Below are 57,302 nucleotides of genomic sequence, written 5' to 3' on the forward strand. Positions count from 1 at the left end.
GCACGTTGTCGACGTCGCGGTGGCGACGCTGGCCGAAGCCTACGCGGACGCGCGCCGCGACCTGGTCCGCCGCGAAGAGACACTGCGCCGCGAACCGATCGGCGGACCTGGCTCATCCTGGCCGCGCACACTCAGCTCCGCCTGGCCCGACCGCTGGCCGCCGACCTGCGCCGCCCCTGGGAGAAACCCGCACCGCCCGACGCGCACCCCGTCACGACGTCGGACGCATCCTGGCCACCGGCGAGGCACACCAGCGCCCCGCCCATCACAAGAAGGGGACCAAGTCCAGACGCACCACCTGATCTCGTCATGAACGCCGGGCACCGCCATGCGGGCCGCGCCATGGGCTGGGGGAAGTAATCGTTCGTACGTGCCGAGGCGGTGCGGACGCCGACGTTACTGCCCTCTTGGAAGACCCGGCACTGGTAGTGGGTCCTTGCCCTCGGCCCCGGTTGACGACTACGTGTATCAAGATCTCCAGACGCCCGCTGCTGTCCGTGACATGGTTAGGGATCAATCAAGCCGGTGCAGATCCGCCAGACGGGGACACGGGGTGAGAGCGTGACCATGACTGATGCGCATGCCGGGCGCAAGCGGCGAGCAAGGAGCGACCTATGGGGTCCCGCTCTGGCGAACCTCGGACTTGGTGTGCCCGCCATGGTGCCGTTCTATCTGGCGTGGTGGCTGCTGACCGAGTACATGCCGATGGACTGCGCCCTTGCCAGGCCCACCAACTGCAACTACGACACCCTCGAGAACGAGTTCTTCTTCACCGTTGCACTGATGGTAACCGGTCCACTCACCTTGACGCAGGTGATCGTGATTGACCTAGCCCTCCCGCTCTGGCATAGACGGCGGCCGGCCGCGTGGCTTGGCGCTGCCGCGCTCATCCCCGTCCCGTTCGTGGTGTGCCTGGCGCTGGCCTCGCTGGTCTGACGACCGGCTCTAAAAGCCCGTAGCGGCGATGAGAAGGTGCTGAAGGTGGGTCTTGGCGGTCCCGTGGTAGCGGGATCTGCGCAGGCCAAGGCCTTTGGCCCCGCGGGTGATCGAATGCGGGGCGTCGGTGTCGCACGACTCGGTGAGGTGGACCTTGTAGCCGTCCCAGTGTGAGTCGCGCTTGGTGCCGGTTCAGGCGTCGCCGTCGTAGGGCGAGATCTGGCGGATCGTGCCTGGCGGCTGCTCGTCAGGGGTTCGCCAGAGCAGTTGATCGTCGATGGTGACGTACTGCTGGATCCATACGTGGCGCAGCGTCTGCACCGCGGAGATGTCGCGCAGCCAGCCAGGAGCGGCCGACGAGTACACCGCACGCAGGACGGCGTTCCCGTAGGCGTCGATCTCGTGGCCGAGTTGGATGCGCTCGGCCTTGTTCTTGGGCAGTCGATAGTCCTCGACGCGGCCTCGTAGCGCTCGAACCATCCGGGTTCGGCCTGGGGCGGCGGCCAGGGCGCGCAGGTCAGCGGCGACCGCGTGGGTGCTGTCCAGACGACTGTGAGAGGGTCCGGCACCGCACCCCAGCTCTCCTTCGCAAGGTGATCGCCGGTGCGCACGCGTATGGATCCATCGAAAGGTGGACGACCGGCGGCAGTCCTCTCGGCAAAGCTGAGGGCCATGAAGAAGACGATCATTGCCGTGCTCGGCTCAATGCTGCTCCCCGTAGCATCGGCGACGCCCGCTGTGGCGGATACCGGGCTGTCCTGGCAGGACTGCGGCGACGGCCTGCAATGTAGCCGGATCACCGTGCCCGCCGACTGGGCCGCTCCCAAGGGCGAGCAGATCACGCTGGGGCTCGCCAAGCTGCCCGCCAGAGACCTGGCCGCCAAGAAGGGGACGCTTGTTCTCAGCATGGGTGGCCCCGCCCAGCAGATTTCGGTCCTGCGCGTGGCGAAGAAGGCCTTCGCCGACCTGACTCGATGGTTCGACGTGGTGGTCTTCGACCCGCGCGGATTCGAGGCGAGCACCGGGGTGCGCTGCCCAGACCCGGCACCGTGGGCCACAAACGCGGAGTGGGTGTTCCCCGACCGCGCCACCTATGCCCGGTACACGGAGCAGAACCGTCGCTTCGGCCTCGGCTGCGCCGATGCCGCCGGCCCGCTCGCAGGCAACCTGGACTACGGTCAAGGGGCCCACGACCTGGAGGCCGTCCGGGTGGCGCTGGGCGAACAGAAACTCAACTATTACGGCAACTCCTACGGCACCGTCCTCGGCGTGGCCTACGCCGAGGAGTTCCCCACCCGCGTAGGCCGCATGTACCTGGACAGCCCGATCGACCACACCACCCGATCGTGGACCGAATGGCTCCTGCCCAGAGCGAAGGTCAAGGAAGACAACCTGCACCGCTTCGCCGAGTGGTGCGCCATCGACCAGAGCTGCGCGCTCCACGGCCGCGACGTGCTCAAGGTGTGGGATGAGGTCATGGACCGCGCCGCCAAGCAGCCGATCCCCGCACCCGGTGCCGGAGCCGGAGCAGCGGCCAGTGCGACCCTGATCGCCTCCCGCGCGACTGTCACGTTCGACGCGACCTGGCCCGAACTGGCCAAGTCCCTGGCCGAGGCGTACGCGGGCGACGCCACCCGGTTCGCCAAGCCGTCCACCGGAGCGGCCGATCCAGGTCTCAGCAGGATCGCGAACTGCGCCGACTTCCCGTACCCGACCGCATACGGCGAGGTCAAGGCTCTGGAAAAGCGGCTGAGGCGCGCCGCGCATCGGCTGGACCGTGGCGTGGCCGCCGGCCAACCTCTGCACCGGACTCCCGCAAAAGGCGACCTTCCCGCCCCATCCGGTTCACCCCCGGGGCCTGCCCCCGATCCTGGTCGCCGCCGGCCGGTACGACGACGCGGCGCCGCCCGCGTCCGCCCGCAGGATCACCGCACAACTCGACGGCGCCCGCTACCTGGCGGCCAAAGGTGGTCACGCGCTCTACCTGGCAGGCAATCCCTGCGTCCGTGATCACGTTCACCGATACCTGACCACCGGGCAACTCCCGCCCGCGGGCACGACCTGTGGTCCGGCATCATCGTGACATGCCCTGGTTGAGGGAGGTTCTGCTCGTCGCCGGCGCCGCGACCGCCGCGGCGCTGCTGACGGCACTGGAAGGGGCGGTCCGGGCCGACGTCCCGCTTCTGATCGTCTTCAGCGCCGGTGTCAGCCTCCCTCTGCTCGTCCGGCGGGTGCTGCCGTTGGCCGCCGCGGTGACGTCCGCGGTGATCGCGCTGGCCGGGATGGCGCAGCTGCACCGGTGGGAGGGATGCTGGTCACGATGGCTCTGTTCTGCGCGGCTGTCTACCACCGGCCGCGGCGTCCGGGCCTGGTGCTGGCGGTCTCCTCGAGCTGGGTTCTCGGCACCCTGGCGGTGCTGGGGGGCGAGGGCGTCCCGGAGCCGACCAGCATAGTGATCATGAGCGTCGCGCCCGTGGCCACCGGCTACGCGCTGCGGCTGCACCGGGATCGGGCCGACCAGTCGCTGCGATTGCAGCGGGCCGAGGCGGAGCGCGTGCTGGCCGAGGAGCGTACCTGGCTGGCCAGGAACGTGCACGACAGCGTCGGCCACCACCTGACCGCTATCCGGCTGCAGGCCGCGGCGGCCCGGCGGGCGCCCGGCGACGCGCCCGCGAAGCAGGCCCTGCAGACGATCTCGGACCTGTCGCAGTCGGCGCTCACCGAGGTACGTGGCCTGCTGCGGACGCTCGACGAGCACCCGGCCGCCATCCAACCCGGCACCGCCGACCTGGAGCAACTGGCCGGACGGCTCACCTGCGCAGACCGGACGATCACCATATGCCGCTCCGGGACCGGGGGCGCGCTGCCGCCAGCCGTCGATCGCACCGCCTACCGGGTGGTCCAGGAGGCGCTGACGAACACCGTACGGCATGCAGACGCGACCGAGGTCACCGTCCACCTGCGGCAGGACGACCGCGGCCTGCGCATCGAGGTCCTCGACCACGGCGCCCCGGCCCCTGCGCCCCAGGCCGAGGGGCGGGGCATCCGCGGCATGCGCGAACGGGTGCGCCTGCTCGACGGCACCCTGTCGGTGGGACCGGTCGAAACGGGCGGCTGGCGGGTCCGCGCCGACCTGCCCAGGGAAGGGAACGCGTGGTGACGATCCGGGTGCTGGTCGCCGACGATCAGGAGGCAGCGCGGGAGGCGCTGCGACTCATCCTCGACGGCGAACCCGACATCGATGTGATCGCGACGGCCGCCGACGGCGCCGAGGCGGTGCACCAGGCGCTGTTGCGCCGGCCGGACGTGGTGGTGATGGATCTGCGGATGCCGGGCATGGACGGCATCGCCGCCATCGGCCGCCTCGCCACCCCCGAACTCGACCTACTGACCCCGCGCGAACACCACGTGCTACGCCTCCTGGCCCGAGGACTGAGCAACGGCGAGATCGCCGCCGCGTGCACCATCGAGGAAGGCACGGTCAAAACCCACGTCAACCGGATTCTCACCAAACTCGGCCTCCGGACCTGCGTGCACGCAGCGATCTACGCATACGAACACGGGATCGTCTCCCGCGATGCACCTTGACCGTCCGCCGGTCTCGGGCCCATGTCCCGGGAGACGAACATCGATGATTGGGTGCCGTTAACCAATGTGTCACCAGTCGCCAGGCAGGCGCTGATCTGGGGTTTCAGCCAGCCGTCTCCAGCACGGCTTGCGCCGTTGGCCGGTCGATGGCAGGGCGACCTGTGGCGAGTTCGGGGACGTACTTGTAGATCGTGATGAGGTTCTGCAGGGAGCGGGCGAGCCGGTCGAGCGAAGGGACGACGAGAGTGTCTCCGGGGCGTAGGTAGTCCAGGGCCTTGGTGAGCTCTTCCCGGTCAGCGTTCTTGCCGCTTGTTGGCTTGTCGGCGAAGACGCGGATGCAGCCAGCCGCCTCAAGCGCGCGGGTCTGCCGGTCGAGGCGCTGATCCCGGGTGGAGACCCGGGCATAACCGACGAGCGCGCCGGTGAGGAGCGCGGGTTCGGCGCCGAGCAGGTCGCCGGCGACCGGCCGGACCACTTCGGCGGGGGATGGACAGTGCGAGCCGGATCATCATCCCCGACGCCCTATCAAGTGTTCGCACTCTTCGACGGCGCCTTCGTAACTGCTCAGAAGGAAGGTCTGGATCGTCATCAGCTGCTCGTGAGAGAGGGTGTCCATCAATCGGCGGCTGCGGGCATCGATCCCCTTGTAGAACGATGCAATTCGTTCGAGTCCCGGAGCTGAGGCTTCGACGAGTACGCGGCGCCGGTCTTGCGGGTCGGGCTTGCGCCGGACGTATCCCGCCTTCTCCAGGCGGTCGATCATGTGCGTGATCGCGCCGGTGGTGCGCCCGAGCTGTGAGCTGAGCGCGCCGGCGGTGGAGGCTCCCGCGCGATCGAGTGCGTGCAGGCAGAGCAGATCGGTCTGGGCGATGCCGAGGTGCTGGGCGATCAGGTCGTTCATGCGTTGCAGGGCTCCGGCAAGGTCCGTCATGGATGCGACGATCCGGTCGCCCAGTTCGTCCGTGTGGTCGTCATGCGGTTTGACGGGCATGCCAGGCTCCATTTATCTTTGCGATTCAGATACTTAGCGATGCAGCCAGTGTATCCGATCCTCCTCTGCGAACGGGAGAGCCCCAAGTGTCTGCCGACACATCAGCCCCAGCCACCACGCCTGTCACCAGAGCACGAACAGTGGCGCTCGTCGTCATCCTGCTGGCGAGTTTCATGGACCTGCTCGACGTCACCATCGTGAACATCACGCTGCCCTCCGTCCGTACGGAGCTCAATGCCTCGCCCGCGCATCTGCAGTGGATGCTCACCGGCTACACGCTCGCGTTCGCCCTGGGCATCATCACCGGGGCCAGGCTCGGTGATCTGTACGGCTACAAGCGCGTCTTCCTCACAGGGATCGCGGGCTTCACCGCCGCTTCCGCCCTGTGCGGCGCCGCCCCCACCGCCGAGGTGCTGGTGTGTGCCCGCATTGTGCAGGGCCTCTTCGCCGCGGTGATGGTTCCCCAGGTGCTCTCACAAATCCAGCTCATGTACGCCCCGCACGAGCGCGGCGGAGCCATGGCGGCCTTCTCCTCCCTGTCCGGGCTGGCGGCAGCCACCGGACCCATCCTCGGCGCGGTCCTGCTGCAAGCCGACTGGTTCGGCCAAGGCTGGCGAACCGTGTTCTGGATCAACATCCCCGTCGGCATCCTGGCATTCCTCACCGCGGCCGCCGTCCTGCCAGAGGCGCGGAGCACCACACGGCCACGCCTCGACCTCACCGGTGTCCTCATCTCATCAGCAGGCCTGATCCTGATCCTCTACCCGCTCATCAAGGGCAGCGAGGAACGCCCCTGGCCCCTATGGGCATACGTGAGCATGATCCTGGGCGTCATCGTCCTAGCCGGCTTCGTCCGGCATCAGCGGCGCCTCTCCGGCCGGGGGAAGTCCCCGCTCATCGAGGTCGGGCTCCTTCGGATGCGCTCGGTCGGCGGCGGCCTCCTGACCCAGTTCCTGTTCTTCCTCCCGGTGATGGGCTTCTTCCTCACCTTCATGCAACTCCTGCAGCCTGGCCTCGGCATGACACCCATGAGCTCCGGACTGACGATCCTGCCGTGGCCGATCGCCACCACCATCGCGGCTGGACTCGGCGCGGCAGTGCTGCTTCCACGCCTGGGACGCATCACGGTGCAGATCGGGCTCGTTGTGCTGGCTCTCGGTTTTGCTCTCCTCGCGCTGACAGCAGGCTCCGCGACTCCCGGCACGAACTGGCTTGACTTCCTGCCTGGTGTCGTCGTCGGCGGGCTGGGGATGGGGCTGACCGTGGCGCCGCTGGCCCAACTGACGCTGGAGAAGATCCCTACCAGGCACGCCGCCTCCGGATCCGGCCTGTTCAACACCATTGCTCAGCTTGGGGCGTCCGTAGGAGTAGCCCTCTTCGGCACCGTCTTCTTCGCTCAGGTGCCCGCACATGCCGGCGAGCCGACCGGCGGATACGCATCAGCCTTCACTGCCACCATCTGGAGCAGCCTCCTCCTGCTTGCCGTCACCTTCGCCGTCAGTTTCCTGCTGCCGCGCAAAGAGGCTGTATCAACCCCGGCCTAGGTGTGCTCAGGGCGTGAAAACTTGACGAAGGCGGCCGGACCCACATCCAGCGGATTCGGCCGCCTGCATCATGCCCACAGATGCAGCGTCTCCTGCCCCGCTCACGTGCTGCCGAGCGAGCCGCGAGTACCGATGCTCAACCGGGCGCTCAGATCGAGACGCACCTCGCCGTAAGGGCGGATGTGCAGCCAGAACAGCGGGGTCAGGCCGCGCCGGTCGACCGGGGTGAGCAGAGCAGCCCACTCGGGCTCGGCGAGGACGTCTTGAAGCATCAGGACGTTCACCATGACGGGCGGGGCCTGCAAGAGGCGCCTGCTCCGCGTTGTGCAGTGCCGACCGTACGATCCGAGTGATCCAGGGCCGCTTCGGTCGGTTCCGTCGGTCTCTCGGGTCGGAGGCGGACACGTGCGGAGCTGGCGGGCCTCGCCCGGGACGCTGACGAGCGAGAGCCAAGCCGCTCGCGGCGCTCATCGAGCACCGGGGTGGTCGCGTCGCGGCAGGCGCTCGACGACCGGGTCGTGGGAATTCTCGACCGCGCCGGTGACCAGTCACCGGGTGATGCCGGGCCCCGGTCAGGAACACCTTGCCCGCGACCTCGTACACGTCGAGTACGGGGGTGAAGGGGCGTCCGTGGCTACGTCGGGGAGGGCGAGGGCCGCCTGGCGGGCGGTGTCCTGGAGCCGGTCGCCGGCCATGCTCACCGGGCCGCCCGCGTGCCGCTGCCGTAGGTGTGCGGGTCGATGGGCTGCTCGGCCTTGGGCAGGCGAGCGACGACGAGCCGGTAGGAGTCGGTGACGAGTTCCCTGACGAGTTCCTCGTCGATGCCTTCCCCGCCCTCCAACGTGATCCAGTGCTTCTTGTTCATGTGGTAGCCGGGGGTGATATGGCTGTTGTGTTCCCGTAGGGCGAGGGCCTCGCCGGGGTCCGCCTTGAGGATGACGACGGGACGCCCGGGGACCTCGGTCATCAGCATGAACACCTTGCCGCGCACTTTGAAGACCTCCCAGTCGGGGCCGAAGGGATGCTCCAGCTGGGCTCCGGGAAGTTCCTCGGCGCAGTCGGCGGCGGTCTTGTGCAGGGTCGATCCGTTCATGGGCGGTGGACTTCCTCAGGTGGTGACGAGCTGCGGCATCGATGGACGCGCAGGGCGCGCCGCGCGTCGCGGCGGCACAACCCATCCTTCCCTCGAAGCAGACAAAAAGGACGGTAAAGTGCGGACACGTGATGGTCGACGAGCGACACGCCAGGCCGAGCGGCCAGGCCGGACCGGCTGCGGTTCCGCTGTACGGTTTCCAGCCCCCGGTCGGCACTCCGTACGGGCTTGAGGTGAGTACCGTTGAGGACTTCTTCGCCCAGCACGACGACTGGCCGTGGAACCCGCCTCATCCGGGGCGCGCCACCTTCCACTACCTCATCCTGGTCACCGAGGGTGAGCTGCGGCACGACGTCGACCACGTCACTCGTACCGTCGCCCCCGGCCAGTGGCTGTGGGTGCGTCCCGGACACGTGCAGTGCTGGTATCCGCCCGGCGCCGCCCGCGGCCCGTTCATCCTGTTCGAGCCGGACGTGCTGATGCCCGGCACCGCCCGCCTCCTGGCTCCGCTCACTGCGCACAACGCCCCTGCCGTGCTGAGCCCGCACCCCGATGACGCCGCCTGGCTCCAGCAGACGGCCCTCCAGCTCCTTGACGAACACCGCGCACTCGGGCGTCGTCCTCTCGATGTCCACCACGCCCTGCGGCGCAGCCTGCTCGAATCGCTGCTGCTGCGCCTCGCCAACGCCCCCGGCATCACCCCCACCGGCGCGGCGACGGCCGGCACGGGCCGTGGTGACACGTACAGACGGTTCGTGGACGCCCTGGAGCTGCACTTCCGCGAGCTGCACCGGGCCGCGGACTACGCCGCGCTGCTCGGTTGCTCGGTCCGGACCCTCAGCCGCGCCGCCCGGGACGCCACCGGCAAGGGGGTGCGGGAGCTCATTGACGAGCGGCGACTGCTCGAAGCCCGGCGCCTGCTGGGAAATGCGCAGTGGGAGGCCCGGACTGTGGCCGCCCACCTCGGCTTCACCGATCCCGCGAACTTCGGCCGCTTCTTCCGCGACCGCACTGGCATCACGCCGGCCGCGTTCGCGGCCCGCGACGCCACGACCGGTCCATGAGCGGGGTGCGGCACCCCAAGTGCTCGCTTCTCAGTCGTCCAGGACGACGACGTGCTTGCCCGGGGTGGTGCCGGACTCGACGTCGGCCTGGGCGGCACGAACCGCCATGACCGAGATCTCCTCGGCCGAAAAGTCCATCACGGCGACGATGATCTCCGCCAAGGGCGTTGGATGACGAGCCCGGATGGGCGCACGTAACCGACGAGGGGCAGGATTCATGGAAGCACGTGCGGGCCCCCGTCCTGGGCTTCCACCTTCGGGTGACCGCCGACAACCATCCCTTTGCTGATCACAGGGGCACATGACGATGAGCGACGAACCACTGGAACTGACCGTTACCGATGCCCGAGCCTGGCGGGAGTGGCTCAGCAGGCACCACGACAGCTCGGCAGGGGTGTGGCTGGTCCTCGCCAAGCAGGACACGACCCGGCCCACCAGCCTGACCTATGACCAGGCGCTCGACGAAGCCCTGTGCCACGGCTGGATCGATGGTCGGCTACGACGGCGGGATGAGATCACCTTCTGCCGGCGCTTCACCCCTCGCGGAAGGCAAAGTCGCTGGTCAGCGCGGAACGTTTCCATCGTCACCCGCCTGATCAGCGAGGGCCGGATGCATCCGGCCGGAATGACCGAGGTCGAACGCGCCAAGGCCGACGGCCGCTGGGACTCGGCCTACGCGGGACAAGCCGGCATCGAGGTACCAGCCGACCTGGCCGCCGCATTGGCCGCGAAACCCCAGGCACAAGCGATGTTCGACATCCTCACCTCCCAAAACCGCTACGCCGTTCTCTATCGGATCACCAACGCCAAACGCGCCGAGACCCGAGCCCGCCGTATCACCCAGTTCGTTGACATGCTCGACCGCGGCGAGACGATCCACCCACAAAAGCGCGCCCTCGGCGGTTGAACGCCGGACCACTCCTCTCCCCGCCTCGCTCCTCCAAGCCCACGCACATGGCGGCGCGGCGTTCGGCAGGAGCCGGAACCTTGTCGACGGTGATGACGCCGAAGAAGTTGACGTTCTCGCTTGGGGCCGGGGAGATGTGGGGCGGCAGCTCATCAGGCACATCCCGGTCGCCGTCGAGTCCAGCGTAGGTGTCGAGCAGCACGCGGGCGCGGTCGTAGCCGGGCCGGGCCCGCGTGCGGGCAGAGGGGAGATACGATGCCGCAGGTCATTTCCGGGACGGTACGTCGATCGTCTACGAGCGGGTCGGCAGCGGTCCGGTCGTCGTCCTCGTGGGCGGCGGGCTGGACGACGGGACGGAAAACCGGCCGCTGGCCCAGGAACTGGCCGAAGACTTCACTGCCGTCAACTACGCTCGCCGTGGCCGCGCCGGCAGTAGCGACGTGCAGCCGTACGCGCTGGAACGTGAGATTGAGGATCTAGCAGCGTTGATCGACGCGATTGGCGGGCCGGCGCATCTGTTCGGTGCCTCCTCTGGTGGTGCGCTCGCGCTGGAGGCGGCGGCGGCCGGACTGCCCATCGGCAAGATCGCAGTGTTCGACGTGCCCTACGCAGTCGGCGACACCGCCGTCCAGACCTGGCAGGCGTACGTCAGGCAGCTGCGCGTCGCGCTCGCCCATGAGAAGCATGGCGAGGCGCTGAAGCTGTTCATGCGGCTGGCCGGCGCGCCTGAGCAGGACACCGCCGGGCCGAAGGCTCGCCGATGTGGCCGCCGCTGCTGAACCTCGCGCACACGCTGGCCTACGATGCCGCCTGCCTGGGAGAGGGGCCTCCACCCGCCGCGCGACTCTCCATGATCGATCAGCCGGTACTGGTGGCCACCGGATCGGGCGTCGACCCGCATATGGCAGGTCTTCCTGGCGGTTTCTTCGGCCAGGCCGCCGACGCGATCGCCGCGTGCCTACCCCACGCCGAGCGCCGGCCAGGTGGCCCGCTGGGCGGGCTTCTTGAGCCGGTTGCACGTCGATCACAGCTCCATCGGTCCAGGCCCGACACCGAGAATCTCCGCGGCGCGCTCCAGCGCCTTTTCCATGTTCCGGCCCGAGGGCACCGACCGGTACAACCCGAGCTGGGCTTCCAGCCCGTCTGCCGGAGTAGACGCCTGCCTCAGCCACGGCCTCCACCTTTCGCGCGATGGACCGTGACCATCGGTCATAGGACACGACGTTCCGGCGCCATGGGCGGGCTTCCGCAGGTTGCCGGACCGAGGGCCTCTCCGGTTCCCGCTGCCACCATCGATGCGTTCCGCGCTCGCCGAACCATTCAACGGACGAAACAAAAAAGCGGAGAAATGCGACCGATAACGGGGATGGCCCCCTCCCCCAGCGGGGAGACCGGCTTTCACCTCGCATTCAATTCGTTTCCCATTCATCTGCAAGAGAGCTTCGCGACTCTCGGTTCCACAGGAAAGCGGCGATGAGTGGAAGCGGGTTCACGTGGGTATGCGTTCGGAAGACCCGGCCATTCTGCGCGACATCGTGGCCGCCGAAATCGGGCGCGCGGACACGCGGGACTGGTCGATCGCCGAGGACGACCTCTGGTGCAAGGTCACCCCCGACGCCTACCCGATGCCCGACCAGGGATGGAAGTTGCACGTCTCCGCGACGATGCTCTCCGCCCCGCTGGTGCTCGCCCGCGTCTCGCGAGTACTCACCGAGGCCCGTTGCGCTTTCAAGTTCCCCGCCCGGCTGAGCGACTACTGGAAACTCCTCGAACCGCACTGCAGCCGTGCGCAGGCCGGGAAGTTCATCACCGTCTATCCCCTCGACGACGCCGAGTCGGTGCGCCTGGCCGCCCTGCTCGACGACGCCACCCGGGGACTTCCCGGCCCGGTGATCCTTTCCGACCGTCCATACCGGACGGGCGGGATCGTCCACTACCGCTATGGCGCCTTCAGCGGGCACCGCGTGCTCGGCAACGACGGGTTCTACGAGATTCGGCTGCGTTCGCCGCAGGGCCGGCTCGTTCCCGACGAACGCCGGCCAAGCTTCTCCCCGCCACCGTTCGCGACCTGCCCGTTCGAGGTTCCGGCGGCGAGCCGCCGCCCGCGGGCGGCCGCGGTGATGCTCAATGACCGGTTCGTCGTCCGCCAAGCCGTACGGCATGCGAACCGCGGCGGCGTCTACCTCGCCGAGGACACCACCACCGGCAACGACGTCGTCGTCAAAGAGGGGCGTCCGCACGCGTGCGCCGATCTGAGCGGCCGCGACGCGCGAGATCGGATCGCGGCCGAACGTTCCTGCCTGGAAGACCTCGCCACGGCCGGGATCACGCCGGCCGTGGTGGACTTCTTCGAGCAGGGCGGCCACACCTTCCTCGTCGAAGAGTTCGTGCCAGGGATCACGCTGCAGCGCTGGTCGGACGAGAACACCGGACCGCTGGGCGAGGACGGGTTCGGCAGCGCGGCGGCGCAGGTCCTGCCCGTCGTCAGCCGCCTGACCACGTTGCTCAAGGCGCTGCACGGCCGAGGCTACGTGTTCGGTGACCTGTCGCCGAACAACGTGATGCTCTCGCCCGGCGGCGAACTACGGCTCATCGACCTGGAACACGCGGCCGTGCCGGGCACCACCGTCATGGTGGGCGGCACTCCGGGCTACCTCGCCCCGGAGCTGGCGGGCCACACGGGGGAGTTCCGGCCCGCCCCCCATGCAAGCGCCGACCTCTACAGCCTCGGCGCGATCGTGTACTTCCTGGCGGTCGGCGCCCACCTGGACCCGCCAGGCCCCGACCAGGCGGCCAGGGTGGCAGCGGTCGCAGCGGCCAACCCGACGCTCGCCCTGCTGCGACCGCTTGTGGAGGGCCTGCTGGCGACAGAACCGGAGCGGCGCTGGTCGCTGGACAGCTGCCTTCGCTTCCTCACCACGCTCGCCCCGGACCGGGCCGCCCCCCACCACCAGGCCCGGCCACCTCAGCGGATCGGCCGCCTGATCGACGACGGGATCGCGCACCTGGTGGAGACGATGGACACGAGCGAGGACGCCCCGTCGCCGTGGCCCAACACCGCCGACGGCATCGAAGCCGATCCGTGCTCGGTCAACGGCGGCGCGGCGGGAATCCTCGGCGTCCTGACGCGGGCCGAACCGCACGCGCCGGCGGCTGCGGAACTCGCCCGCTGGTTGAGGCGGCGGCTGGCGGCCGAGGACGTCTGGCCGCCCGGCCTTCACTTCGGGCGCTCCGGCGCGGTGTGGGCGCTGTACGACGCGGCGACGGCCATGGGCGACGCCGAGCTGGCACGGTTCGCGGTGCGGACAGCGCGTCAGCTGCCTACCGACCACCCCAGCTCCGACGTGACGCACGGCCTGGCCGGATGCGGCATGACGCTCCTGCACATCGCACTGGCCTCGGGAGATCTCGCGCTGCGGGACCGGGCCGCCGAGACCTTCCAGAACCTGCATCAGGCGCGGTCATACAGCGACGGCCACCCGCAGTGGCCGACGCCGCAGACGTTCGACTCGGGTCTGGCCGGGGCCAACCACTTCGGTTTCGCGCACGGCATCGCCGGCATCGGGACCGCGTTGCTCCACGCGGGCCGGGCCCTCCACCGGCCGGACTGGACGGCGACCGTCCACGAGATCGCCGCCGCCCTCTACGAACACGCCGAAGTGGACGGCGACACCGCCTGGTGGCCGACGCAGCGCGGCGACCTGTCGACGGTGCGCCCACGCCGGCCGTACTGGTGCAGCGGCTCCTCCGGGATCGGCTCCTTCCTCGTGAGGTACTGGCGCGCCACCGGCGACCCGCCCGCGTTGGACCTGGCGCGCAAGGCCGCGGCGGCCGTGCACCGCACCCGATGGCAGTCAGGGCCGGTGCCGTGCCACGGACTGCCCGGCGACGGTGAATTCCTGCTCGACATGGCCGATTTCACCGGCGACGACCGTTACCAGCGGTGGGCGCGAGACCTGGCCGGATGCCTGGAGGTCCGCGCGGCCGATCGTCGCGGCCGCCTGCTCGTCCCCGGCCCCCATGGAGACTTCCCGCCGACTTTTCTCGCCGGCACGGCGGGGATCGTCGCGTTCCTCCTCCGGCTTCGCGACCGGTCCGCCCGGTTGTGGATGCCGGAGGAGGCCCTCAAGGCTCGCCGCTCCCGCAGCGGGACGGCGACGACAGACGGCCGTGCCACAGGCGGCCCCGGCATTCACAAGGAGGTGAACGACCATGTCCTTCGACGTTGAGGACCTGCAGGCGCTCCAGGAGCTCGAGCCCGGCGCCAACGAGGCGCTCCGGCTGACCCACTGCATCAAGCACTTCGGCTGCACCGACAACTGACAGCCGAACCCGCCCGCCCGTCCCGACACGGGCGGGCGGGGCTCTGCTCGAACACCAGACGTTCGATCCCCAGGCGTTCGATCACCAGACAAGGACAGGCCCGGCCCGTGCACGACCGTCCCCTCTTCGCCTCGGAGAAGCCTCCCGCCCCCGGAACCTGGCGCAGGGTCGTGCGGCTGTTCATGCCGCACCGGCTCGCCATCTGCTTCGTCGTCCTGCTCGTCGTGGCCTACTCCGCACTGAACGCCGCCGTCCCGTTGCTGACCCAGCTGGTCTTCGACCGGGCGCTGTTCGGTGCGGGCGGCCCCGACCTGCCGCTTCTCGCGCTGATCGCCGGCCTGGCATTGGCCACCGCCTGCGCGGTGGGCGTGGTGGACCTCGGCCAGACGTGGGTGTCGGCCCGCGTCGCGCAGCAAGTGGTGCACGCGCTGCGCGTGGAGCTGTTCGGCCGTCTCCAGCGCATGTCGCTGGCCTTCTTCGCCGCGACACCAGGCGGCGAGATCCAGTCGCGGCTGGCCAACGACACCGCTCAGATCGAGCACGCCGTCAAGGACACCCTGCCCAGCACGCTGTCCGGCGTCATCGGATTCGTGGCCGCCGCCGGCGCGATGGTGGCACTTTCACCCCAGCTCGCGGGCGCCGCCCTGATTCTCGCACCGATCGTCGTCTGGGTGGCCTCCCGCTCCGGGCGAGCGCTCAAGAACCTTTCGGAGGTGAGCCAGCACTCTCGCGCGCGACTGTCGGCCATCGTGGCTGAGCGGCTGTGCCTGGGCGCCGTCATCCTGGCCAGGGTTCACGGCAGAAGCGCGGACGAGGCCGGCAGGTTCGCCGCGGAAAGCCGGCGGCTGATCCGGCTCGGGGTACGCTCCGGACTGGTGGCCCAAGGGGTGCTGAGCGCGGGACACGTCTTCTTCGTGCTGACCCCCTATCTGGTGTTCGTGGCGGCGGGACTGTCCGACGGGATCACCCCGGGCACGCTGGTCGCCTTCACCGTGCTGCAGGCCAGGCTCTACCAGCCCCTGTGGCAACTCCTGCACATCTCCACCGAGTTCCGCTCCGCCCAGGGAGCCTTCGAGCGGGTCTTCGACTACCTCGACCTGGAGCCCGCGCCCGAGCTGGAGCCCGGGCCTGATCCACGGCCGGACCCGGCCCCCGGGCCCGGCGCGCTCGCCGTCCGTGAGGCCACTTTCCGGTACGCCGCAGGTGAGCGGGACCGTCCCGCGTTGGACGGCGTGAGCCTCACCCTCCCGGCCGGATCCACCACGCTGGTCGTCGGCCCGAGCGGCTCGGGCAAGACGACACTCGGCCACCTGCTCGCCGGCCTGCACGCGCCCACCGAGGGGTCGGTCCGAATCGACGGGGCAAAGATCGGCCGTCCCTCCCCCGGGCGGGTCTGCATCGCCACGCAGGAGCCCTTCCTCTTCCAGGGGTCGATCGCCGACAACCTCCGATACGCCGCCCCCGACGCCACCGCGGACGATCTCGTGCGCGCCTGCCGGCTCACCCACGTCCACGAGCGGATCATGGCACTCCCGGACGGTTACGACACGCTGGTCGGAGAGCGAGGGGCGCTGCTGTCCGGCGGCGAACGACAGCGCATCGCCCTGGCTCGCGCACTCCTGGCCGGCGCGTCAGTGCTGGTACTCGACGAGGCCACTTCCGCGCTCGACCCGATGACCGAGCTGGAGGTCGTCGAGGCGATCCTGGCCGAGCGGGCGGGACGGACCACGGTGATGATCACCCACAGGTTCGGCGTGCTCGAGTCCTTCGACACCGTCGTGGCCCTGGACGAGGGCCGGGTAGCGGAACACGGAGATCGCCTTGACCTGCTCGGCGACCGGCACGGGTGGTACGCGCGGATGGTGCGCGCTCAGACCGGCGCCGCATAGACCCTGCCATTCGCCCACATGGCGGCTTGCGCGCATCACCTGGTACGTCATCCCCTGTGGGTCTCCAAGGGCCGGTCCCGGGGCGAGCGTCGGCAAGCCGGGATCCGGGACATCAGTTTCCGCGCTCCACGCACGCGTCTCGGCCCAGGACGCTCCGGGGGCGACGGGGAACGTCACGCAAGCGCTCGTCACCGCCGGCGCCCTCGACGCGCGCAACGCCAGGAGCGCCGCCGCAAGGGTCCAGTGGGCCCAAGCTCACGGAGGACGCCCGTCAGGAGGAGGGCTCAAGGACGAAGACGGGGATGTCGCGGTCGGTCCGCTTGCGGTACTCCTCGTAGTCGGGCCAGGTCTCGACGGCCATGGCCCACCACTTCCTGCGTTCCTCGCCTTCGACGCGGCGCGCGACGTAGTCACGGACCACTGTGCCGTCCCGCAGGGAGACATGCGGGTCGGCCATGATGTTGTGGAACCAGAAGGGGTTCGTGGGCGCACCGCCCTGGGAGGCGACGACGGCGTAGCGAGTGCCGTCGGTGACCCGCATCAGCGGTGTCTTGCGGATCTTCCCCGATTTCGCGCCTCTGGTCGTGAGGATGACGACGGGGCGGCCCTGCAAGGTTCCGCCCTCCGCCCCGCCGGTGCGTTCGTAGAGCTCGACCTGCTGGGCCACCCAGTCGGCGCGGCTCGGTTCGTACTGGCCTGTCATGGGCATCGTGACTCCTTGATGTCGGCGGACTGTGCGGTGGCGAGGTGTTCTTTCAGCGACAGACCGGTGTCCGTGGCCGTCGTCCGCGGCAGGGTGACGCCCTCGCCGAGGGCCCGGCGTACCGCGAGGAAGTCGGCGGGGCTGTTGACGCATTCGGCGGCGACCAGCCGCGGGCCCCGGTAGCGCAGCGCCGTGTGTTGACCTGGGCGCCGGCCCGGGCGGATCAGGACCTCGTCGTCCGGACGGGCCAGTCCGGCGATCTGCAGCTTGAGGCCTCCTTGGTCGGACCAGAACCATGGGAGGCTGCGGTAGGGGCGGTCCAGGCCGACCAGCGTGGCGGCGGCCGAGGTGGCCTGCTCGACGGCGTTGTCGACGCTTTCCAGCCGCAGCCGTGGAGAGTCGTCCGACCAAGGGGACGGGTCGGGCAGGTTCGCGCAGTCGCCTATGGCGACGGTGTGGCCGTCGGAGGCCAGGGATCGGGCGTCCACGACGATGCCGTTGTCGCAGTGCAATCCGGCGGCTCGGGCCAGCTCGTCGCGAGGCTGGGCCCCCACGCCGACCAGGACCAGGTCTGCGGGCAGTTCGTCGCCGTCGTCCAGTTCGACCGCGACGACCGCGCCGTCCGTGCCGCGCAGGCGGAGGGGGCGCTGTCCCGTGCGGATCTGCACGCCGGCAGCGCGGTGCGCGGTCGCGATGATGTCGGCGGTAGCCGTGCTGACGACGCGGTTCATCAGCGCGGGTGCGGCTTCGACGACCGTCGTGGGCACGCCCGCCGCCGCGGCGGTGGCGGCCACCTCCAAGCCGACGAAGCCGCCGCCGATGACGACCAGGGCGGTGGCGCCGGCCAGGCGGCGCGCGAGAGCCTGCGCGTCGCGGATGTCGCGGAGTGCCAGGACGCCGTCCAGGTCGGCGCCCTCGATCGGCAGGCGACGCGGGCGCGCGCCGGTGGCCAGGACGAGACGGTCGAATCTCCAGCGGCGGCCGGCTGCGGAGAAGGCCGTGCCGGCTCCGCCGCCGGTGAGCTCGATCCGGCCGATGTGCTCGTCCGGCACCAGATCGATGCGCTGCTGGGCGTAGAAGGCGGCGCTGCGCAGGGCGAGGGATGAGAGCGATGCCTCGCCTTTGAGGAACGCCTTCGACAGCGGGGGCCGGGCGTAGGGGGCGTGCGGCTCCTGGCCGACGAGGGTGATGGGGCCCTCCCAGCCCAGGTCCCGGGCGCTGCCGGCGATCTGCACACCGGCCTGGCCGGCGCCCACGATGAGCAGGTTCACAGCTGGGCTTCCGGGATGGTCACGTGGACCTCCTGGCCCTCGCGCAGGACGAGCTGGCAGGACAGGCGGGAGTTGTCCTGGCGTTCGGTGGCGGCGCAGTCGAGCATCTCGTCCTCGTCGTCGCCGGCGGGGGGAAAGTCGCCCGCGTTCTCCTCGGCCACGAAGACGTGGCAGGTCGCGCACGACAGCGAGCCGCCGCACTGGCCGACGATGCCGGAGACGCCGTTGCGGACCGCGGTCTGCATGACCGAGTCACCGGCGGCCGCTTCGATCACTTCCTGGCGGCCGTCGGGCTGGGTGTAGAACACTTTCGGCAATGCGCTGTTCCTTGCGTTCACCAGGTGACGGGCAGGTCGGTCATCGGCTGGGTCAGCACGTCGTGGCGGACCACGGGCTCGCCCGCCAGCCGCAGCCGCGGCAGCCGCTTGAAGATCTCGGCCATGCCCACCTGCAGCTCCATGCGGGCCAGCGGCGCGCCGAGGCAGTGGTGCATGCCGTAGCTGAGCATCAGGTGCGGGTTGTCGGTCCTGGTGATGTCGAAGCGGCCCGGATCCGGCACGACGTCGGGGTCGTGGTTGGCGCCGCCCGGGTCCAGGCTGACGGCTTCCCCGGCGGCGATCAGCTGTCCGTCGATGACCACGTCCTCCGTCGCGACGAACGGCACCAGGCCGCCCCCTCCCCCGACCGGGCCGCCCATCATGAACGCGCCATGTCGAAGCACTTCCTCGGCGGCCGTGGGTGCCAGGGCGTCGGGGTCGGTCAGGAACAGCTCCCGCTGCTCGTCGGAGCGCAGCAGCGACAGCACGCCGGTGGTCAGGAAGTTGGCGGTGTTGTCGAAGCCCCCGACGATGAGCAGGAACGCGATGGGCAGGATCTCGGCGTCGGTGAGCGTCTCGTCGCGTTCGTGGGCGTGGGCCAAGGAGCTGAGCAGGTCGTCCCGGGGCTCCGCCCGCCGCTTCCCGATCAGGTCGGTCATGTACGCGGCCAGCTCGCTCATGTCGGCGGCGATCTCCTCCTCGGATCTCCCTGCCACCGACAGGGTGGAGGAACTCCAGCGCTCGAACTTCTCCCGATCCGACGAGGGCACGCCCAGCAGCGAGCTGAGCATCTCGATGGGCAGCGGTACCGCGTACTCCTCGACGAGGTTGCGCACGCCGCCCCGGGCGATCATGCCGTCGATCAGCTCGTTGGCGAAGGCGACCGCCGAGTCGCGCATGTCGCGCACGCGCCGCGGCGAGATCGCCTTCTGCACCAGCTTGCGCAGCCTGGTGTGCTGAGGCGGATCCTCGAACTGCAGCGTCGTGCGCAGGAAGTCGGGGAACGGCACGAAGAACGGCACCTCCCGCTCCCCGGTGCGGAACGGCTCCCGGACGAAGCGCCGATCGCTGAGGATCTGCCGGGCCGCCCGGTTTCGGTGCACGATCCAGACGTCGCCGCCGTAGGGCATGGTGACCTTGGTCATGGGGCGGTCGGCCATGAGGAGCCGCAAATGTTCCACGGCCTCGGCCGGGGGCCGGGGCGCGAAGGGGAACTCGATGTGGGTGGTCATCATCTCTCCGTCGGAGTTCAGGCGGAATGGGGCTGTGCCGCGGTGACGGTCTCCGGCCGCGCCTCGGGGGTGAGGGCCATGATGTCGTCGAACCGTTCGGCCACCGTCTCGATGGTCAGGTCAGGCTCGTGGATGCCCTGGGTGGTGACGACGGCGAGCCGGTTGACCGTACCGCCCGCGGCGTTGAAGACCTCGCCGCTCACCCGGCAGGAGGGGTGGGTGAGGTACGCGGCCACCGGGGCCACGTGCTCGGGCAGAAGCTGGGTGCGCAGGTACTGCATGACGTCGGGGGACAGCGAGTCGGCCGAGTTCTCGGCCATACGGGTGCCGGCTCCGGGCGCCAGGGCGTTGACCAGCACACCGTGTGGGGCGCCCTCGATGGCGAGGTTGCGGGTGAGGGCGAAGACGGCCCCCTTGGAGCTGCCGTAGTGCGTCATCAGCGGGTTGCCCAGCATCGCGGCCGAGACCGTGTTGACCACCCGGCCGGTGCCGGAGGCGATCAGGTGCGGCCAGGCGGCGCGGCAGACGTGCAGCGAGCCGAAGAAGTGCACGTCGAGGTGGCGCTGGTACTCCTCGATCGGGATCTCGTCGAAGTGCCCGGTCCGGACGATCCCTGCGTTGTTCACCACCGCGTCCAGCCGGCCGTACTCGGCCAGGGCGGCTTCGACCACGGTGGCGGCGCCGCTCTCGGTGGCGACGTCGGCGCGGCAGGCGACGGCCCGCCCGCCGGCGGCGCGGATCTCGGCGGCGACGTCGGCGGCCGGGTCGTCGTCCTCGACGCCGGAGCCGTCCACGCTGGCGCCGAGGTCGGCGACGACGACGCCCGCGCCGCGGGCGGCCAGCAGCAGGGCATGTGCCCGGCCGATGCCGCGTCCTGCGCCGGTGACGATCACGACGCGGTCGTGGAAGGAAAGCAGGTCCATAGGGGATCCCTTGTCGGTCATGGGCGGTTGGCTCCGCCGCTCACCTGGACCGGGAGCTGCCAGATGGTTCCGCGGCGGTTGCGCCGGGACTCCTCCCAGTCCATGACGTCCAGCCCGGCACAGATGTAGAGGGTGCGCCGGTCCGCGCCGCCGAGCACGCAGGCGGGTGGCAGGGCCTCGGCTGCGTCGAAGGGCACCACGTCGGTGATGGCGCCGCCTTCGACGAAACGGGCCACGGACACTCCTGGCATTCCTGCCCAGACACCGCCGTCGTCGTCCAGGCAGATGCCGTCCGGCAGCGAAGGCGTGACGGCGAAGACACGCCGGTTGTCCAAGCGGCCGTCGGCGTCGCGGTCCAGCACGGTGATGCGGTTGGCGAACGCCTCGGCGGTCAGCACGCGGCTGCCGTCCGCGGTGATCGCGATGCCGTTCGCGCCGGACATGCCGCCCAGCCCGGTCAGGGCGTGTACGGTGCCGGCGGGCTCCACGACCAGCAGCGGCGAGTCGCGCGGCTCCTCCCCCTGGAACAGTTCGAAGCCGAGCTGGGTGACATAGGCGCGGCCGTCGCCGTCCACGACCACGTCGTTGATCGGCCCGCTCGCCAGTTCCCGCAGGTCGGCGTGGACGGTGACCTGCTCGCCGTCGAAGGCCAGGACGAGCCGCTCGTGCATCGAGGTGACGATCAGCCTGCCGTCGGGCAGCCAGCCGAACCCGCCCGGGATGGCCTCGGCGCCGTTGACGGACGTGCGCTGTGACAGGTCCAGCACGGTGTGCGGGGTGCCGTCGTCGTCCAGTCGGACGATGCGGTGCGCGTACATGTCGCTGAACCACAGCGCACCGTCGTGCCAGCGGGGGCATTCGGCCCAGGTGTAGCCGCTCGACAGCCGGTGTGCGGTGTGGACGCGGGCGTCGGCGAACGGATCGACGGCGGTGTCGGCCACGGATTCTCCTGAGATCAGAAAGGCAGCGGGTGGGCGAACTTGGCGCGCAGCAGCGCGCCGATCTCGGCGACGGCGAGCCGGCCTCGGGCGAGATGGTCCGACTGGGCGAGGAAGCCGTGGTAGGTGCCGGGGTAGCGGGTGTGGGTGGTCTGGACGCCGGCCTCCCGCAGCCGGCGGGCGTAGCGCTCGCCCCAGTCCCTGATCGGGTCGCATTCGGCCGTCACCACGATGGCCGGCGGCAGCCCGCTCAGGTCGGCGGCGTAGGCGGGGATGCGGTAGGGACTGTCCGGGTGGCCCTGCCCGGCGTCGGCGTTCTCGTTCAGGAACAGGACGTCGTCACGGCTCAGGATCGGCGCCTGCGCGTGGTCGGTCATCGACCGGGCGGCCAGGTCCCGGTCGATGCCGGGATAGGCGAGCACCTGACAACTGATCGCCGGCCCGCCCCGGTCCCGCGCGGCCAGGGCGACCGCTGCCGCGAGGGTGCCGCCCGCGCTGTCGCCGATGACGACGAGCCGGTCCGGGTCGATGTGCAGGTCGCCGGCGTGTTCGGCGGTCCAGACGGTGGCGGTGTAGGCGTCGTCGAACTGGGCGGGGGGTGGCGACTCCGGGGCGAGGTGGTATCCGACCGACACCACCGTGGCGCCGCTGTGGTGGGCGAGGTGCCTGGCCAGCGGCTCGAAGGAGTGGTTGGAGCCCAGGCACATGCCGCCGCCGTGGAAGTAGACCAGCACCGGCGCGCGCTCGTCGAGGGTCGGACGGTGGACGCGCAGCGGGATCTCGCCCCACGGCCCTTGGATCAGATGGTCCTGGGTGGCGGCCATGACGGGCAGATCCGCGGGAAGTGGCATCGCTTCCATGGCGTGGCGGATCGCGTCGAGGCCGCGCTCGCGCATGGGTGGCAGGCCGGCCATGGCCGCGGCGATCGCGGCGGCGTCCGGGTCGAGGTCGGGTGTCAGCGGCATGGGCGGGCTTCAGGAGGCGGGGACGGAGAACTCGCCCTGCGGCAGTCGCGGGGCGCGGCGGTGGACGAGGATGTCGGCCCGTGCCGCCATGGCGTCGGCGACGAAGGGCTGTGACAGCAGGTAGAACTCGTCGGCCGCGGCCTGGTCGAAGAATGCGCGGGCGGCGTCGAGAGGGTCCATCGCCTGGGCTTTGATCTGCAGCATGGCGGCGCGGTGGTCTTCTGCGGCGGCGACGTCCCCGTCTTCGACGGCGCCGGCGGACTCGAAGATGTTCGAGGCCACGGCCCCGGGAAGCACCGCTTGGACGTGGACGTGATGCCCGTGTCCGGCGAGCTCGACCTCCTGGCGCAGGCATTCGGTGAGCGCCAGGACGGCGTGCTTGCTCATGATGTACGGCGCCTGCAGTGGGCTGGCGCTGACCCCGCCGATGGACGACAGGTTCCACACCCACGAGCGGCCGGGCTCGGCCATCATGCGCGGCAGGAACGCCCTGATGCCGTGAAAGACGCCGCTGACGTTGATCGCCAGAAGGCGCTCCCAGTTGGCGACGGGGGTGTCCCACAGGTAGCCGAACTGTTCGACGCCGGCGTTGTTCACCAGGAGCCTGACGGGACCGGCGTCTCGGAGGGCGGTCGCAGCCAGGCGCTCGACGGCGTCGGGATCCCGCACGTCGCAGACGACGTCGAGGGTGCGGGCGCCGTCCTGCTCCAGTTCGGCCCGCACAGCGGCGATCGCGGCGGCGTCGACGTCGGCGAGCACGACCGTCATGCCGAGCTCACGGGCCGCGTACCGGGCCAGGCCGGCGCCGATGCCCGCACCGGCCCCGGTGATGACCGCGACGCCGCCGCCGAACAGCTCCCGTGGCGTACTCATCTCATGCTCCCCTCACGCTCGGCGACGATCTCGCGGATGGCGCGCACCACGGGCTCGAAGGTGCTGCCGGGTCCCGCGCTCACCGGGGCGTCCATGTTGTTGTGGCAGATCGCGACCGCGATCCGGTCGCGCAAATCGGCCCAGGCGAGGGAGCCTCCCGCGCCGGGGCTGTAGATGACGGAGCGATGGTCCCCCACGAGCGGGTCGGAGGCCCCCGGCTCGCCGCCGAGCCAGAACCCGTTGGCGCCGAACCACACCGGGATGGTCAGCACCTGGTCGGGGGCGTGCGCGTCCGTGCGTGGACGGGTGAACGTCGCGACCCGGTCGGGCGACAGCAGCCGGACGCCGTCCAGTCGCCCGCCTTCGGCCAGCATCGCGAAGATCCTGGCCACCGAGCCCGCGGTGGCGATCGCGCCCGCTCCCGGATCCACGGCCTGTCGCATGACCGGCTGGTTGTGCACGTCGGAGCCGGGGAAGACGGCCTGGGGACTGATGCCGTGCTCGTCGGAGATCGCGAACGCGTTGCCTCCGTACAGGGTGGCCACCCGTGAGAGGTCGTCATCGCAGACGCCTAGGTGGAAGTCGGTGACGCCGAGCGGCGCGCAGATCTCCTCGGTGACGAAGACGTCGAAGGGACGGTGCGCCGGATCTGTGCGGCGCACGACCTCGCCGACGATCCACCCCCAGACCAGGACGTGGTAGGCGCTGGTCGTGCCCGGCTCGTACAGCGGGGTGAAGCCGGCGATCCGGTCCGTCATCCACTCCCAGTCGGCCAGCAACTCCGGGGTGACGCCTTCCGGCATCTGCGGGATGCCCGCCCGGTGCGACAGGGCCTGCTCGACCGTGATGGACTGCTTGCCGCCCGCGGCGAACTCCGGCCAGTACCGGGCGATCGGCGCCCGCAGGTCGACCAGCCCGCGCTCGGCCTGCAGATGGAGCGCGGTCGCGGTGACGCCCTTGGTCACGGAGAACACCGGGAACAGGGTGCGCTCGTCGACAGGTGCGCCGGTGGTGACGTCGGTGACTCCGGCGACGGCGTCGACGACCAGCTCGCCTCGGTGGTAGGCGGCGACGGCGATACCGATCTCGCCCAGATCCAGTGCGCGGTCGAGGGCCTTACCGAGGCGAGGGTCGGTGTGGTCGGCGGCTGTCATTGCTCTCCCCTGCGGTGAGCGCATCGCTTACGGGCTGGCGACACGACGCTAGGACGGGGGCGACGCCGTTGCGGGACGGTGTTCCGGTGAGTGGACGGCTTGCGTGTCCCAGCGAGCGGTGTCAGGTCGTCACCTCACGTCGTGCCAGGAGCCAACGGCCGTCCTGGCCGCGCCTGAGCTCGTCCCGGTAGGAGCCGACGACGGCGATCTCCGCCGGCGAGCCGGCTGACACGAGCAGAAAACAGGACAGCGCCGTGGCGCGGTCACCGGTGGCGTGCACCTCCAGGTTGGTGATCACATGTCGGTTGCCCGAGTCGGGGCCGGCGTGTCCGAGCTCGCGCATGCGACTCAGCCCGGCGAGGGTCTGTTCGCGTCCGCGCCAGTGTGCTCCGGCCATCGTCCACTCCACGTCGTCGGTGAGCAGGGCGCCGAGGTCCTGCGGCGTGCCCTTGTCGGCCAGGCGGGCGAAGGCGTGCATGAGGTTGGCGACCTCGGAAGTCTCATGGCAGCTCATGTGTCGACTGTCCTCTTGATCACCGGTCGTCCGGTGTCGGACGTCCACTGAGCGGACACCTCGGCGGGGGCGGCGACCGGCGTCGGGCAGGGTAGGAGACGCATTCATCCCCGACGGTGTGGAGGCCGATCGTGCGAGCGGACACCGAGCCCTGTCCAGGGCCGGACCTGTCGGTCACGGTGGAGAACGGGGTCGGGCTCCTGGAGATGCGCCGACCGCCCGCCAACTACTTCGACGAGCACCTCATCGGCCGCATCGTGGACGCCGCCCGCGAATGGGACGACAGCCCCGGCTGCCGGGTCCTCGTCCTGGCGTCCGAGGGCAAGCACTTCTGCGCCGGCGCGGACTTCGGGACGGGCGGCGGTTTCGACGGCGACCGGGTGGCCGTGTCGGAGCGCCTGTACCGGCGGGCGGCGCAGTTGTTCGAGATCCGGACTCCGATCATCGCCGCGGTCCAAGGCGCCGCCGTGGGCGGCGGTCTGGGGCTGGCCTGCGCGGCCGATTTCCGAGTCGCTGATGAGAACACCCGGTTCGTCGCCAACTTCGCCATGCTGGGCTTCCATCAGGGGTTCGGGCTGAGTGTGACGCTGCCGGACATCGTCGGCCGGCAGGCGGCGGCCGACATGCTGCTGAGCGCCCGGCCCGTGCGCGGCCAGGAGGCGCATCGGATCGGTCTGGCCGACCGGCTGGCCGAGCCCGGCCGGCAGCGCGAGCACGCACTGGCCTGGGCACGCGAGCTGGCGTCGGCGGCCCCGCTGGCGGTGAGGTCGATCCGCTCGACGCTGCGGGCCGGTCTCTCGCGCCGCGTCGCCGAGGCTCTGGAGCACGAGCTGGCCGAGCAGGCGCGACTGTGGGCGACCGCGGACTGCGCCGAGGGGATCGCGGCGAGCCTTGAGCGGCGTTCCCCGGTGTTCCGCGGGGAGTGACCACGCCTGGGAGGTGCGGGCTCCTCCGCACCCCCTGACGTGACGATCAGCTTTGGGGCGGTGAGGTGAACACGTAGTCGCGTGGCTCCGGCGCGCGCAGCATCGCCCAGTAGTCGACCAGCCGCCACGGGCAGGCCACCCAGGCACGTCCGGACTTGTTGCGGTAGTACCCGGTCGCCGTACCACCGTGCTTCCAGACGGTCTTGTCCAGTTCTTCATCGACGCGCCGGTTGTAGTCCTCCGTCGCCTCCCGCGTCGGCTCCATCGCGGTGTGGCCGTTCTCGATGAGGTACTGCAGGCTCTCCACGACGTAGTGGACGTGCTCCTCACTGGTGACGTTGTGGCCGCCGCCGTGGTTGGGCGCGGCGTTCGGACCTGCCGTGACGAAGAAGTTGGGAAAGCCCGGCACCGTGATGCCCAGATACGCCCTCGGGTTCTCGTCGGCCCATTCCTCGGACAGTCTGACGCCGCCGCGGCCGACGACGTCGAGGAATCCGAGGTATTCGAGCTTGAAGCCGGTGGCCCAGATGATGACGTCGGCGGCGATGAACTCGCCCTCCGTCGTCACCACACCGTCCGGGCGGATCTGCCGCAACGATCCGCGGTGCAGCGACACGTTGTCGCGCTTGACGGCTTCGAAGAAGCCGGGGTCCTTGACGATCCGCTTGGCGAACGGCGGGAAGTCCGGCGTCAGCATCTCCTTCAGATCGGGACGGTCGGCGAACGACCGGTCGAGGTGGTCCAGGCAGACCTGCATCACCATGTCGTTGGCCGGGGACGCCGAGACGTGGGTGGCGTACCACTCCTCGTCGATGCGGGGTATGGGCCACCCCTTGTCGGCGGTCCACCAGTAGGTCTTGACGCGGAACCACTGGTGGAAGTAGGGGATGTGCTCCAGCGCCCACCTCATGCCCTCGGGCACGTCGGCGGCGACCTTACGCTCGGGGATGACCCAGTGCGGCTGCCGCATGACGACGTCCAAGGACTCGACCTGCTCGGCGATGGCGGCCACCACCTGGACGGACGTGCAGCCGGTGCCCAGGACGACCACCCGCTTGCCGCTCAGGTCCACGTCATGGCGCCACTCGGCGGTGTGCATCGTCTCGCCTTCGAACGTGTCCAGGCCGTCGATGTCGGGGATGGCGGCCGCGTTGAGCACGCCCGTGGCGGTGACCACGGCGTTGGCCCGGTGCGTACGCACGGAGCCGTCCTTGTGGCGGACGGTGACCTCCCAGACCTGGTCGTCCTCATGCCAGCGGCAGCCGAGCACCTTCGTCGAGAAGGTGATGTGCGGGTGGAGGCCATATTTGTCGGCCACGTGGCGCAGGTAGCGCTGGTACTCCGTTCCTGTCGGGTAGTACTTCGACCAGCCGGGGTTGAGCTCGAACGAGTACGAGTAGAAGTGGCTCGGCGTGTCGACGGCCGCGCCGGGATAGGTGTTGCGCGACCACGTTCCGCCTAGGTCGTCGCGTTCTTCGAACACCTGGTAGCGGAAACCGGCCTGGCCGAGTTTGATCGCGGCGTTCAGGCCGATCATGCCACAGCCGATGATCGCGACAGTGAAGCCGGCCGGCGGCTTGCGGGTGGTCGGAACGATCCGGCGGGCGGCCTCGAAGCCGCCCTGCTCGCGCAGATGGGGGATGTACTCGTCGCCGACGGCGTCGTCCACGCACAGCTCCGCCATCCGGCGGAACAGGGCGTCGTCCGGTACGGCGATCCGAGGGATCAGCGGCCCGTGGAGCAGGTGCCGGGCGCGCTCGCGCACCTCGGCCGCGACCGCCGCAGGGTACTCCCCCATGATCGCCGGCGGGCGTCCCTCCTCGTGCGCGCGGCGGCGCTCCTGGTCGAGTCTGCTCTTGAACTCGTCGAGGAGTCGGGTGTCCCCGGTGTGGTGGATCAGCGCCATCAGCAGGGCGCCCGGCTCGGCGACGTCGATGGCCGCGTCGAGGGCCTCGCGGTCGACGTCGGTCACGCGGGCCAGCACGTACGTGGGGTCGTCCGGGGATATCAAGGTCATGGGTCACCGGTCTCTTGGTATGGGGGGTGAATCAGCAGGCGCGCGTGATCGCGGCGACACGCGCGGGCCGTCCGGGGCGGCGGGCCAGTCCGGAGGCGGCGTACCAGATGTCCATGGCGGCGATGCGCACCGCATCGCCCGCTTCCTGCGCCGGCATCGTCGCGGCGGGCCCGCACAGCGACAGAGCCGCGCGAAGGTCGCTGCCGGATGGGCCGATGGCGGCCGCGACCGCAGTGATCCCCGCGGTGCAACCCTGGACGTCAAGGGCGACGCCGCCTCGGTCGCGCACGCGCTCCACGTCGCGTCGCAGCTGGGTGAGGGTGTGGACGCCGTGCACGGTGGCCGGAGGCGGGAAGATCAGGTCCGGCCACTCGGCTTCGGTGAGTTGCGCCAGGATGGCGCGGCCCGAGGCTGACTGCACGGCGGGCTGGCGGCCTCCGGGGCGCCAGGTGTCTCCCCTGTCCGGCCAGTCGCCGATGCGCTCCAGGTGCAGCACTTCGCCCGACATCAGCGCGCTCAGGTGCACCGTCAAGCCGGTGGAGCGGTGCAGGGCGTACATGAAGGGAAGACAGGCCTGGTGCAGGCGCTCGCGCTGAACGACCTTGCTGCCCAGCTCGAACATGCGCAGGCCCAGGCGGTACTGGTAACCCTCCCGTGCCACCCAGCCGAGCTCCACCAGCCGTTGCAGGATACGGTGCGCCGATGAACGCGGCAGATCGGCCTGCCGCGCGATCTGCGCCAGGGTGAGCCGGGGGTGGCCGTCGAATACCTGCAGCAGGGACGCCACCCTGTCGATCATGGTGATGGGCGAGCCATGGCTCTGTGCCGTGGTCATGCTTTGCCTCCCCGGCCACATCGCCGGTTGCACATTGTGCCTACATGGCACAAACTGACACCTCGTGAGCTTACGTCCCGGTTGCAGTGGTGTAAACAGATTGGATCCGCTTTCCGCATACGAAATGCGGATCGGGAAGGTGTCGAGCCTCTGGGAGACTGGGAGGCTGTGAGGTGTTGCCCATGACGAAGCACAGCCGGCAGAGCTTGACGGAGCGGCGTAACGAAGAGCTCCGTATGACGATCGCTCACAAGGCGGCGGAGATCTTCGTCGCCGACGGCGACACCTCGGCGACGGTCGAGCGCATCGCCGAAGCAGCGGGCATCGCCACCCGCACGTTCTACCGTCATTTCCCGGTGAAGGAGGACGTCGTCCGGCCGCTGTTCCGCCACAGCTCGCAGCTGGTCATCAAGGCTCTCCAGGACGCACCCACCGACGGGGATCTCGTGGAGGTGCTGGTCGCGGTGTGGATGTCGGCGCTCGAAGAGGAGGTGGTCGGCCCCTCCGAGCGCCGGTTCCTGGCGGTGGTGGCCTCCAGTCCGCAGTACCGGCTGCGCTGGATGGAGGTCGACGACGAGCTGTCCGAGGCGGTGGCGCAATTTCTCGCCAAGCGCATCGGATGGGGCGAGCGTCCGCTGGAACGCTCACTCCCCGCCTACCTCGTAGTGCAGGCCACCCGGCATGTCTTCATGCGGTGGATCACCTCCGACGCCGGGCAGGGCATCGCCGACCTCCTGCGGGAGGCCTTCCACATGGTGCTGGACGGCGTCCGGACACCCTCAGGGTGAGTGCGGCCCGAAGGCTCCCGAACTGCCGAGCGCCGAGATCCGCTCCGGGCCGTAGCCCAGCTCGGTCAGAACGCGGCAGGTGTCGGCCCCTGCCGCCGCGGGGGCACGCGGCGGCACCGCCGCCGACCGGCCCAGCTTGATCGGCACCCCGATACCGCGGTACGTCCCGTCCTGGACGACCATGGCGCGGTGCCGGGTGTGCGGCGCGGACAGCGCGCCGTCGATGTCGTGCACCGGACTCGCCGGCACGCCGCGTGCCGCCAGCTCTTCGGCGAGATCGCCGGCATCGTGCAGCAGAAAGAGCGGCTCCAGCTCCGCCAGCAACTCCGCGCGACGGCTCACCCGGTCCCTGTTGCGCCGGAAGCGCCGATCGGCGGCCAGATCCGGGCGGCCGAGCACCTCGGTGAGCGCGACGAACTGGGCGTCGCTGGCGGCGGCGACGAACAGGCGGCCCTCCCCCGCGGTGCGGAACACTTGGTAGGGCGCCACGGTCGGATGCGCGGCCCCGGTCCGCTCGGGCACGTCGCCGGACTGCAGGTAGGTGGCGGAGTGCGGATGCAGGATCGACAGGACCGCGTCGAACAGCGTCACGTCCACGAGCTGGCCCCGTCCGCTGCCGGCGCGCTCCAGCAAGGCCAGCAGCACACCCGCGAACGCCTGGTGCGCCGCGGTGAGGTCGACGATGGGCACCCCCACGCGTAGCGGGTCGCCGTCGCGTTCGCCGTTCAGGCTCATCAGCCCGCCGTAGGCCTGGAGCACGGCGTCGTAGCCGGGAAGACCTCCGAGAGGGCCGTCGACGCCGTAACCGGTGATGCGGCAGTAGACCAGCCCGGGGAATTCCCGCGCCAGCCGGGACTCGTACCCCAGCCCCCACCCCTCCATCGTCCCGGCCTTGAAGTTCTCCACGACCACGTCCGCCCGGGCGATGAGATCGTGCAGCACCTCACGGCCCGGCTGCGTGCGCAGATCGAGCACGACGTTGGCCTTGTTGCGGTTGAGGCCCTCGTAGTAGGCGCTGGTCGTCTCCGCCTCGTCGACGAACGGCGGGCCCCACCGGCGGGTCTCGTCACCCGCGGGCGCCTCCACTTTGATCACCTCCGCGCCGTGGTCGGCGAGCATCTGCGCGCACAACGGCCCGGCCAGGACCCGGCTGAGGTCGAGCACCCGCACTCCGCGGACGGCACCGCTCATCTGGCGCCTCCTGCCAGCAGCGACCACCAGGCGCGGTCGTGGAGGGCGGCTGCCAGGCGGTCCTGCCAGTGGCTCTCGTTGCCGAACTCGTCGCGCCAGGCCCACAGCCGCGTGGTCACGGCCCCGAGCCGATGTTCGCTGGAGTAGCCGAGCGCGCCGTGCAGCTGATGGCCGATCGCGGCGACCTGTCGGGCGCCGGCCGAGGTGGTCGCCTTCGCCGCGGCGACGGCCACCTCGGCGTCCGCGTCCTCGTGCTCGACCGCGGCCACGGCGGCCTCCGCGCTCACCTGCATCGCGGTGACCTCGGCGGCCAGCGCCGCCAGGTGCTGCTGCACCGCCTGGAAACGGGCGAGCGGACGGCCGAACTGCTCGCGTTCGGTGACGTAGTGGCGGGCGGAGACCAGCACCGCGCGGGCTGCCGCCGCGAGCTGGACGGACCTGGCCAGCGCGCCCCGCATCAGCAGCGCGCTGGTGTCCAGGCCGGGCGGCGCGGCGGCGGACGCGTCTGCCGCCGCTCCTTCCAGGACCAGCACGTCGCGTGGCTCGCCGGCCAGGTTGTCCTCCGTTACCAGCTCCACCCCGGCATTGACGGGGATGACGGCGACTACGTTCTCCTCCTCATGCCGGACCATCGTGACGACATGGCCGGCGTGCCGAGCCCATGGCACGCGGAGGCGTCCCGATAGCCTCAGCACACCGTCCTGCCAGTGCCCGCGAGCCTCGTCGAGTGAGGCGACGACCAAGCCCCCGGGCACGGACAGCCCTGCGCGGGCCAGCAGCCAACCAGCGAGGAAGGCAGTCTCCACCACCGGCACGGGGGCGGCGTGAAAGGCCGCGACATCCGTCACCACCGCCAGCTCACCGAGGCTGCCTCCGCTGCCGCCGGCCGCCTCGGGAACGCCGACGAGGTGGAATCCTCCCTCGCTCAGTTCCTTCCACACCCTCTTGTGGCCGGTACGGTCCTCGCCCTGTCCGTCCAGGATGGCGGTCACCGCGGCGCGGATCTCCGCGCGCAGATCGTCGTTCATCGGACCCCCAGTCCGCGCGCCACCACCGAGCGGAGGATCTCGTTGCTCCCGCCGCGCAGGGTGAACGCCGGGGAGTGCAGGATCGCCTCGGCGAGCAGACCTTCCAGGCCCGGTCCGTTCTTACGGGGTTCGATGTCCTCCAGCCTCCGTACGGTCTCCACCACGTCTCCTTCGAAGCGGGATCCGAGATCCTTCACCAGCGCGGCGGTGATCTCGGGCGGCCGCCCCTCGGCCAGGGCCGCCGCCACGGACAGCGACATCTGGCGCAGGGTCCAGGCGCGTGCCGTGAGCCTGCCCAGCTCCCGCTCCGCCGCCGCTCCGCCGCTCTGCCCTCGCAGTTGTTCCGCCCACGCTCGCAGGAGCGGCACCGTGCTCATGTAGCGCTCGGGCCCGGATCGTTCGTGCGCCAGTTCGGCGGTGACCTGCCGCCACCCCGCGCCGCGCTCCCCCAGCAGACTGTCCTCGGCGACGACGGCCGCGTCGAAGATCACCTCGTTGAAGTGGTGCTCCCCGTCGATGGTGCGGATCGGCCGGACCTCGACGCCGGGTGCCGGCAGGTCCACGATGAACTGTGACAGCCCCGAATGCCGGTCCGCCGGCGAACCGTCCGTGCGGGCCAGGACGACGATCGCGTGGGCGAAGTGCGCCCCGGTCGTCCACACCTTCGTCCCGCTGATCTCCCACCCGTCTTCGACCTGCCGGGCGCGGGTGCGTACGGACGCCAGGTCGGAGCCCGCGTCGGGCTCGCTCATCCCGATGGCGAAGTAGCACTCACCGCGCGCGATCGCCGGCAGGTAGCGCTCCCGCTGCGCGTGGCTGCCGTGACGCAGGATCGATGGCGCCGTCTGGCGGTCGGCGATCCAGTGCGCGGCGACGGGCGCGCCCGCGGCCAGCAACTCCTCGGTCACCACGAACCGATCCAGGGGCGATCGGTCATGGCCACCGTAGGCGCTCGGCAGCGTCATGCCGATCCAGCCGCGTGCGCCCAGCCGGCGGCTGAAGGCCGGATCGGCCACCGACATCCATGCGTCGCAGCGCGGAACGAAGGCGCCTGCCTCCAGCTCGGCGTCCAGAAAGCTCCGGACCTCGTCGCGAAGCCGTTGCGAGGCCGCGCTGAGGCGGTGCGGGGGAAGATGAATGGTCGTCGTCAACCGGGCTCCTCCTTCAGTCCGGTTCACGCTATGGGGCCGCCACCCGCCACAGGGGACGATGTTCCGTTCAGCGGACGGGGACCTCGTCAGCGCACCGGGCGGTGCGCGACCGCGCCCGCGGCCAGCATCAGGCTCAGCTGGGCCTCCGATCCCGCGCGATGCGTGTTCATGAGTTCCACCAGCCGTTCCAGGTCACCGGCGCCGAGCGCGGCGACCATCGCGCGGTGCTCGGCCAGGATCCGTTCCCGTCCCCTCGTCATGGAGGTAGACCGCGTGATAGGGCAGCGCCCACGTCCAGATGCGCCTGATCTGGCCCACGACGAGATTCAGCTCGCTCAACTCGAAGATGGCGAAGTGGAACCGGCTGTTGAGGGTGCGCATGCGTGGCAGGTCCACCTCGGCGGCGGCCCGCTCGACCTCCTCGGCCAGGACCGCGATCCGGTCTAGCTCATCGGCGCCGGCCCGGGGCAGACTGCGGATCACCTCCGTCTCCAGCAGCCGGCGCATGAGATACACCTGGTCGAACTCGGACCGGCTCAGCCGGGTCACGGCGAAGCCGACGTGATGCTGGTGAACCACCAGGCCGTCCGCGGCGAGCTGCCGCAGCGCCTCGCGCACCGGCAGCCGGCTGACCCCCAGGGCGGCCGCCATGTGCTCCTGCCGGATCTGCTGGCCTGGCAGCAGTTCCCCCGACACGATCATCTGCGTGATCTCGTCGACCACCCGCGACACCACCTGGCCGGCGGCAGGCCCGGCGGTGATGGACGAGCTCCTCCTGGACGACATGGCTCTCCTCACGATCCCCCTCCACCGTAGGGGGTGAGCCACCCCGCACGCGCTCCGGCGTTCAGCTCGTGACGCTGCCGCCGTTGAGGTTGAGGGTCTGGCCGGTCATCCAGGACGCCTCCGGCGAGGCGAGATAGACGACGGCCGCCCCGACGTCCTCCGGCGTGCCGAGCCTGCGGGTCGGGATCCGCCGCGCGAACTCCTCCGTACTGTCTCCGGCGACGTTGCTCTGCAGCCCGAGCGCGAGAGAGTTGGCGGTCACGCCGAACGGGGCGAACTCCTGGGACAGATGCCGGATGAAGCCCTCCACGCCGCTCTTGGCCGCCCCGTACAGCGAGATGCCCGCCGCCGAGCCGGTGCGTGCGGCCCCGGAGGAGATCTGGACGATCCGCCCCCAGCCCGCCTCGCACATGTCGTCGGCGACCGCCGACACGCAGTTCATGGCCCCGAACAGGTTGATCTCCACCGGCGCCCGCCACCGGTCCGGCGCAAGGGTGCGGAACGGCCCCTGCCCGAAGTCGGCGGGGATGCCCGCGTTGTGCACCAGGATGTCGCAATGACGGCCGAACTCCGCGCGGGCCTGCCCGACGCCCTCCCGTACCGCCTCCAGGTCGGTGACGTCGAAGACGACGGGCACCGCGCGTCCCCCGGCGGAGGTGATCTCTTCGCTCACCGATTCGGCGCGCTCGGGTACCAGATCGTTGACCGCCACGGCAGCGCCCCGGGCGGCCAGCGCCCGAGCGATCCCCGCGCCCGCGTTCTGACCGGCTCCGGTGACCAACGCGGTACGGCCCGACAGATCAAACATGGTCTCTTCCCTTTCCTCTGCACAATGACGGCCGGCGCCCTTCCAGCCCTCTTCATCGCCGCACCAGCCGGTCAGCGGCGCTGGAGCAGCTCCACCAGGTGTCCTTCCGGGTCTTCGACCTGCGCGACGGTCATGGCGGCCTGCGGCACGGTCCTGGGGGCGACCCGCACGGCTCCCCCGGCGTCCTCCGCCGCCCGCACCACCTGCTCGACGTCGTCGACGACGAAGCCGAGCACGGCTTCACCGGGCTCGGGGCGTGCCTGATGAGGGCGGTGAAGCAGGACGAGGGAAGGCTCCTCGTGGCCTGCGGCGCTCAGGATCACCTCCTCGCGCGCGTCGGGTCCTTCCCCGCCGGAGAGGCGGTGCCTGGTGACCAGGCCCAGGACCGCGGAGTAGAAGGCCACCTCGGCTTCGAGATCGCCGACGAGGAGCTTGGTGAACGCGAAGCGCTGGCCGATGGCCATGGTGCCTCCTGGAAGTGGTGGGTCCCGGCGCGAAGGCCAGTACACCGGCCGGCGCGTGACGGCGGACGCGGGTGTTCCACTGATTGGGAGCCTCCGCGCCCCGCATCGCGAGCTGCTGTCACATCACCACGAACCTTCCAGCGCGGCCTCCAGGTCGTTCCTCAGCTGCTCGGACGCGCCGGGGATGAAGCCGACGATCTGGCTGAGGGAATATGCGGCCGCCTCGGGGGCTGTGCCGTCGAGGGGGATGCCGGGGAAGTGCTTGGCGAACACCTCCGTCAGCGCCCGCCACACCGCCAGGTCGCCGGCGAGCGTCTGCAACGGGGTGTCCATCGTGTACGGCTCGCGGGGGACGTCCTTCCCGGGCAGCTCGCAGCCGAAGGAGTGACTGCCGCCGGTGACCTCGGCGGTCCGGCCGTCGGGCAGCTCGACCAGGGCATCGGTGCCGTCGGGGACGGTCACGTCGAGGGTGAACCGGTCCGCGACGCGCCAGCCGATGCGGACCTCACCGTGGACGGTCGTGTGGGTGAGGGTGGCGTGGGTGAGGCCGCCGCCGGGCTTGGGGGCGATGCGCATGCGCCGGTAGCCGGGTTCGAGCGGGGTCAGGCCGCCGACGGTCTTGTGCAGCCAGTCGCAGACCGCGCCGAGTGCGTAGTGGTTGAGCGAGGTCATGCCGGTGGAGTTGAGGCTGCCGTCGGGGCGGACGGCGTCCCAGCGCTCCCAGATCGTGGTCGCGCCCATGGTGACCGGATACAGGAAGGAGGGACAGCCGGTCTCCAGGAGCAGCAGGTACGCCTCCTCCACGTGGCCGGTCCTGCTGAGGGCGGGCAGGACCAGCGGGGTTCCTGCGAAGCCGGTGGAGATCCTGAATCCGGCCTTGGCGGCCAGCGCGGCCAGGCGCGTGCCGGCATGCGCCTCCTGAACGGGGTCGAGCAGGTCGAAACAGATGGCCAGCGCGTAGGCGGTGGCGGTCTCGCCCGCGACGCGGCCGTTCTTGGTGACGTATTCCGCGCGGAATGCCTCCCGCGTCCTTTCGGCCAGCGACGCGAAGTGCCCGGCGTCGGCCGTGCCCAGGATGCGGGCGGTGTCGGCCATCTCGCGCGTGGTCTTGGCCAGGTACGCGGCGGCCACCAGATGCCGGTCGGTCTTGCCGCCTCCGGCGTTGTCCGGGGGCGCGTCGGGGTCGAGCCAGTCGCCGAACTGGAAGCCGCTGCTCCACAGCCCGTTGCCGTCGAGCCGGGTCTCGACGTCGCGGATGAAGGCGGCCATGGAGTCGTAGCAGCGTCTGAGGATCTCGTCGTCGCCGTACTCCTGGTACAGGACCCATGGCAGGCTGACCGCCACGTCGCTCCACAGGGCGGTGGGAGAGGAGGGGGTGGACAGCACGTCCGGCACCACCCAGGGGACGTAGCCCTTCTCGCGCTGCTCGGCGGCGAGATCTTCCAGCCAGGAGCCGAGAACGGCGCGAACGTCGTACAAGAAGGCGGCGGTGGGGGCGAAGGCGTTGAGGTCGCCGGTCCAGCCGAGCCGTTCGTCGCGTTGCGGGCAGTCGGTCGGCACGCCGACGAAGTTGCCGCGCATCGACCAGACGGTGTTCGCGTGCAGGCGGTTGAGCAGGTCGTGGGAGGTGTCGAGCCAGCCGGTACGGCGCATGTCGCTGTGCACCACCACCGCTCTGACCTCGTCGTAGGGGCCGTCGATCTCGGCGTAGCGGAAGCCGTGGAAGGTGAAGCGCGGCTCCCAGGTCTCCTGGCCGCCGCCGCGCAGGGTGTAGCGATCGGTGGACCGGGCCGTGCGCAGGGTCTCGGTGTCGAGCGCGCCGTCTCGCAGGATCTCCGCGTGCCGGATCGTCACGCTCTGCCCGGCCTCACCGGTGACGGCGATTCGCACCCAGCCGGAGATGTTCTGCCCGAAGTCGACGATCGTCTTGCCGTCCTTGACGACGGTCCGCACCGGGGCCAGCTCTTCGATGCGGCGGATCGGGGTGGCGACCGTGGGCACGAGCGTGCCGGGATCCCAGTCGAAGAGCTCCACCGGCGACCAGGCGCCGGTGAAACCCGGCAGGTTCCAGCCGTCCGGCTCACGCCGTGCGTCGTAGGCTTCGCCGTCGTACAGGCTCGCGGCCAGCACCGCGCCGGTGCCGGCAGTCCACTGCTCGTCGGTGGTGACGATCACTGTCTGCTCGCCGTAGGCGAGTTCCAGCCGCGCGTACAGGGTGGGCCGCTGCGTGTAGTGGTGCCTCTTGCCCTCGTAGCCGAGGCGCCCGGCGGCCCAGCCTTCGCCGACGATCGCGCCCAGGGCGTTGGCGCCCGAGCGGATCAGCTGGGTGACGTCATAGGTGCTCACCTGGAGCCGGTGCCGGTAGGAGGTCCATCCGGGCGCCAGCATCTCGTCGCCCACCCGCGTGCCGTTCAGGTACGGCTCGACGATGCCCAGCGCGGTCACCTGAAGCCGGGCGCGGTCGGGTGGAACGTCGCAGGTGAACTCGCGCCGGAAGTAGGGCGCCTCGGCGGGGAACGGCGCTGTGACGAACGACATGAAGGCAAGCTCCTCAGCGGACGGACTTGATACGGAGGATGACCAGGCCACCGAGCAGGGTGCAGGCGGCGGCGACGAGATAGAGCAGGGTGTAGTTCTTCTCCCCGCCGCCGGCGGCACCAACGGCTAGGACGACGGGCGCGATGAACGGCGCGACGGACTGCGGAAGCGAGGCGGCGAAGCCGAACACGCCCAGGTAGCGGCCCGCGTCGGTTTCCCGCTCCGGCAACACGTCCAGGGCGAGCGCCTGGTCCACGGCCGAGAACATGCCAAGCCCCACAGAGCAGACGAGCGAGCCGGCGAACAGCAGTGGCACGCTGGATGACAGCGCCATCGTCGCCGCACCCAACGCGTAGACCGCCCCGGCTGCCAGCACGAACACCCGGCGGCGCCTCAGCCGGTCCGACAGGAAACCGCCGCCCAGCGCCCCGCCGGCGGTGGCCAGCACGCCGAGGCCGGCGACCGCCGCGATCGTTCCCGCGACCTGCTCCACGCTCACACCCAGCCGGGAGGCGAAGAAGAAGGCGGTGAAGGTGGTGTTCAGGGCCAGACCGAAGTAGAAGGCGAAGCGTCCGAGCCAGTTCAGGGAGAAGTCGGGGAAGCGACGCACGCTCCAGGTGTACTTCAGCAGCAGCGACCGGAAGGTCAACGGCTCGGCGGGGGGCAGGGCCCTGCTGTCGGCCTCACCGGCCAGGCAGACGAACAGGATCACCGACAGCACGCCGACGGCGCCGGGGACGAGGAACAGCATCAGGGCGTTGGCCGAGAGCGTTCCGGCCAGTATCACGCCCACCACGGGCGCGACCAGCGCGGCGAAGCCGCCCAGCCCGGCGACCTTGCCGCGCTGCTCCTCCGGCAGCCGGTCGGCCTGGGAACTCAGCAGACCACCCAGCGTGGTGCCCCACCCGAACTGGGCCAGGGCCCAGCCGGTCCCGAGGACGAGGATGCTCGGGGCCAGTGCCATCACGATCAGGGAAACGACGCCCAGAAGCATGCCACCGACGATGAACGGCCGGCGGCGACCCAGGTGGGAGCGGGTGCGGTCGCTCCACGTGCCCATCAGCGGCCCGGTCAGGAGCGGGACCAGCGCGCCTACGCCGGTGAGGTAGCCGAGGTACTGCTCCCGGCCGGGAGCGAGCTGGGCGACACGGATGGACAGGGAGATGGCGAGCGGCGTGGTCAACGCCATGAAGACCCCGAACTGGGCCAGGACCATCAGCGAGATGTACGTCGAGCCGACTTTGGGAGGAGGGGAAACTGACGGTGCGCTCACGGGCGACCCCGTACTGTCGAAAGGGGGGATATGTCCGGGATGTTAAGCATGGGGCTACTTTCGCGCGCAAGTAGGTGCGTCTTCACCTGGCACGACAGGATTCGGTCGTGGCGAAGCGGTATGGGCAGCCGTCAGCTCTGTGCCGTGGTGGTCCGAACCCGGTAGGAGACCTGGCGAACCACCACCTCGCCGGCGATCGGCTCAACGCCGAACGTGCGACCGGTGAAGCCGCCGGTCACCTCTGTCGACAGGTAGCGTCCGTCGAATGCGCCGAGGACCTGAGGCATTCCGTCGGCGTCAAGAACAGCCAGTTCCACGATGTCGGGCTCCGGCCGGGGCATGAGACCGGCCGTCGGGGGTTCGCGAACCGAGATACGCAGCTTCACGCTGTCGCCCGGGGGAACCGGCACCCGCGCGACGATCGTGCTCGCGGGGCCGATGACCACCATGGCCTCAACCATCTCGGCGTCGGCCGTGAGCCCGTACCAGTGGGAACCGTCGATGCCGACCAGAAGACGTCCGGTGCCTCCTGAGGTGTCGAGATGGGCCTCCGCGGTCCATTCGAGGTCTCGTGCACGCGCCGCCAGCACCCGCCGCGGGTCCCCCTTGGCAGGCGCTGTCAACACGAGGCGGCCTGGCGCCTGCCGCCTGGCGAACGTGTGCGGGAACAGGTTCGGCGACATCCAGCGCTGGTCGAGTTCGGAGGAGTCGAACCGATCGACGAACGAGTGGTCCGGCGGGATCGGGGCGAAACGGCCCTCATCGACCACAGGCCAGCCATCGACCCACTCCACGCCCGCGATGAACGTCTCACGACCGTTGACATGGAACATCGGGCTCTGACCACGGGGACGTACCCCGAGATACACCATCGCCCACGAGCCGTCGGCCAGTTGGACAAGGTCGGCATGGCCGGTGTTCTGCACGCGATGACTCGAACTGCGATGAGTGAGGATCGGATTGGTGGGCGCCGCCTCGAAGGGCTCATGCAGGGATCGGGAACGCGCGATGGTGACCGCGTGCCCCCGCTCGGTACCGCCTTCCGCGAGCACGAGGTACCACCAGCCGTCACGCCGGTAGAGGTGGGGGCCCTCCGGAAACGCCAACCCGGTGCCGGTCCAGAGCAACCGCGGCGGAGCGAGCATCTCGCCCGTCGCCGGGTCGATCGGCGCGCTGGCGATGCCGGTCAGCTCAGGCGCGGCCGACGCCCAGGTGAGGTGGCATGTCCCGTCGTCGTCCCAGGCGAGGTCGGGGTCGATACCGATGGCGCCGTCCACATGGACCGGCTCCGACCACGGACCCGCGGGGTCGTCAGCGGAGACGATCAGCTGGCCCCGGTGGATCTCCACCACGTTCGTGGTGACAAGCCAGAACTTCTCCCCGTGGTGGCGAAGCGTCGGCGCATAGATTCCTGTGCTCGCCGGGGCGGCATGGACGTTCAGCTGGTCAGGACGCCGCAGCGCGTTGGTCACCGGCGTCCAGGTCACCAGGTCGGTACTGCGGTGGATCGGTACCCCTGGCGCGAACTCGAAGCTGGAATTGGCGATGTAGTACGTGTCTCCCGCCCGGCAGATGGTCGGGTCCGGGTAGAACCCGGCGATGATGGGTGTTGTCGACATGGTGGCTCCCGTCTCCGGGGGACGAGGCCGCAGGGCCTACCGCCTGGTGGATTCGCGGACCACGATGGCGGCTTGCAGGTCTGGCGGCGCTTCGGGCAAGGGGCGATCCTCGGCCGCGTGCAGGGCCTGGTTCGCGAGGTAATGGCCGAGGCCGACACTGTCGATGCTCACGCTGGACAGTGACGGGTAGAGCATGCTCGCCATCGGCGTGTCGTCGTGACCGATGACGGCCAGGTCGCCGGGGACGGACAGACCGGCCCGCTGTGCGGCGGCCACGGCCATCGCGGCGATGTCGTCGTTGAAGGTGGCCACGGCGGTGACGCCTTCCCTGTGCCATTCCCGTACGGCTTCCGCGACACTGCCGTCGCGGTGATCGACCGGGCGGACGTCGAGCAGGTCGACACCGACCCGGTCGGACGCCTCCCGAGCCGCCTCCGCGCGTCCTTCGGACAGCAGGGAGAAGCGCTCGTTGACGCTGGTCGCGAAGGCGAGCCGACGGTGGCCTTGTTCGTGCAGATGATGGATCTGCAGGTGAGTGCCTGCGGTCAGCGTCGGCGAGGCCAGCGCGGACCGCTCCTCCTGCAGGACTGGAAGGATCTGGGTGATGCCGCTGACCTGCATGGAGGTGCGCTCGGCGGCGGTGATGGACGTCCAGGCGATGACGACGTCCGGGGTGAGCAATTCCCACAGGGGCCGGGCTTGGCCTCCTTCGTGGCGCGTGTAGGTCACCAGGGCGTAGCCCGCGTCGTCGAGGACACGGGACGCGGTCTCCAGGGTCTGGCGCAGGCTGTGTTCCATCGGCCAGTCGGGCAGCACCAACAGGATGATCATGCTGCGTCCGCTGGCGAGGGCCTGGGCGACCCGGTGCGGCCGATAGCCCAGGCGCGCGGCCTCGGCCATGACCCGCTCACGGGTGGCGGCGGGGATGCTCTGCCCGGGAGTGTTGTTCAACACGTATCCCACGGTGGCGCGGGACAACCCCAGCGAGCGGGCCACGTCGGTTGCGGTCACGCGCCTCTTGCGCTCCGTCACGGGGACTTCACCTCTGACTGCGACACGGCTTGCACGCGTAAGCTCTTCCATGATCTCACGAAATCGGATATGACTGTCTCCGCGCTTCAGCCGGCGGCGGTGAGCGTCAGGCGCCACTGCCAGCCGTACTCACGTGGTGACAGCCGATACGCGGGCCGGGTGTCCGGGCCCAGCAGTCCGGTGCCGACACCGCGGTGGGCGACATCGAGATGGACGACTGTTCTGCCGCTCGGCTGCAGTTCCCACCAGTGACCGGCCGACTCCAGCTCGCTGGTCGAGTAACGGCTCACGTTCATGTGCAGGGGCGTCGCGTGCACGGTCCCCACGGACCCGGCGGGGCCGGACAGCCGCAGTTCGGTGACCTCCCCTCGGGTGCCGTTCTCCTGCGGTTTCAGGTACGGCACGGCGAGCTCGTCGATCGGGCTCTCCCATGCGCCGAGCAGAGCCGAAGCTCGCCGGTCGGGGTAGTTCTCCCATGGCCCCAGCCCGACCCAGCGGGCGTCGTCGAAGCCCTCGACGAGGTCGAACTCCATCCCCACCCGCAGCCCGTCGGTACCGGCCTCAGGCAGTGTCACGCGTTCATCCAGTACGTAGTCGCCCTCTTCCAGCACGGTGACGGTGCGGGTGTGCACGACTTCGTCCCCGAAGGCCGCGCGGTAGCGGATGGCCACCGTGGCCGCGTCGGTCCGGACGTCGATGGGGGTGAGCTGGAAGAAGCCGGAGCGGACGAACCGATTGTCCAGGGCGAAAGACTGGTCGTTGTCGGTGAGGGCCCGCCATAGGGACAGCCGCGGCGCCCGGCGCAACAGCGGGTGACGCAGTTCGGCGTCGGCGGTGCCGGTGCTGCGGGGAAGGCGCGGCAGCGGGCGGGGCATGGTGATCTGCTGAGCGGAGATCTCCGTCCCCGCCGGCGCCCACACGGCATCCTGGCGCGTGTGCACGGTCATGGTGAGTGCCAGGGCCGTGCCGAGCAGAGCGCGGATGGGAGGAGGCACCTCGATCGTGGTCTCCGCGCCCGGGGCCGCGGGCGGCGCTGCGAAGGTGACCGCGCCCGCCGGCCCGGCTTGGGTCTCCGCCCGGAGCCGCAGCTCATAGGCGCTGAGGTCGGCGAAGGTCTGGCGGTTTCGGATGCGCAGCGTGCCTGCCTTGACCTCCTCGGCGCCGGAGGTGATGCGGATCGGGCTGAACAGGCCGCGCGCCTCGTACAGGGCCGGTTTGGGGGTGAGATCGGGGAAGACGACACCGTTGAGCAGGGTGATGCCGTCATTGGGCTCGTCGCCGAAGTCGCCGCCGTAGCGGTGGCGGCCGTCGCCGTCGGGGTCGAGCGCGTGGTCCTTGAACTCCCAGATGAAGCCGCCCTGCAGGCCCGGCAGGTTTTCGAACAGCTGCCAGTACTCGGCCAGCCCGCCGGTCGAATTGCCCTGTGAGTAGGCGTACTCGCACAGGATGACCGGCCGGTCGGCTCTCGGGTCGGCCGAGAACGCCGCCAGCGCCTCGAACGAGGGGTACATCGGGCACACCAGGTCGCTGGCCGCGTGACCGGCGTGCCAGTCGCGCGCGATGGCGCCTTCGTAGTGCAGCGGCCGGGTCGGGTCGGTGCCGCGCACCCAGGCGGCGGCGGCATCGTGGTTGGGGCCGTACCCGGTCTCGTTGCCGAGCGACCAGATGATCACGCAAGGGTGGTTGCGGTCGCGCAGCACCATCCGGGAGACCCGCTCGACGAACTCGGGCAGGTAGCGCGGGTCGTGGGCGAGTGTGGTGGTGAAGGCGTGGCCCTCGATGTCGGCCTCGTCGATCACGTAGAAGCCGATCTCGTCGCACATGTCAAGGAAATCCGGGTCGTTGGGATAGTGCGAGGCGCGGATCGCGTTGACGTTGAACCGCTTGAGCAGGGACAGCTCTGCCAGCATCAGGTCGCGGGAGATGACGCGGCCGGTGCGCGGGTCCACGTCGTGGCGGTTGACGCCCTGGATGAGCACCCGCTCGCCGTTGACCAGCAGGTCGCGCCCCTTGACACTGATGCGGCGGAAGCCGACCCTCAGCCGTACGGCGTCCGCCACCTCACCTTCGGGCGAGATGAGCTGGACCTGAAGGTGCTCCAGATGCGGCGTCTCCGCCGTCCAGGGAGCGACGTCAAGGGCGTCCAGGGCGAACACCGCAGTGCCCGCTCTCGCCTGTAGCGGCATCATGCCATCGGCGAGCTGGCGCAGATCCTCGGCGATGGACGCGCCGGCCGCTTTCAGGCTGAGCAGATCCAGGTAGTCGTCGGGAGTCCCCAGGGGCTCGGGCCGCTCGGAGCGATCGGACAGCGGCGGCGCGAAGGCAGGTTCGACCACGCGCGGGCTGATCGGGCGCGTCTCCGTCCGGCCGAGCACGTCGATCCGTGCCTGCCACCCCACCTCGTGCAGATGATCCAGTCCCGCCGTGGTGACCACAACCCGCAAGTGGCCCTGTCCGGCCTCGAAGTCCGCCACCACGGCGACGTCGGCCAGGTGGATCTCCGGCACCGTGTAGAGGAACACCGACCGCGACAGGCCGGCCTGCCACCAGTGGTCCTGATCTTCCAGATAGCTGGCCGGTGCCCATTTGGCGACCGCGAGCTCGATCGTGTTGGGGCCCGCCGTCACGACGCCGGTGAGGTCGAACTCCGCGGCAAGATGCGAGTCGGTGCTGGTGCCGATGGCCCGGCCGTTGACCGTGACGCTCAGCCGGCCGCCTTCGGCCGCGCCGACGTGGAGGATCGTCCGGCGGCCCGATGCCGGCGCCAGGTCTACGCTCCGGCGGTAGACACCGGTCGGATTGTGCTCCGGGACCGCGGGCGGCACCTCGTCGAACGGCATCGCGATGTTGAGGTAGTGCGGCGGATCGTCCTTCTCCCGCATGGTCCACAGTTCCGGCACCTCGACCTTTTTCCACTCCTGATCATGCGGCAGGAGCCGGAACTCCCACGTGCCGTCGAGAACGATGTCGGGAGCACGGCGCAGCGCGCTCATGGGCAAGCGGTTCACAGCTGGCATGGACAACCCCTCCAAGGCGGCAGGGGGCCTCACTGTAGGCAGTACAACTTACGCGCGCAAGTACTTGTGCGTGAAAGTTGAGGGCAGCTACGGTACCCAGCAAGCTTGCACGTGAAAGCAGTCGGAAACACTGAAGCACTCAGGACGGCCAGTCCTCCTGGCCCAGGCGATCACCTGCCTGCCCTCGTCGCGCCACAACAAGGGCGTCACCGGCACCCAGCCCGACCCAAGGACTCCTCAGATCATGAACGACATCCGTAAGCTCCTCGCACGTATGGACCTCGACCAGAAGATCGGTCAAATCCAGGGTGTCGTGCCCATGGACCTCGTGGACTTCGAGAAACTCCAGGACCCCACCAGCCCTCCACCCGACCTTTCGAAGGGGTTCCCGTACGAGATCGGCCGCCTCCCGCGGGTCCGCCCGCACGGGGTAGGGCACTTGTCGCTGGGCTGGCAGCTCGACCAGGACATCGAGGGGCTCCGCCGTGCCCTCGCCGGCTTCCAGGAGATCGCGCGAGAGGTGAACCCGCTCGGCATCGGCGTGCTGATCCACGCCGAAGGCGTCAACGGCCTCGTCCATCCACAGGGCCACCAGTTCGCGACGCCATGGGGACAGGCGGCGAGCTGGGACCCGGCGACCTCCAGGGCCGTGGGCGAGATCGCCGCACGACAGGCTCGCTCCGTCGGCATCCACCTGTTCTTCTCTCCCCTGCTGGATCTGGCCAGGGACGTCCGATGGGGCCGTGTCCACGAGACCTACGGCGAGGACCCCGAGCTCGTCGCGCGCATGGGAATCGGGTTCATCCGCGGCGTCCAGGGTGACAGCGGCGAAAGCGGCATGCTCGCCACCGGCAAGCACTTCCTGGGCTACGGATCCTCACTCGGCGCGCTCAACCAGGCCGCCACCCAGCTGGGCCGGCGAGAGCTGACCGACGTGTACGCCGAGCCGTTCCGGCGGGCGATCGCGGAAGCCGGACTGTGCGTGATCATGAACTCCTACAACGAGATCGACGGCATCCCCGCGGCCGCCAACAGGTGGCTGCTCACGGATCTGCTTCGCGGGCAACTGGGCTTCGACGGTCTCGTGGTGAGCGACTACGACTCGGTCACCATGCTGCACAAGACGTACCGGACCGCGGCGACCCCCGGGCATGCCGCGGCGCAGGCGCTCAGCGCCGGGCTCGATGTGGAGTTGCCGAGCGCCGCCATGACCAGCCGGCTGCGGCCCCTGGTCGAGGACGGCACCCTCCCGGAGGAGGTCCTCGACCGTGCCGTCGAGCGCGTCCTGGAGCTCAAGGCACGGTTCGGGCTCATCCCGCAGATCCGGTCCACGCCTCCCGCCGAAGCACGCGCCATCAGTGCCGCCGAGGCGGACCAGCAGGCGCGCCTGGTCGCCAAGGCCGCCGTCACCCTGCTCGCCAACGACGGCATCCTCCCGCTGACCCCGGGCAGCGCCAGGATCGCCGTCGTCGGACCGGCCGCGGACGAGATCCGCATCCACTTCGGCTCCTACTCCTCGGTCGCCGACGCGGAGGTCCCGCAGGCGATCATGCGCATCGCCACCGGCCAGGTGGCCGGTGTGCAGGCCACGCCCGACGTGTTCCCCGACCTGTTCCAGACGAAGCTGCCCGGCATCGAGCCGGTCTTCGAGGAAGGCGCGCGCCGCCTCCACCCGGGCGCCCTGACCGTCCTCGAAGCGATCCGCGCGATCGACCCGGAGGTGACGTACCACCCGCTGGGCAGTCTGCAGGCGGACGCGCCGGCCATCGACGCCCCGGCCGTCGAAGCGGTGATCGCGGATGCGGACGTGGTGATCGCGGTCGTGGGTGAACGCACCGGCTGGGTCGGCAACCACACGGCCGGTGAGGGCCGCACCACGGCCAACCCGGCCCTGCCCGGCAACCAGTCAGAGCTGGTCGAGGCGCTGCGCGCCGCGGGCAAGCGCGTCATCACCGTCGTCGTCTCCGGGCGTCCCCTGCTGATCGAGCCTGTGCACCGGGCGTCCGCGGCAGTGCTGCTCGCACCACTGCTGGGCCATGTCGCAGGAGCGACGATCGCCGACGTGCTCTACGGGATCGTCGAGCCGGCCGGTCGCACTCCCTCGACGTTCCCTCGCCATGTCGGTCAGATCCCGATGTACCACGGCCATCCGGCCGGCAGCGGACACGACCATCCGGCGCTGCCCCGCCACGGCTACATCGACCTGCCGGACAGCAGCCCCCTCTACCCGTTCGGCCACGGCCTCACCTACACCTCCTTCGACCTCACGTTGGAAGAGGCGCGTCTGGAGGAGGGCGCGTTCCACGTCCACGCCACGGTGCACAACACCGGGACGAGGGCCGGCACCGCGGTGGTGCAGCTCTACGCACGGGACGAGGCCGGCAGTGTGGTGCGTCCCGTGCGTCAGCTCGTCGATTTCGCGCGCGTGCCCGTCGAGGCGGGGGCCAGCCAGGCCATCGGCATGGTCGTACCGCTTGCCCGTCTCGCCTACACCTGGCCGGACGGCCGGCGCGGTGTCGAAGCGGGCGAGGTCGCTCTCCTGCTCGGCCTGTCCAGCGCCGACATCCGGCACACGAAGACGATCGACGTTCCCGAGCTCGTCCTCGAGTAATCCCCACCCGCCACGTTCGATGAGACGGCAAGGGAGCCAGCCCATGACCGCCCACACCCCGGACGCCGCACAGATCGACGCATCCGGCGACCACAGCCGGAACGGTCCCATCGTCGCCGACGTCCAGCCTGAGCCGCCTCGCGCGTCGAAGTGGTTGATCTCCGTCTTCACGATCACGATGTTCACGGGCAGCTTCGCGTTGCTGACCCCGACACTCTTCGCCGTCGCCTACAAGGTGCAGCTGGTGGATCCGCAGGGGAAGGAGACGACCCTCGGTGTCATCTTCGGGATCTCCGCTGCGATCAATCTGGTGACGGGGCCGCTGTTCGGCGTCCTGTCCGACCGGACCCGGCTGCGATGGGGGCGCCGACGCCCCTGGATCACCGCGGGCATCGTCATCTGCGTGGGCAGCGGCCTGCTCATGGCCCTGGCGACCACCACCACGCTGATCGGCGTCGGCTGGATCATGTACAGCATGGGCGTGGGGTGCGCCTTGGGCGCCATGAACCCCGTCCTCGCGGAGACCATCCCGTCCAGCCAGCGCGGAACGGTCGGCGCCCTGGTAGGAGTCGCCGGCCAGCTCGCCGGCGTCACGGGGACCCTCGCCGGCGGCATGCTCACCGGCCACCTGCTCCTGTTGTTCCTCCTGCCCGTGTGCGTCTTCGCGGCCCTGTTCGCGCTGTACGCCTTCACCATCCCCGACCGCCCGGCACAGGCCACGACGGACCGGCAAGCCCTGTCGGAGGTGTTGCGGCAGCTCGTGTTCGACCCTCGCGAGCATCGCGACTTCGCCCTGGTCTGGCTCGGCCGTTTCCTGATGCAGGTGGGGCTGACCTTCCTGAGCACCTACCAGCTGTACTTCCTGCTCGACCGGCTCGGCCTCGTGCCCGAGGAAGCCGGGCGGCAACTGGCGTTCGTCGGAGGGCTCGGCATCCTCGTGACCACCTCCTTCGCGATCGTCGGCGGGGTCCTCTCCGACCGGCTGAAGCGCCGCAAGGTGTTCATCTACCTCGCCACCGCGCTCTCCGCGACCGGTCTGATCATCCTGGCGTTCGCGGACGGCATCCCCCTCTTCGCCACCGCCGTCGTCTTCATCCTCGCCGCGGCGGGACTGTTCGGCTCCGTCGACCTGGCGCTGGCCAGTGACGTGATCCCGGACGCCGCCGAATCGGGCCGGTGGATGGGCATCTACTACGTCGCGAACACCACCTCCAGCGCCATCGCCCCGATCTTCGCGCCGGTCATCCTGCTCATCGGCGGTGGCAAGAACTACACAGCCCTGTTCCTGGTCGGCGCGGTGGTGGCCCTCGGGGCCAGCCTCGCGGCCCGGCACATCCGCGCTGTCCGATAGCACCTGGATAGATAGGCAAGATGACCGCTCATCATGACACCGACCGCCTTGCCGGCGTTCCCGCAGAGCAGAAGGCGAGGCTCCTGTCTGGAAAAAACTTCTGGGAGACCGAGGCACTGGAGGAAGCCGGGATCCCCGTGATCTCGATGGCCGACGGGCCCTATGGCCTGCGGCACCAGTCCGGCCGGCATGACAACCTCGCGCTGTTCGACAGCGACAAGGCGACCTGCTTCCCGCCCGGCGTCGCGATCGGCTCGAGCTGGGACCCGGACACCGCGGCGCGACTCGGCGCCGTGCTGGGCAGGGAGGCGGCCGCCCAGGGTGTCGATGTCGTCCTGGGCCCCGGCATCAACATCAAGCGCTCCCCGCTGTGCGGGCGGAACTTCGAGTACTACTCCGAGGACCCCCACCTGTCGGGCGTCCTCGGAGCCGCGTTCGCCCGCGCTCTGCAAACCGAGGGCCCGGGCGTGTCGGTGAAGCACTTCGCGGCCAACAATCAGGAGACCAACCGGCAGACGATCAGCTCCGAGGTCGACGAGCGCACGCTCCGGGAGATCTACCTGCCGGCGTTCGAACGCGTCGTCACCGAGGCGCGCCCCGCAACGGTGATGGCCTCCTACAACAAGATCAACGGCGTGGCCGCCTCCGAGAACCGGTGGCTGCTCACCGAGGTGCTCCGCGACGAGTGGGGCTTCGACGGAGTCGTCGTCTCGGACTGGAGCGCGGTGACCGACCGGGTCGCGGCCCTGAAGGCGGGACTCGATCTGGAGATGCCCGGTGGCGCCATGGGACACGACGACGACGTGATCGAAGCCCTCCGGTCGGGGGAGATCTCGGAGTCCGACATCGACGCCAGCGTCGCGCGGATCGCCGCGCTGTCCCGGCGCAAGGTGACGTCCGCCGTCACGGTCGACGAGGACGCACATCACGAGATCGCCCGCCGGATCGCGCAGGAGTGCGCGGTGCTGCTCAAGAACGAGCGTCAAGTCCTGCCCATCCCCTCAGGCGCCCACGTCGCAGTCATCGGCGCGTTCGCCGACCAGCCGCGCTACCAGGGCGGCGGCAGCGCGCACGTCAATCCCACGCGCGTCGACAAGCCCCTCGACGAGATGCGGGCAATCGCGGCCGAGGAGGGGGTGACGATCACCTACGCGCCCGGTTTCGCCATCGACGGACCACAGGACGAGCGGCTCGCCGCCGATGCGATCGCCGCAGCGAGCCGCGCCGATATCGCGGTGGTGTTCGCCGGCCTGAGCGAAGAGCGCGAGTCCGAGGGATTCGATCGTGACACCATCGACCTTCCCTCGCCGCAGGTCGAGCTCATCCGCGACGTCGCAGCCGCCGCATCCCGCACGGTCGTCGTCCTGGCCAACGGCGGAATCGTCTCCCTCGAGCAGTGGCACGATGACGTGGACGCGATTCTGGAGGGGTTCCTGCTCGGCCAAGGAGGGGGGCGTGCTCTCGCCGACATCCTCTTCGGCCGGGTCAACCCGTCCGGGCACCTTGCCGAGAGCGTCCCGATCCGGCTCCAGGACCACCCGAGCTGGCTGAACTTCCCGGGTGAACAGGGGCACGTGCGCTACGGCGAGGGCGTCCTGGTCGGTTACCGCTACTTCGCCACCTCAAGAACGCCCGTGAGGTACCCGTTCGGGCACGGCCTGTCGTACACCACCTTCGAGACACCGGCACTGAGCGTCACCCGCACCGGCATCGACAGCGCGACCGCCCACGTCGAGGTGGCCAACACGGGGAACATGGCCGGCAAGCACGTCGTCCAGGTCTACGTGTCGACCGAAGCCGGACCCGTCCGACGGCCGGTGCGGGAGCTCCGGGGATTCGCGAAGGTCCATCTCGAACCCGGTGAGACCAAGACCGTGGAGATCGACCTCCCCCGGCGTGCTTTCGCCTACTGGGACATCGCCGCCGGCCGCTGGGTCGTCGCCCCGGGCGACTACCGCATCGAAGTATGCGCCGACGCCAACACCGTGCTCCAGTCCTCGGCCCTCACGCTCGAGGGTGAACGTATCGCCACGGAGTTGACCATGGACACCCCCGTGGGCGCGTGGTTCGAGCACCCGCAGGTGGGTTCGGATGTGATGGACACGCTCGGCCTCACGGGCGCGCCGGTCACCGAGGAACAGCTGGCGATGATCGCGTCGATGACCATGCGTCAGTTCATCGGCATCTCCGGCCTGAACGTCTCCACGGACGCGCTTCAGGCCCTCATGACGGCCAGCCGTCCGATCTGAGCCTGTCCCACCAGCACTATCACCTTCGAAGGAGAGCAGTGTCCCGATCATTTCCGCAGGGCTTCCTCTGGGGGGCCGCCACCGCCGCTCACCAGGTGGAAGGGAACAACCTCAACAATGACTTCTGGCAGCTGGAACATGCCGCCGCGGAACACGGCGTGGAGTTCAGCGGGGACGCGGTCGACAGCTACCACCGCTACCAGGAGGACATGCGCCTGCTCGCCGACGCGGGCCTCAACGCCTACCGGTTCAGCATCGAGTGGTCCCGTATCGAACCCAGCCCCGGCAAGTTCTCGAAGGCCGAGCTCGCCCACTACCGCCGCATGATCGACACGGCTGACGGGCTGGGCATCAAGCCGGTGGTGACCCTGCACCATTTCACGCACCCCCTCTGGTTCGGGGAAAGGGGCGCATGGCTCGGCAAGGGTGCCGTCGAGGCGTTCTCCCGCTATGTCGAGCAGGCGTGCACCATCCTCCACGGCGTCGAGTGGGTGTGCACGATCAACGAGCCGAACGTCCTGGCGCTCAACCATGGCCAGCTGCGGCGGGTGGCGGAAGGGAAGGAGTACCAGCGCGTCGGTGCTCTGCCCGACACCGAGATCGGCGAAGCCCTCATCGCCGCTCACCGCGCCGCCGCTCCCCTCGTACGCGAGGCGACCGGCGCCAAGGTGGGATGGACGGTCGCCAACCAGGCGCTCGTGCCTGCCCCGGGCTGCGAGAGCAGGTACACGGAAGTGCAGCAGGTCTGGGAGGACATGTACCTGGAGCCCGCACGCGAAGACGACTTCGTCGGGGTGCAGTCCTACACCAGCCAGCCCGTCGACGAGAACGGCGTCGTTCCTCATCCTGAGCATCCGGACAACACCCTCATGGGTTGGGCCTACCGGCCGGACGCTCTCGGCATCGCCGTACGGCACACCCATGACGTCGTCGGCGACGTCCCCATCGTCGTGACCGAGAACGGGATCGCCACGAGCGACGACCAGCGTCGCGTCGCCTACACAGGCGAGGCGCTACGGCATCTGCGCGACGCCATGGACGACGGCATCGACGTCCGCGGTTATCTGCACTGGAGCCTGCTCGACAACTTCGAATGGGGACGCTGGGATCCGACCTTCGGCCTCATCGCCGTGGACCGTGAAACCTTCGAACGCCACCCGAAGCCCAGCCTTGCCTGGCTCGGCGACATCGCCCGCGCCAACGCGATCTGAGCGCCTGCGCCGACCTGGTGCGGTTGCACCGCATGCCGGCGTGGATGTGACGCGGGAGACCGGCGTGCCGACGCCGGCCGGTCCAGGTGCGGACCTGGTAGTGGTCCAGCCACGCCCAGGACGCCTCCGGCAGGTACAGGCGCCGTTCTTCGACACCCGTTTCGGTGGTGCTCAGTTGTGGGTAGGTTGAGGCTGCCTCAGCGTGCGGCCACGGGGGCTTCGTCAGGCGGCCGGTCTCGGGTGACGCTGAGCGGACAGGAGAGGCCCTTCGGATGAAGATCCTTGCGTTGTCCTGCACACAGAGGCGTCTCCCGTCGCTGACCGACGCGCTGCTCGAGGCGGCGATCACCGGCGTCGTCCGGGAGGTCGGTGACGCGGAGATCCAGCGGATCCGGTTGATCGACCATCGCATCGCGATGTGCGAGGGCGAGGACACCTGCCTTGATCCCGAGGTGGGCCGGTGCACGCTCGACGACGACTTCGAGCATGTCGTCGCTCTGGCCGAGGGTGCGCAGGCGATGCTGCTCGCCATGCCGGTGTACGCGGGGAACGTACCCGCGGTGCTGAAGATCTTCCAGGAACGCTTGAAGAGCTTCATGAACGCCCGACAACGCCCGTTCGGCAACCTGCTGGTGGGGACGATCGTGCATTCGCGCACGATGCTGACCGAGCCCGCACTGGGCTCGTTGTTCCCGTGGTACCTGCGCCTACGGAACAAGAACGTGGCGTCGGCGTGCTTCACCCAGAACGATCATCAGGACCTGACCCGCACCGCGGCGTTCGACCTGTGTGTGGCCGTGGGCCGGCAACTCGGCATGACGCTCGACGGCAGCCGGTCGCCGGCCGACGACCGCACGGCACTGCCGTTGGTTCAACCACCGGCTCGTCCGAAGTGCGGTGACCCGGCCGCGTCCTCTCCTGGAGCGTGAGGAGTCTCCGCGCGCCAGGTGCACCCGTCGCCCGCCTGTTCGCACGACACCGTGACGTCCGGTTCCACGTAGCGGGCGGCGATGGCGGTGTTGAGTTCCTGGCAGTACGGGCACGGTGACGAGAACGTCAGTACGACGCCGGCGCGGGCGGCCCGTTTGCGGTACCGGAGGATCCCGCAGTCGGCGTTGCGCAGGACGGTGCCCGAGGGCTGGGGCTCACTGGTCACCGCCGAGTCGTACAGCAAGAGCTGACGCTGCAGCCGGGTCATGAAGTGATCGGTGGCGGACACCCCGGCGGGCCGTTGCGCTCGCAGGAGCTCCGCGGTGATGCGGGAGTTCGCCTGGATCCACGCGGCCACGCCTTCTTCGCCGTACTCCCCCATGATGAACTCCTCTGCGGCCGCCTGGGCCTCGAAGAACCGCTGGCGCCACAGGTCGACCTTCTCGGCCGGGTCGAGGGGGGACGGTTCACTGGTCATGGTCCGCGTCCCTCCCGGTGGCGCCGTCCAGCTCGGCGAAGACCTCCTGGGCGACGCGCAGCCCGTTGTTGGCGACCGGCCAGCCACCGTAGTAGGCGAGCTGGATGATGACTTCGACGATCTTCTCTCGCGACATCCCGAGGTGCAGGGCGGCACCGATGTGGCCGCGCAGCTCCCAATCGGTCCGCGCCAGCGTGACCGCGGTCAGCGCGACCAGTTCGCGCTCCTCGACGCTCAGGTGCGGGCGGGTCCAGATCTCACCGAACAAGTGGTCGATGGTGATCTGCAGGAACTCCGGGTAGGAACCTGGGCGCGGTTCGCGGCCGAAAACCTGCCGGAACATGGCCGTACCCTGCTCATGGCGGTCAGACGGCTGATTCATCGATCAACTCCTTCGTGTTGGCCGAACAGTTGTCAACGTCCACGACGCCACGAAGGCGACGACCAGCAGCGCGGCGCCGCTGCCGAAGGCGGCCGGAACACTCACCCGCTCGGCGATGAGCCCGACGACGACCGGTCCGACCACGGCGCCGACATCGGTGCACATCGAGAAGACGGCGACGCCACTGCCGGCCCGGCCGGCGACGACGTCACCGATCAGCGCGGCCGGTGCGGCGTTGAGCAGCGCTGATCCCGCCGCGTACACACTGAGCAGGACGACGAGCCAGGCGTACCTGTCCACCAACACCAAGGCGGTGATCGCCGCCGCGGCGATACCGGTGCCGGCGATCATGGCGGGCCGGCGTCCGGCCCGGTCGACGACCCAGCCGGCCGGCATGATCAGCAGCGCCTGAACGGCGGCGGATATCGTGAACGCCCACCCGACCCACGTCACGTCATGTCGCCACGCCACGACCACCGTGGGGACCAGTGCGCTGCGCAGCCCGAACAGGACCCATCCCTGCGCCAACGCGGCGAGGCAAGCCACCAGGTAGCGCCGGTCCCGCAGCAGGACCGGCAGCCGGACCACGTCACGGCCGGGCTCCGCGCCGGCGGTCCGGCCGGTGCCGAGCACCGCCAGTGTCAGCACCGCGGCGGCCAGCAACAGCGCGGTGTACGCCACGAACGGCGCGGACAGGGCGATGAGAGCGAGGAGCCCGCCCAGTGCCGGTCCGCAGATCCCGCCGAGCAGGAAGCCTGCTTCGAACACGGCGCCGGCCCGGCCCCGCTGGTCGGCCGGCGCGATCGCCAGGAGTGTCGCCAGTGCGGACACCGAGAACAGCACCGAGCCGACGCCGCCGAGGCCGCGGAACACGAGCAGCTGCCCGTACGATCCGGCGAACGCCGCCAGCGCCGAGGAGAGCGCACAGAGCAGCAGGCCGGCGACCAGGACTCGCCGCTCCCCGAAACGAACTCCGAGCCGGCCGCAGAACGGACTGGCGGCCAGCCGCATCGACGCGAACAGGGCGACGAGCGCTCCGATCTGGGTGGGCCCGGCCCCGAACGTCGCCGCGTACACCGGGAGCACCGGGAGGACCAGTCCCAGGCCCAGCATGACGCAGCCACCGACGACGCTGAGGACGTAGACCTCGCGAGGGAGACTCGGCGGAGCGGCGGCAACGGGTGGGACGCTGCCGGGGCCGGCCACCGTCACTGTCCGATCACAGGATGATGCTGAGCTTTCCGTGCTCGTACAACGTCTCGTGGTCGAGCACCACGACCCGTCTCCGGACCCGGAACGACTCGCCCTCGACGACGAGCTCGAACCGGCATTTGCCGACGTACGCGTCAGAGCGCCCGTGCCCGAACCGGTGCACGACGACATTCGCCGCCACGTCGAGGTGCGTGCCCCGATCAGTCAGGATCTCCACGTTGCTGATCATCCGATTCGTCCGCGACCGAGGGTTCTCGCACCACACCTCACCGTTGAGGAGTTGTTCGATCCGCTGGCGCAGCCGGGCGGCATCGTCGTCGATGAGCCCGAGCGCGTCGGCCGTCTCGCCGCGGACGTCGGTGGCCGGCACCGAGTAGCGGACGTCGTCGGTCAGCATCTCGTCGTACCACTCGAGCAGGCGCCACTCGTCGAGCAGCCGGGCCTCGCGGAAGAGGAACTGACTCACCCGGTGCCATAATCGCACCTGGGCCGCTTCGTCGACCGTCAGCTCGGTGGTCATCGCGGTTCCGCCCCCTGCGTCTCGGCCCGGCGAGCGACCTCGAGGTGACCGTCGTCGCCGTGCATCAGCCGGTCCCACTGCCGCCAGAACTCGCGGGCGGGAAGCTCGTCGGTCGTCTCCGGGACCTCCTTGTTCATGCCGCGTGACAGATCCGAGTAGCGGACCGTGCGGTTGAGATAACCCCGCTGGCACGACTCGACGATCTCGATGTCGTCGGGAGTGGCGAAGCCGGCGGGGCCGAGGAACGTCAGGTAGTGGCTCTTGCGGAGTTCGCGGATGTCCGGATCCTCGTCCTTGGGGGCCAGGGCGACCGAGGTGATGGCCATCTGGCCGGCGCCGATCGGGTCGATCTTGCGGATCGTGATCGCGATCGCGTCGATGATCATCAGGTTGGGGAAGATCAGCACCGCACGGTTGGTGCCGGTGATCCGTTGGGCGCGTTCGGCGCCGAACCGGTCGACGAACCGTGCGGCCGTCGCCTCGATCCGCGGCCGGACCTCGGCGCCGAACATCGGCGTCCAGTAGGCGAGCGGGCGGGCTGCCGCCGGTGGCAGCTCGTTGGCTCCGTGCCCCAGTCCGAGGGCGCGGCCGAAGCCGCCTCGTCGTCGTGGTGGCACCGACCCCAGCGACTCCATGTAGCCGACGTAACGCTTGTGCAGGGCCCGGAAGTGGTAGATGTCGACGCTGTTCTCCATCATGAGCTTCCAGTTGGCCCGAGCCCCGTGGAGTTGCGCACCCTGGATCACCTCCATGCCGACCTCGGACTGGTCGTCGATCAGATCGAGATACTCCGTCGCACCCGCCAGGTACTCGGTCAAGGTGCGCGGCTGCTCCGGATCGAAGGTGACGAACACGAAACCGCGGTAGCTGTCACTACGGTGCCGCGCCAGGCCGAAGTCCGCCTTCCGGAAGCCCGGCCCGTACCCGTCCGGGATCGGGACCCCGACCAGGTCGCCCTGGTTGGAGAACGTCCAGTCGTGATACGGGCACCGGAACGATCTGGCCTGCCCGGCCGGCTGCGAGCAGATCAGGGCCCCGCGGTGCGTGCAGCTGTTGGCGAACACCCGGATCACCCCGTCGGACCCGCGCGCCATGACCACCGGGCGCCCGCCGACGTCGCGTGCCACGTAGGAGCCGGGCCCGGGCACCTCCGATTCGTGCCCGACGTACAACCAGCAGCGATCGAAGATCCTGGTCATCTCCGGTGCGGCCAGCTCGTCGTCGGTGTAGGCGCGGCGATCCACCCGGAACGAGAGGCGCTCGAGATCATCGACCACGATCGGGTCGCCCACCGGCCGCTGCAGTTCGATCGTCACTGCTCCCCTTTCGCTGAAGCGTCTGAACCGTGCTGATGACCAGCTCGGCCGTGCGCACGGCCGAATCGCCGCACTCCGGCTGCGCGGCGCGCAGCCGGGCCCGGTAGTCGCGGGCGGGATCGAGCAGATCGGTGACAGCGTCGGCGACCGCCTGCTCGGTGACGCCGGCCGGCTCCAACGCCGTCCCGAAGCCCGCGCTGCCCACGAAGTACGCCTGGACAGGCTGATCCACAGCCAGCGGGATCACCAGCATCGGTGTCGCCGCCCGGATCGACTCCGCCACGGAGTTGTATCCGCCATGGGTGATGAACACGTCGGCGCGCTCGAGCACCTCACGTTGCGGC

At 69.9% G+C, this 57,302-nt stretch carries 51 protein-coding genes and 3 pseudogenes (1 of these 54 running past the window's edge); 18 read left to right on the forward strand and 36 right to left on the reverse strand.

Annotation, left to right across the window (positions count from 1 at the left end; all coding sequences use genetic code 11):
- Positions 1-561 precede the first annotated feature (561 nt).
- Entirely contained in the window at positions 562-936 is a 375-nt protein-coding gene (locus AB0H81_RS09615) for a hypothetical protein (protein WP_358371644.1), read from the forward strand.
- 192 nt (positions 937-1,128) lie between these two features.
- On the opposite strand, the gene AB0H81_RS09620 is transcribed toward AB0H81_RS09615, so the two are convergent.
- Positions 1,129-1,416 (reverse strand): hypothetical protein, encoded by a 288-nt coding sequence (locus tag AB0H81_RS09620; RefSeq protein ID WP_358371646.1) that lies wholly within the window; start codon positions 1,414-1,416, stop codon positions 1,129-1,131.
- 426 nt (positions 1,417-1,842) lie between these two features.
- Here AB0H81_RS09620 and AB0H81_RS09625 point away from each other — a divergent pair.
- The 4 genes and pseudogenes from AB0H81_RS09625 to AB0H81_RS09640 all read left to right on the forward strand — a co-directional run.
- A pseudogene (locus AB0H81_RS09625) lies at positions 1,843-2,364 on the forward strand (alpha/beta hydrolase); the annotation flags it as partial.
- Between the two features lie 349 nt (positions 2,365-2,713).
- Positions 2,714-3,019: an alpha/beta hydrolase gene (locus AB0H81_RS09630; RefSeq protein ID WP_358371649.1), complete on the forward strand. Its 306-nt coding sequence runs from the start codon at positions 2,714-2,716 to the stop codon at positions 3,017-3,019.
- 237 nt (positions 3,020-3,256) lie between these two features.
- Complete coding sequence (locus AB0H81_RS09635) at positions 3,257-4,096, forward strand: sensor histidine kinase (protein WP_358371651.1); 840 nt, start codon at positions 3,257-3,259, stop codon at positions 4,094-4,096.
- Positions 4,093-4,524: a response regulator transcription factor gene (locus tag AB0H81_RS09640; protein ID WP_358371654.1), complete on the forward strand. Its 432-nt coding sequence runs from the start codon at positions 4,093-4,095 to the stop codon at positions 4,522-4,524. The genes AB0H81_RS09635 and AB0H81_RS09640 overlap by 4 nt, the downstream gene beginning before the upstream one ends.
- Before the next feature lie 187 nt (positions 4,525-4,711).
- Here the strand turns inward: AB0H81_RS09640 and AB0H81_RS09645 are convergent.
- Positions 4,712-4,975 (reverse strand): annotated as a pseudogene (locus AB0H81_RS09645) (recombinase family protein); the annotation flags it as partial.
- A 57-nt stretch (positions 4,976-5,032) separates the two neighbouring features.
- On the reverse strand, positions 5,033-5,515 hold the full coding sequence (locus AB0H81_RS09650; RefSeq protein ID WP_358371657.1) for a MarR family transcriptional regulator: 483 nt from the start codon (positions 5,513-5,515) through the stop codon (positions 5,033-5,035).
- Positions 5,516-5,655: 140 nt separating this feature from the next.
- Between AB0H81_RS09650 and AB0H81_RS09655 the strand changes: the two genes are divergently transcribed.
- Positions 5,656-7,059 (forward strand): DHA2 family efflux MFS transporter permease subunit, encoded by a 1,404-nt coding sequence (locus AB0H81_RS09655; RefSeq protein WP_358371660.1) that lies wholly within the window; start codon positions 5,656-5,658, stop codon positions 7,057-7,059.
- A 101-nt stretch (positions 7,060-7,160) separates the two neighbouring features.
- Here the strand turns inward: AB0H81_RS09655 and AB0H81_RS09660 are convergent, their stop codons facing one another.
- Positions 7,161-7,364 (reverse strand): hypothetical protein, encoded by a 204-nt coding sequence (locus tag AB0H81_RS09660; protein WP_358371662.1) that lies wholly within the window; start codon positions 7,362-7,364, stop codon positions 7,161-7,163.
- Between the two features lie 392 nt (positions 7,365-7,756).
- On the reverse strand, positions 7,757-8,152 hold the full coding sequence (locus tag AB0H81_RS09665) for an MmcQ/YjbR family DNA-binding protein (RefSeq protein ID WP_358371665.1): 396 nt from the start codon (positions 8,150-8,152) through the stop codon (positions 7,757-7,759).
- 233 nt (positions 8,153-8,385) lie between these two features.
- Here AB0H81_RS09665 and AB0H81_RS09670 point away from each other — a divergent pair, with 233 nt between their 5' ends.
- Entirely contained in the window at positions 8,386-9,216 is an 831-nt protein-coding gene (locus AB0H81_RS09670) for an AraC family transcriptional regulator (protein WP_358371667.1), read from the forward strand.
- A 30-nt stretch (positions 9,217-9,246) separates the two neighbouring features.
- Here the strand turns inward: AB0H81_RS09670 and AB0H81_RS09675 are convergent, their stop codons facing one another.
- On the reverse strand, positions 9,247-9,378 hold the full coding sequence (locus AB0H81_RS09675; protein WP_358371669.1) for a hypothetical protein: 132 nt from the start codon (positions 9,376-9,378) through the stop codon (positions 9,247-9,249).
- A 139-nt stretch (positions 9,379-9,517) separates the two neighbouring features.
- Between AB0H81_RS09675 and AB0H81_RS09680 the strand changes: the two genes are divergently transcribed.
- The 4 genes from AB0H81_RS09680 to AB0H81_RS09695 all read left to right on the forward strand — a co-directional run bounded on the left by AB0H81_RS09680 (position 9,518) and on the right by AB0H81_RS09695 (position 16,335).
- Positions 9,518-10,123, forward strand: coding sequence for a YdeI/OmpD-associated family protein (locus AB0H81_RS09680; protein ID WP_358371671.1), 606 nt, complete (start codon positions 9,518-9,520; stop codon positions 10,121-10,123).
- A gap of 233 nt (positions 10,124-10,356) precedes the next feature.
- On the forward strand, positions 10,357-10,902 hold the full coding sequence (locus tag AB0H81_RS09685; protein WP_358371674.1) for an alpha/beta fold hydrolase: 546 nt from the start codon (positions 10,357-10,359) through the stop codon (positions 10,900-10,902).
- Between the two features lie 720 nt (positions 10,903-11,622).
- The gene (gene lanL / locus AB0H81_RS09690) at positions 11,623-14,352 is read left to right on the forward strand and encodes a class IV lanthionine synthetase LanL (RefSeq protein WP_358371908.1); all 2,730 of its coding nucleotides are present in this window, start codon (positions 11,623-11,625) and stop codon (positions 14,350-14,352) included.
- 201 nt (positions 14,353-14,553) lie between these two features.
- On the forward strand, positions 14,554-16,335 hold the full coding sequence (locus AB0H81_RS09695; protein ID WP_358371677.1) for an ABC transporter ATP-binding protein: 1,782 nt from the start codon (positions 14,554-14,556) through the stop codon (positions 16,333-16,335).
- 271 nt (positions 16,336-16,606) lie between these two features.
- Here AB0H81_RS09695 and AB0H81_RS09700 read toward each other — a convergent pair whose 3' ends face one another.
- From AB0H81_RS09700 to AB0H81_RS09745, 10 genes are all read right to left on the reverse strand, one after another.
- Positions 16,607-17,044 (reverse strand): nitroreductase family deazaflavin-dependent oxidoreductase, encoded by a 438-nt coding sequence (locus AB0H81_RS09700; protein WP_358371680.1) that lies wholly within the window; start codon positions 17,042-17,044, stop codon positions 16,607-16,609.
- Positions 17,035-18,309, reverse strand: a complete 1,275-nt coding sequence (locus AB0H81_RS09705) for an FAD-dependent oxidoreductase (RefSeq protein ID WP_358371683.1) — start codon at positions 18,307-18,309, stop codon at positions 17,035-17,037. The genes AB0H81_RS09700 and AB0H81_RS09705 overlap by 10 nt, the downstream gene beginning before the upstream one ends.
- A complete protein-coding gene (locus AB0H81_RS09710; RefSeq protein ID WP_358371911.1) occupies positions 18,306-18,617 on the reverse strand; it encodes a 2Fe-2S iron-sulfur cluster-binding protein in 312 nt (103 codons plus the stop codon). The genes AB0H81_RS09705 and AB0H81_RS09710 overlap by 4 nt, the downstream gene beginning before the upstream one ends.
- Before the next feature lie 26 nt (positions 18,618-18,643).
- On the reverse strand, positions 18,644-19,861 hold the full coding sequence (locus tag AB0H81_RS09715) for a cytochrome P450 (RefSeq protein WP_358371686.1): 1,218 nt from the start codon (positions 19,859-19,861) through the stop codon (positions 18,644-18,646).
- A gap of 14 nt (positions 19,862-19,875) precedes the next feature.
- A complete protein-coding gene (locus AB0H81_RS09720; protein WP_358371689.1) occupies positions 19,876-20,781 on the reverse strand; it encodes an SDR family NAD(P)-dependent oxidoreductase in 906 nt (301 codons plus the stop codon).
- A 17-nt stretch (positions 20,782-20,798) separates the two neighbouring features.
- Positions 20,799-21,722 (reverse strand): SMP-30/gluconolactonase/LRE family protein, encoded by a 924-nt coding sequence (locus AB0H81_RS09725; protein ID WP_358371692.1) that lies wholly within the window; start codon positions 21,720-21,722, stop codon positions 20,799-20,801.
- 14 nt (positions 21,723-21,736) lie between these two features.
- A complete protein-coding gene (locus AB0H81_RS09730) occupies positions 21,737-22,684 on the reverse strand; it encodes an alpha/beta hydrolase (protein ID WP_358371694.1) in 948 nt (315 codons plus the stop codon).
- Between the two features lie 9 nt (positions 22,685-22,693).
- Complete coding sequence (locus AB0H81_RS09735; protein WP_358371696.1) at positions 22,694-23,557, reverse strand: SDR family NAD(P)-dependent oxidoreductase; 864 nt, start codon at positions 23,555-23,557, stop codon at positions 22,694-22,696.
- The gene (locus tag AB0H81_RS09740) at positions 23,554-24,711 is read right to left on the reverse strand and encodes a serine hydrolase domain-containing protein (protein WP_358371699.1); all 1,158 of its coding nucleotides are present in this window, start codon (positions 24,709-24,711) and stop codon (positions 23,554-23,556) included. The genes AB0H81_RS09735 and AB0H81_RS09740 overlap by 4 nt, the downstream gene beginning before the upstream one ends.
- Positions 24,712-24,832: 121 nt before the next feature.
- Positions 24,833-25,225, reverse strand: a complete 393-nt coding sequence (locus AB0H81_RS09745; protein ID WP_358371702.1) for a nuclear transport factor 2 family protein — start codon at positions 25,223-25,225, stop codon at positions 24,833-24,835.
- Positions 25,226-25,356: 131 nt separating this feature from the next.
- Between AB0H81_RS09745 and AB0H81_RS09750 the strand changes: the two genes are divergently transcribed.
- On the forward strand, positions 25,357-26,151 hold the full coding sequence (locus AB0H81_RS09750) for an enoyl-CoA hydratase/isomerase family protein (protein WP_358371704.1): 795 nt from the start codon (positions 25,357-25,359) through the stop codon (positions 26,149-26,151).
- A gap of 46 nt (positions 26,152-26,197) precedes the next feature.
- On the opposite strand, the gene AB0H81_RS09755 is transcribed toward AB0H81_RS09750, so the two are convergent.
- On the reverse strand, positions 26,198-28,168 hold the full coding sequence (locus tag AB0H81_RS09755; protein ID WP_358371707.1) for an NAD(P)-binding domain-containing protein: 1,971 nt from the start codon (positions 28,166-28,168) through the stop codon (positions 26,198-26,200).
- Positions 28,169-28,199: 31 nt separating this feature from the next.
- Positions 28,200-29,003, reverse strand: a complete 804-nt coding sequence (locus AB0H81_RS09760) for an IclR family transcriptional regulator (RefSeq protein ID WP_358371709.1) — start codon at positions 29,001-29,003, stop codon at positions 28,200-28,202.
- A gap of 236 nt (positions 29,004-29,239) precedes the next feature.
- Here AB0H81_RS09760 and AB0H81_RS09765 point away from each other — a divergent pair, with 236 nt between their 5' ends.
- A complete protein-coding gene (locus AB0H81_RS09765; RefSeq protein WP_358371712.1) occupies positions 29,240-29,791 on the forward strand; it encodes a TetR/AcrR family transcriptional regulator in 552 nt (183 codons plus the stop codon).
- Here AB0H81_RS09765 and AB0H81_RS09770 read toward each other — a convergent pair.
- From AB0H81_RS09770 to AB0H81_RS09825, 12 genes and pseudogenes are all read right to left on the reverse strand, one after another.
- Positions 29,783-30,982, reverse strand: coding sequence for a CoA transferase (locus tag AB0H81_RS09770; protein WP_358371715.1), 1,200 nt, complete (start codon positions 30,980-30,982; stop codon positions 29,783-29,785). The two genes, AB0H81_RS09765 and AB0H81_RS09770, sit on opposite strands and share 9 nt — an antisense overlap.
- On the reverse strand, positions 30,979-32,010 hold the full coding sequence (locus AB0H81_RS09775; protein WP_358371718.1) for an acyl-CoA dehydrogenase family protein: 1,032 nt from the start codon (positions 32,008-32,010) through the stop codon (positions 30,979-30,981). The genes AB0H81_RS09770 and AB0H81_RS09775 overlap by 4 nt, the downstream gene beginning before the upstream one ends.
- The gene (locus tag AB0H81_RS09780; protein ID WP_358371721.1) at positions 32,007-33,161 is read right to left on the reverse strand and encodes an acyl-CoA dehydrogenase family protein; all 1,155 of its coding nucleotides are present in this window, start codon (positions 33,159-33,161) and stop codon (positions 32,007-32,009) included. Before AB0H81_RS09780 ends, AB0H81_RS09775 begins: the two co-directional genes overlap by 4 nt.
- A gap of 86 nt (positions 33,162-33,247) precedes the next feature.
- Positions 33,248-33,379, reverse strand: a complete 132-nt coding sequence (locus tag AB0H81_RS09785; RefSeq protein WP_358371916.1) for a hypothetical protein — start codon at positions 33,377-33,379, stop codon at positions 33,248-33,250.
- Positions 33,380-33,947 (reverse strand): annotated as a pseudogene (locus AB0H81_RS09790) (GntR family transcriptional regulator); the annotation flags it as partial.
- Between the two features lie 61 nt (positions 33,948-34,008).
- A complete protein-coding gene (locus AB0H81_RS09795) occupies positions 34,009-34,755 on the reverse strand; it encodes an SDR family NAD(P)-dependent oxidoreductase (protein WP_358371724.1) in 747 nt (248 codons plus the stop codon).
- Between the two features lie 71 nt (positions 34,756-34,826).
- The gene (locus AB0H81_RS09800; protein ID WP_358371727.1) at positions 34,827-35,219 is read right to left on the reverse strand and encodes a VOC family protein; all 393 of its coding nucleotides are present in this window, start codon (positions 35,217-35,219) and stop codon (positions 34,827-34,829) included.
- Positions 35,220-35,342: 123 nt separating this feature from the next.
- Positions 35,343-37,757 (reverse strand): family 78 glycoside hydrolase catalytic domain, encoded by a 2,415-nt coding sequence (locus AB0H81_RS09805; RefSeq protein ID WP_358371729.1) that lies wholly within the window; start codon positions 37,755-37,757, stop codon positions 35,343-35,345.
- 13 nt (positions 37,758-37,770) lie between these two features.
- Positions 37,771-39,030 (reverse strand): MFS transporter, encoded by a 1,260-nt coding sequence (locus AB0H81_RS09810; RefSeq protein ID WP_358371731.1) that lies wholly within the window; start codon positions 39,028-39,030, stop codon positions 37,771-37,773.
- A gap of 131 nt (positions 39,031-39,161) precedes the next feature.
- On the reverse strand, positions 39,162-40,649 hold the full coding sequence (locus AB0H81_RS09815) for a family 43 glycosylhydrolase (RefSeq protein WP_358371734.1): 1,488 nt from the start codon (positions 40,647-40,649) through the stop codon (positions 39,162-39,164).
- Positions 40,650-40,685: 36 nt separating this feature from the next.
- Complete coding sequence (locus AB0H81_RS09820; RefSeq protein WP_358371737.1) at positions 40,686-41,681, reverse strand: LacI family DNA-binding transcriptional regulator; 996 nt, start codon at positions 41,679-41,681, stop codon at positions 40,686-40,688.
- Positions 41,682-41,767: 86 nt separating this feature from the next.
- Complete coding sequence (locus tag AB0H81_RS09825) at positions 41,768-44,698, reverse strand: glycoside hydrolase family 2 TIM barrel-domain containing protein (RefSeq protein WP_358371739.1); 2,931 nt, start codon at positions 44,696-44,698, stop codon at positions 41,768-41,770.
- A 244-nt stretch (positions 44,699-44,942) separates the two neighbouring features.
- On the opposite strand from AB0H81_RS09825, the gene AB0H81_RS09830 reads away from it, so the two are divergent.
- The 5 genes from AB0H81_RS09830 (at position 44,943) to AB0H81_RS09850 (ending at position 53,049) form a co-directional block, all read left to right on the forward strand.
- Positions 44,943-47,309, forward strand: a complete 2,367-nt coding sequence (locus tag AB0H81_RS09830) for a glycoside hydrolase family 3 N-terminal domain-containing protein (protein ID WP_358371742.1) — start codon at positions 44,943-44,945, stop codon at positions 47,307-47,309.
- A gap of 43 nt (positions 47,310-47,352) precedes the next feature.
- The gene (locus tag AB0H81_RS09835) at positions 47,353-48,660 is read left to right on the forward strand and encodes an MFS transporter (RefSeq protein ID WP_358371745.1); all 1,308 of its coding nucleotides are present in this window, start codon (positions 47,353-47,355) and stop codon (positions 48,658-48,660) included.
- Between the two features lie 20 nt (positions 48,661-48,680).
- Entirely contained in the window at positions 48,681-50,909 is a 2,229-nt protein-coding gene (locus AB0H81_RS09840) for a glycoside hydrolase family 3 C-terminal domain-containing protein (RefSeq protein ID WP_358371748.1), read from the forward strand.
- A 38-nt stretch (positions 50,910-50,947) separates the two neighbouring features.
- Positions 50,948-52,120, forward strand: coding sequence for a family 1 glycosylhydrolase (locus AB0H81_RS09845; protein ID WP_358371751.1), 1,173 nt, complete (start codon positions 50,948-50,950; stop codon positions 52,118-52,120).
- 272 nt (positions 52,121-52,392) lie between these two features.
- Entirely contained in the window at positions 52,393-53,049 is a 657-nt protein-coding gene (locus AB0H81_RS09850; protein WP_358371754.1) for an NAD(P)H-dependent oxidoreductase, read from the forward strand.
- Here the strand turns inward: AB0H81_RS09850 and AB0H81_RS09855 are convergent.
- The 6 genes in view from AB0H81_RS09855 to AB0H81_RS09880 are tightly spaced (at most 7 nt apart) and all read right to left on the reverse strand, a layout consistent with a single transcriptional unit that may run on beyond the window.
- Positions 52,992-53,528 carry a hypothetical protein gene (locus AB0H81_RS09855; protein ID WP_358371757.1) on the reverse strand — a complete coding sequence of 179 codons (537 nt, stop codon included), beginning with the start codon at positions 53,526-53,528 and terminating at the stop codon, positions 52,992-52,994. The genes AB0H81_RS09850 and AB0H81_RS09855 overlap by 58 nt on opposite strands.
- On the reverse strand, positions 53,518-53,910 hold the full coding sequence (locus AB0H81_RS09860; RefSeq protein ID WP_358371759.1) for a carboxymuconolactone decarboxylase family protein: 393 nt from the start codon (positions 53,908-53,910) through the stop codon (positions 53,518-53,520). The genes AB0H81_RS09855 and AB0H81_RS09860 overlap by 11 nt, the downstream gene beginning before the upstream one ends.
- Before the next feature lie 3 nt (positions 53,911-53,913).
- On the reverse strand, positions 53,914-55,122 hold the full coding sequence (locus tag AB0H81_RS09865; RefSeq protein WP_358371762.1) for an MFS transporter: 1,209 nt from the start codon (positions 55,120-55,122) through the stop codon (positions 53,914-53,916).
- A 7-nt stretch (positions 55,123-55,129) separates the two neighbouring features.
- Complete coding sequence (locus tag AB0H81_RS09870; protein WP_358371765.1) at positions 55,130-55,642, reverse strand: aromatic-ring-hydroxylating dioxygenase subunit beta; 513 nt, start codon at positions 55,640-55,642, stop codon at positions 55,130-55,132.
- Positions 55,639-56,958 carry an aromatic ring-hydroxylating dioxygenase subunit alpha gene (locus tag AB0H81_RS09875; RefSeq protein ID WP_358371768.1) on the reverse strand — a complete coding sequence of 440 codons (1,320 nt, stop codon included), beginning with the start codon at positions 56,956-56,958 and terminating at the stop codon, positions 55,639-55,641. Before AB0H81_RS09875 ends, AB0H81_RS09870 begins: the two co-directional genes overlap by 4 nt.
- On the reverse strand, positions 56,909-57,302 hold the 3' portion of the coding sequence (locus tag AB0H81_RS09880; protein ID WP_358371770.1) for a glycosyltransferase. The gene runs 818 nt beyond the window's last position; the window shows 394 of its 1,212 coding nt (coding positions 819-1,212); its start codon lies beyond the right edge, outside the window; its stop codon occupies positions 56,909-56,911. The genes AB0H81_RS09875 and AB0H81_RS09880 overlap by 50 nt, the downstream gene beginning before the upstream one ends.

It is taken from the genome of Nonomuraea sp. NPDC050691, from assembly GCF_040654455.1.
Lineage (GTDB): Bacteria > Actinomycetota > Actinomycetes > Streptosporangiales > Streptosporangiaceae > Nonomuraea.

Excerpts from the sequence above, each read along its gene's own strand:
- AB0H81_RS09620 (WP_358371646.1), bottom strand. The coding sequence starts at position 1,416 with ATGGTTCGAGCGCTACGAGGCCGCGTCGAGGACTATCGACTGCCCAAG.
- AB0H81_RS09635 (WP_358371651.1), top strand. The coding sequence starts at position 3,257 with ATGGCTCTGTTCTGCGCGGCTGTCTACCACCGGCCGCGGCGTCCGGGC.
- AB0H81_RS09650 (WP_358371657.1), bottom strand. The coding sequence starts at position 5,515 with ATGCCCGTCAAACCGCATGACGACCACACGGACGAACTGGGCGACCGG.
- AB0H81_RS09665 (WP_358371665.1), bottom strand. The coding sequence starts at position 8,152 with ATGAACGGATCGACCCTGCACAAGACCGCCGCCGACTGCGCCGAGGAA.
- AB0H81_RS09680 (WP_358371671.1), top strand. The coding sequence starts at position 9,518 with ATGACGATGAGCGACGAACCACTGGAACTGACCGTTACCGATGCCCGA.
- lanL (WP_358371908.1), top strand. The coding sequence starts at position 11,623 with ATGCGTTCGGAAGACCCGGCCATTCTGCGCGACATCGTGGCCGCCGAA.
- AB0H81_RS09700 (WP_358371680.1), bottom strand. The coding sequence starts at position 17,044 with ATGCCCATGACAGGCCAGTACGAACCGAGCCGCGCCGACTGGGTGGCC.
- AB0H81_RS09715 (WP_358371686.1), bottom strand. The coding sequence starts at position 19,861 with ATGATGACCACCCACATCGAGTTCCCCTTCGCGCCCCGGCCCCCGGCC.
- AB0H81_RS09720 (WP_358371689.1), bottom strand. The coding sequence starts at position 20,781 with ATGGACCTGCTTTCCTTCCACGACCGCGTCGTGATCGTCACCGGCGCA.
- AB0H81_RS09730 (WP_358371694.1), bottom strand. The coding sequence starts at position 22,684 with ATGCCGCTGACACCCGACCTCGACCCGGACGCCGCCGCGATCGCCGCG.
- AB0H81_RS09735 (WP_358371696.1), bottom strand. The coding sequence starts at position 23,557 with ATGAGTACGCCACGGGAGCTGTTCGGCGGCGGCGTCGCGGTCATCACC.
- AB0H81_RS09740 (WP_358371699.1), bottom strand. The coding sequence starts at position 24,711 with ATGACAGCCGCCGACCACACCGACCCTCGCCTCGGTAAGGCCCTCGAC.
- AB0H81_RS09745 (WP_358371702.1), bottom strand. The coding sequence starts at position 25,225 with ATGAGCTGCCATGAGACTTCCGAGGTCGCCAACCTCATGCACGCCTTC.
- AB0H81_RS09755 (WP_358371707.1), bottom strand. The coding sequence starts at position 28,168 with ATGACCTTGATATCCCCGGACGACCCCACGTACGTGCTGGCCCGCGTG.
- AB0H81_RS09760 (WP_358371709.1), bottom strand. The coding sequence starts at position 29,003 with ATGACCACGGCACAGAGCCATGGCTCGCCCATCACCATGATCGACAGG.
- AB0H81_RS09765 (WP_358371712.1), top strand. The coding sequence starts at position 29,240 with ATGACGATCGCTCACAAGGCGGCGGAGATCTTCGTCGCCGACGGCGAC.
- AB0H81_RS09770 (WP_358371715.1), bottom strand. The coding sequence starts at position 30,982 with ATGAGCGGTGCCGTCCGCGGAGTGCGGGTGCTCGACCTCAGCCGGGTC.
- AB0H81_RS09775 (WP_358371718.1), bottom strand. The coding sequence starts at position 32,010 with ATGAACGACGATCTGCGCGCGGAGATCCGCGCCGCGGTGACCGCCATC.
- AB0H81_RS09785 (WP_358371916.1), bottom strand. The coding sequence starts at position 33,379 with ATGGTCGCCGCGCTCGGCGCCGGTGACCTGGAACGGCTGGTGGAACTC.
- AB0H81_RS09795 (WP_358371724.1), bottom strand. The coding sequence starts at position 34,755 with ATGTTTGATCTGTCGGGCCGTACCGCGTTGGTCACCGGAGCCGGTCAG.
- AB0H81_RS09800 (WP_358371727.1), bottom strand. The coding sequence starts at position 35,219 with ATGGCCATCGGCCAGCGCTTCGCGTTCACCAAGCTCCTCGTCGGCGAT.
- AB0H81_RS09805 (WP_358371729.1), bottom strand. The coding sequence starts at position 37,757 with ATGTCGTTCGTCACAGCGCCGTTCCCCGCCGAGGCGCCCTACTTCCGG.
- AB0H81_RS09815 (WP_358371734.1), bottom strand. The coding sequence starts at position 40,649 with ATGTCGACAACACCCATCATCGCCGGGTTCTACCCGGACCCGACCATC.
- AB0H81_RS09825 (WP_358371739.1), bottom strand. The coding sequence starts at position 44,698 with ATGCCAGCTGTGAACCGCTTGCCCATGAGCGCGCTGCGCCGTGCTCCC.
- AB0H81_RS09830 (WP_358371742.1), top strand. The coding sequence starts at position 44,943 with ATGAACGACATCCGTAAGCTCCTCGCACGTATGGACCTCGACCAGAAG.
- AB0H81_RS09835 (WP_358371745.1), top strand. The coding sequence starts at position 47,353 with ATGACCGCCCACACCCCGGACGCCGCACAGATCGACGCATCCGGCGAC.
- AB0H81_RS09840 (WP_358371748.1), top strand. The coding sequence starts at position 48,681 with ATGACCGCTCATCATGACACCGACCGCCTTGCCGGCGTTCCCGCAGAG.
- AB0H81_RS09850 (WP_358371754.1), top strand. The coding sequence starts at position 52,393 with ATGAAGATCCTTGCGTTGTCCTGCACACAGAGGCGTCTCCCGTCGCTG.
- AB0H81_RS09855 (WP_358371757.1), bottom strand. The coding sequence starts at position 53,528 with ATGACCAGTGAACCGTCCCCCCTCGACCCGGCCGAGAAGGTCGACCTG.
- AB0H81_RS09860 (WP_358371759.1), bottom strand. The coding sequence starts at position 53,910 with ATGAATCAGCCGTCTGACCGCCATGAGCAGGGTACGGCCATGTTCCGG.
- AB0H81_RS09870 (WP_358371765.1), bottom strand. The coding sequence starts at position 55,642 with ATGACCACCGAGCTGACGGTCGACGAAGCGGCCCAGGTGCGATTATGG.